Origin of the sequence: Streptomyces sp. PT12 (genome assembly GCF_003311645.1) — a bacterium.
Taxonomy (GTDB): Bacteria; Actinomycetota; Actinomycetes; order Streptomycetales; family Streptomycetaceae; genus Streptomyces.
In genome coordinates, this window is record NZ_QEST01000014.1 from 1 (window position 1) to 57,671 (window position 57,671).

Sequence of the window (57,671 nt, forward strand, 5' to 3'; positions counted from 1 at the left end):
GGGTGGGCGTCCCGTGGAGCTGCCGACCTACCCGTTCCAACGCGACCGCTACTGGGTGCGGCGCGGCTCCGCCGGTGCCGGTGCCGTGGGCGAGGTCGGGCTGCGGCCCGCCGGGCATGAACTCCTGGGCGCCGCCGTCACCATGGCGGACGGCCGGGGCGTGTTGCTCACCGGCCGGCTGTCCCGGGCCGTTCAGCCCTGGCTCGCCGAACACCAGGTGGGCGGCGCGGTGTTGCTGCCCGGCACGGCGTTTGTCGATATGGCGATCCGCGCCGGGGACGAGGTGGGCTGCGGCCGCCTTGAGGAGCTGACGCTCCAGACGCCGCTGATCATCCCCGAGCGCGGCGGCGCCCGGCTCCAGGTCGTCGTCGGCGAGCCGGACGAGCAGGGCTTCCGCACCTTCTCCGTCTACAGCCGGGAGGACGACGCCGCCGACTTCGGCGAGGACGAGATCTGGACCTGCCACGCCACCGGCAGCCTCGTCGCCTCCGGTCGGCCGGATGTCGAGGAGCTGACGGTCTGGCCGCCGGCCAGCGCCGAGGAGATCGAACTCGTCGACTTCTACCCGAGGTTGGCCGAGTTCGGCACGGTCTACGGCCCGCTCTTCCAGGGGCTGCGGTCCGCCTGGCGGCGCGGCGATGAGATCTTCGCCGAGGTCGCCCTGCCCGACGGCACCGCGACCGGCGGCTTCGGCCTGCACCCGGCGCTGCTGGACGCGGCGATCCACCCGGTGGCGCTGCGGGTCGCCGACCCGACGCAGGCCGACGACCGGGCCTGGCTGCCGTTCGCCTTCAACGGCGTCGAACTGCATGCCTCCGGCGCCGCCATGCTGCGGGTCCGGATGACGCCCAAGGGCGGCGGCGTCGACACCATGGCGCTGACCGTCGCCGACGGTTCGGGCCAACTCGTCGCCACCGTCGACTCGTTGGTGCTGCGCCCCATGTCCAAGGACATCCCGAGGGAGGCGGTCGGCGGTTCCTACGCCCTGTTCCGTGTCGACTGGGTGCCGGCCGGCGAGCCGGCGGGCCAGGCCGCCGCCCGGGTCGCGACCGTGCGGGACGCGGCCGAGCTCGCGGCGCTCGCCGACGGGACGACACCCGAGCTGGTGATCTGCCCGGTGCCGGCCGATGTCGATGTGCGGGGCGCCATCGACCACACGCTGCCCCTGGTCAGGTCCTGGCTGGCCGAAACCCACTGGGGCGACGCCCAGATGGCGTTTGTCACCCGGCACGATGTGTCGGCGCACGCCTCGGTGTGGGGGCTGATCCGCTCCGCGCAGAGCGAGAACCCGGGCCGGTTCCTGCTGGTGGACTCCGACGCGGAGGCGCCCGCCGAGCGACGGATCGCCGAGGCCCTGGCCACCGGCGAGACCCAGCTGCGGCTGCGCGGCGACGGCACCCTGGTGCCCCGGCTGGCCCGGGTCGCCACCGCCGACACACTGGAGCCGCCGACCGAACGGGCCTGGGGCCTGTCGGTGCGCGGTGGCTCCGGCTCGCTGGAGGACCTGGAGCTGGCGCCGCTGCCCGCGCCGCGTCCGCTCGGCGCGGGCGAGGTCAGGGTCGCGGTGCGGGCCGCCGGGCTCAACTTCCGTGATGTGCTGACCGCGTTGGGCATGGTCCCGGCGCACGATGTCACCGCGCTGGGCGGCGAGGGCGCCGGCGTCGTGCTCGACGTCGGCCCCAAGGTCACCGGGCTGGCCCCGGGCGACCGGGTCTTCGGTATCATGCCGCAGGCCAACGCCACGGTCGCCACCACCGACTACCGGGTGCTGGTGCCGGTGCCCAAGGACTGGTCCTTCGAGGAGGCCGCCTCCGTGCCGGTGGTGTTCCTCACCGCCTGGATGGGTCTGGTCGAACTCGCCGACGTTCGCCCCGGCGAGCGGGTGCTGGTGCACGCCGGGGCCGGCGGCGTCGGCATGGCCGCGATCCAGCTGGCCCGCCATCTGGGCGCCGAGGTGTTCGCCACGGCTAGCCCGGGGAAGTGGGACGTGCTGCGCGGGCTCGGCCTGGACGACGCCCATATCGCCTCCTCCCGTTCCCTCGACTTCAGGGACGCCTTCCTCGCGGCCACCGACGGGCATGGAGTCGATGTCGTACTCAACTCCCTGGCCAGGGAGTTCGTGGACGCCTCGCTTGAGCTGATGCCGCGCGGCGGGCGCTTCCTGGAGATGGGCAAGACCGATATCCGCTCCGCCGACACCGTCACAGCGGGCCATCCCGGCGTCGACTACCGGGCGTTCGACCTGATGGAGTCGCCGGTCGACGCCATGGGCGGCTGGCTGCGGAAGGTGCTGGAACTCCTGGAGAGCGGCGCGCTGGAACGGCTGCCCGTCCGCTCCTGGGATGTGCGGCACGCGCCCGAGGCGTTCCGCTTCGTCAGCCAGGCCAAGCACATCGGCAAGGTGGTGCTGCGGGTGCCGCGCGGCTGGGAGCCCGAGGGCACCGTGCTGATCACCGGTGGCACCGGCACCCTCGGCCGCCTGGTGGCCCGCCATCTGGTGGTCCGGCACGGGGTGCGTCATCCGCTGATCGTCAGCCGCCGGGGCCCCGCCGCCGAGGGCGCGGCCGAACTCGTCGCGGAGCTGACCGAGTTGGGCGCCAAGCCGCGCATCGTGGCCTGCGATGTCTCCGACCGGGACGAGCTGGCGACCCTGCTGGCCTCGGTGCCGTCCGAGCATCCGCTGAACGGAGTGGTGCACACCGCCGGAGTGGTGGACGACGGCGTTGTCGGCTCGCTCACCACCGAACAGGTCGAGCGGGTCATCCGCGCCAAGGTCGATTCGGCCACCCATCTCGACGAGCTGACATCGGGCATGGACCTGTCGCAGTTCGTGCTCTACTCCTCCGTCTCCGGCCTGCTCGGCGGCGCCGGCCAGGCCAACTACGCGGCGGCCAACACCACACTGGACTCCATCGCGGTGCGCCGCCGCGAGCGGGGCCTGCCCGCCGTGTCGATGGCCTGGGGCCTGTGGGAGGCCGCCAGCGGGATGACGGCCGATCTGGGCGAGAGCGACCGGGCCAGGGTGGCCCGCGCCGGGCTGCGGCCGATGGCCTCCCAGGAGGCGCTGGCGCTCTTCGACGCGGCGATCACCAGCGACGAGCCGGTGGTGGCGCCCGTCCAACTGGACCTCGGCGCCGTCACATCGCTGGCCGCCGCCGGCGGGGTGCCGCATATGCTGCGCAACCTGGTGCGGGCCCCCGCCCGCCGGGCCGCCGGCAAGGCCACCACGGCCGCCGACGCGGAGAAGCTGCGTAGCCGGCTGGCCGGCGCCTCGGGCCCCGAGCGGCGCACCATCCTCACCAAGCTGGTGCGGGAGCAGGCCGCACTGGTGCTTGGCCACACCGATCTGGCGGGGATCGGCGCCGACCAGCCGTTCCGCGACGCCGGCTTCGACTCGCTGACGGCCGTGGAGCTCCGCAACCGGCTGACCACCGCCACCGGGGTACGGCTCGCCGCCACCACCGTCTTCGACTACCCGAAGCCGGTGGAGCTGGCGGAGTACCTGCTCACCGAGATGGCGCCCGAGGACGCCGCCGAACAGCGGGACGAGACTGACCTGTTCGAGGAGCGCTTCCGCGCCGCCCTGGCCGCCACCCCGGTGACCGCGTTCCGCGAGGCCGGCGTGCTGGGCATCGTCAGCCGCCTCGTCGGCCTGGAGGAAGCGGCGGGGGAGAAGCCGGCGGAGGAGAAGCGGGACGCGGCCGCCTCGCTGGCCACCATGGACGTGGCCGACCTCGTCAGCCGCGCCCTCAACAAGGGCTGACCGCACGGTGGTTCGGGTCGCCCGCGTCGGCCAACGCGCGGGCGACCCCGGGGTCCGAAGGTCTGGGGCCCGGCTGGGGAGGACCCCGGGCCGCCGCGCCCTCGCCGGCACCCAGAATCGCTGCTGTGGCCACCCAGGATCGCCCAGGGGTCCGGTGGCCGCGCGGGCCGTGCCCGCACGGACATCCGAAACCCACCAGGAAGACCAGGAGAAGACATGCCCGATGACGCCCAGCGCAAGGCAGTGGTGCTCGACTACTTCGAGCGGGTCAACGCAGGCGACGTTGACCAGGTGGTCAAGATGTTCTCCCCGTCCGCCAAGGTCGCCGACCCGGTGGGCTCGCCCACCGTCACCGGCACCGAGGAGCTGCGCGCCTACTTCCGGCGCGTCATCAACGAGTTCGGTACCAAGGACGTGCCGGGCGAGCCGATCGGCGCGCAGGACGGCGCCAGCGTCGCGATCCCGCTGAAGGCCACCATCAACAACCCGCTGGACCCCAAGGGTGGCCGGCTCGACGTCAATGTCATCTGTACGTTCCGGATCGGCGACGACGGCCTGATCGAGGAGATGAACGCCTACTGGGGCATGACGGACATCACGCCCCTGAGCTGACCTGAGCTGACCTGAGCTGAGCCCATTTCACGGGGCCGCCCCCGTCGCTCCCGCGCTCCCCACCGCTCGTTCCGTGCCGCTCACGCACCCCACGGAGTAGCTGCCATGTCTGCCCCGCGTGCCTCGTCCGCCCACGAGCCCACGGCTCGCCACGGCCGTGACCCCGGCCCGGCTGGCCCGCGTTCCGACGACGGCCGGGCCCCGCCCGGGGCGCGCCGACCCGCCGAAGCCCGCGCAGGGGAGCGCGGGCTCGCTCGGCACGCCGTACCCACGGCGCTCCACCAGCACGAGTCCCCGAAGCGGTTCCGAGAGCGGAGACAGCAATGACCACATCGCCCGAGCAACTCGTCGAGGCCCTCCGGGCGTCGCTGATGGAAGTGGAGAACCTGCGGCAGCAGAACGACGAACTGACCGCCGCCCTCAGCGAACCCGTCGCCATCGTCGGCATGGCCTGCCGCTACCCCGGCGGCGTGCGTTCCCCCGAGGACCTGTGGCGACTGGTGGTGGACGAGGTCGACGCCATCTCCGCGTTCCCCGGCGACCGGGGCTGGGACCTCGACGGGCTCTTCGACCCCGATCCGGAGAACGTCGGCACCAGCTACACCCAGGAGGGCGGCTTCGTCCAGGGCGCCGTCAACTTCGACGCCGAGTTCTTCCGGATCTCGCCCCGCGAGGCCCTGGCGATGGAACCGCAGCAGCGGGTGCTGCTCGAAGCCGCCTGGGAGGCCATCGAACGCGCCGGGATCGACGCCGCCACCCTCAAGGGCTCCAGGACCGGCGTCTTCATCGGCGCTGGCGCCCCCGGCTACGGCACTGACCTCGCCGAGATCCCCGAGGAGGCGCAGGGCTACACCCTCACCGGCATTGCGTCCAGCGTCATCTCGGGCCGCGTCTCCTACAGCCTCGGCCTGGAAGGCCCGGCCGTCACCGTCGACACCGCCTGCTCCTCGTCGCTGGTCGCGCTCCACCAGGCGGTGCAGGCGCTGCGGCAGGGCGAGTGCTCGCTGGCCCTGGCCGGCGGCGTCACCATCATGTCCAGCCCCGGCGTCTTCCAGGAGTTCAGCCGGCAGCGCGGACTCTCGCCCGACGGCCGCTGCAAGGCGTTCGCCTCGGCCGCCGACGGCACCGGCTGGTCCGAGGGCGTCGGCGTGCTGCTCGTCGAACGCCTCTCCGACGCGCGGCGCAACGGGCACCGGGTGCTGGCCGTGGTACGCGGCTCCGCCGTCAACCAGGACGGCGCGTCCAATGGTCTCACCGCGCCCAACGGACCGTCCCAACAGCGCGTGATCCGACAGGCGTTGGCCAACGCGCGGCTGACCGTCGACCAGGTCGACGCCGTCGAGGCCCATGGCACCGGCACCCGCCTGGGCGACCCCATCGAGGCCCAGGCACTGCTCGCCACCTACGGCCGACGTACCGCCACCGACCGGCCGCTGCGGCTCGGCTCCATCAAGTCCAACCTGGGCCACGCCCAGGCCGCGTCCGGAGTCGTCGGCGTCATCAAGATGGTGATGGCGCTTCACCACGGGCTGCTGCCCAAGACCCTCCATGTGGACGAGCCGACGCCGCATGTCGACTGGGAGTCAGGCGCGGTGCGGCTGCTCACCGAGGCCGAGCCCTGGCCGGAGACCGGCGAGGCCAGGCGCGCCGCCGTGTCGTCCTTCGGCGTCAGCGGCACCAACGCACACATCATCCTGGAACAGGGCGAGGCGCACGAGACCGCCGAACCGCCCCCGGTGCCGCCGACCGCCACCACCGACGTGGTGCCGTGGATCGTCTCCGGACGCGGCCCCGGTGGCCTCGCCCGGGTCGCCGAACAGCTCGCCGCCTTTGTCGACCGCGCCGACTCCACCGGGCCCCGCGAGATCGCCGCCGCACTCGACCGCCACCGCGCCGTGCTCGACCAGCGGGCCGTGGTCGTCGGCGCCTCCCGCACCGAACTCCTCGCCGGGCTGCGCGCGTTGGCCGCCGAGGAGCCGGCGCCGCAGCTGGTCGTCGGCGAGGGCTCGGCCGCCGCCCAACCGGTGTTCGTCTTCCCAGGGCAGGGCGCCCAGTGGTCCGGCATGGCCCTCGAACTGGCCGACGCCTTCCCGACGTTCGACGCCGCGCTCACCGAGTGCGGCACCGCGCTCGCCCCGTTCGTCGACTGGGACCTGCGGCAGGAACTCGCCGGCGACCTCGCCCGGGTCGATGTCGTCCAGCCCGCCTCCTGGGCCGTGATGGTGTCCCTGGCCCGGCTCTGGGAGTCGTTCGGCGTCACCCCGGCCGCCGTCGTCGGCCACTCCCAGGGCGAGATCGCCGCCGCCGTGGTCGCCGACGCGCTCAGCATCGAGGACGGCGCCCGCGTCGTCGCGCTGCGCAGCAAGGTCATCGCCGAAGGGCTCGCCGGGCGCGGCGGCATGGCGTCCGTCGCGCTGCCGGCCGCCACCGTCCAACAGCGCCTGGACGCCGACGGGCATGCCGAACTCCTCGCCGTCGCCGCCGTCAACGGCCCGTCCGCCACCGTGGTCTCCGGCGAACCCGCCGCCCTGGACGCCCTGATCGCCGCCTATGAGGCCGAGGAGGTGCGGGTCCGCCGGATCGCCGTCGACTACGCCTCGCACTCCCCGCATGTGGAGTCCATCCGCGACGAACTGCTCCGCGTCCTGGCCCCCGTCGCCCCCCGCTCCGCCCGCGTCCCGTTCTACTCCACCGTCGACGGCGGACTGATCGACGCCGCCGCGCTGGACGCCGACTACTGGGTGCGCAACCTTCGCGAGACCGTCGAATTCGCGCCCGTCGTCAGCGAGTTGATCGGCGAGGGCTTCAACTCCTTTGTCGAGTGCAGCGCCCACCCCGTGCTCGCCGTCGGCGTCGCGGACGCCGGCGCCGAGGCCGTCGTCGGCTCGCTGCGCCGGGGCGAGGGCGGTGCCGCGCGCTTTGTCACCTCGCTCGCCGAGGCGTTCGTCGGCGGCGTCCGCATCGACTGGACCCCGCTGCTCGGCACCCCGGCCACCGGCGATCTGCGCGGCCAACTGCCCACCTACCCATTCCAGGCTACCCGCTACTGGCTGGAGTCCGCCGCCCCCAAGGACACGGGCGGCGAGACCGACGAGACCAAGGCCCGGTTCTGGGCCGCCGTCGAGAACGAGGATCTGCCGGCGCTCGCCGACACCCTGGACCTGGAGCCCGACCAACTCCGCGAGGTGCTGCCCGCGTTGGCCGCCTGGCGGCGCCGCGCCGACGAGGACTTCGTCATCGACTCCTGGCGCTACCAGACCGCCTGGCGGCCCGTCACCGAACCCGCCAGGACCACCCTGGCCGGCACCTGGCTGCTGGCCGTCTCCGCCACCGGCGGCGAACAGCCCTGGCTGGCCGAGGCCGAGACCGCGCTGATCGAACACGGCGCCCGGGTCGCCCGCCTCAGCATCGACCCCACGGCCGACCGTGTCAGCCTCGCCACCACCCTGGCCGCCGAGTCGGCCGCCGTCCCCGATCTGACCGGCGTGCTGTCGCTGCTGCCGCTGGACGAGACCCCGCACCCCGAGTACCCGTCCACCGCACGCGGGTTCGCCGCCACCCTCACCCTGCTGCAGGCGCTCGCCGACACCGGCGTCGAAGCACCCCTGTGGTGCGCCACCAGCGGCGCCGTCTCCACCGGCGTTTCCGACCCGCTGACCAGCCCGACCCAGGCACAGACCTGGGGACTTGGCAGGGTCGCCGCCGAGGAGAGCCAGGACCGCTGGGGCGGCCTCGTCGATCTGCCAGCCACCCCCGAACCCCGCTCCCGCGCCCGGCTGGCCGCCGTCCTCGCCGGCCTCGACCACGAGGACCAGCTGGCCGTCCGCCGCTCCGGCGTCTATGCCCACCGCTTGGTGCGCGGCGCCTGGGGCGAGGGACGCGCGCCCCGTCCCTGGCGGCCCGAGGGCACCGCGCTGGTCACCGGCGGCACCGGCGCCCTCGGCGGCCATGTCGCCCGCTGGCTCGCCCGCGAGGGCGCCCCCCATCTGCTGCTGCTCAGCAGCCGAGGCCCCGACGCGCCCGGCGCCGCCCAGCTGGCCGCCGAACTCACCGCGTCGGGCTCCCGCGTCACCGTGGTGGCCTGCGATATCGCCGACCGCGACGCGCTGGCCGCCGTCATCGCCGACATCCCGGCCGAGCTGCCGCTGCGCACCGTGGTGCACACCGCCGCAGTGCTGGACGACGGCGTCATCGACTCCCTGACCCCCGCCCAACTGGAGCGGGTGGAACGGGTCAAGGTCCGCGGCGCCGCCCATCTGGACGAGCTGACGGCCGAACTCGACGTCTCCACCTTTGTGTTGTTCTCCTCGTTCGCCGGCCTCTTCGGCGTCGCCGGGCAGGGCAACTACGCCCCCGGCAACGCCTACCTCGACGCGCTGGCCCGCGCCCGCCGCGCCCGTGGCCTGCCCGCCACCTCCGTGGCCTGGGGCCACTGGGCCGGCGGCGGCATCGCCTCGGGCGACGCCGAGGAGCATCTGCGCCGCCGAGGCGGCGCCGAGATGGACCCGGAGACCGCGCTGCGCGCCTTCCGCAAGGTGCTCGACCACGACGAGACCGCCGTCGCCCTCGCCCATATCGAATGGGGCGGCCAGGCCGCCGGCGCGCCCACCGTCGACAGCCGCCCGCGCCCCTATCTGGGGGAGCTGGCCGAGGTCCGCCAGCTGCTGGCCGCCGCCGAACAGCGGCCCGCCACCGCCCCCGGCGCACCCGGCGAGAGCGGCGCGCTGCCCGACCGGCTGGCCCAACTCCCCAGGGGCGAACGGGAACGCGCCGTGCTCGACTTGGTCACCGGGCAGATCGCGGCCGTCCTCGGCCATGGCTCCCCGGAGGCGGTCGACGCTGGCCGCCCGTTCCGCGAGCTGGGCTTCGACTCCCTGACCTCCGTCGAGCTCCGCAACCGCCTCGGCGTGGACACCGGGCTCAAGCTGCCGGCCACCCTGGTCTTCGACCACCCCACGCCGCAGGCCCTCGCCGCCCATCTGCGCGGCCTCGTCCTCGAAGGTATCGAAGGACTCGACGACGGCGACGATCAGCCCGCTCTCGCCACCGCCCCCGCCCAAGCCGCCGCCACCGACGACGACCCCGTCGTCATCGTCGGCATGGCCTGTCGGCTGCCCGGCGGCGTCGACGACCCGGACGCGCTGTGGCAGCTGATCGTCGACGAACGCGACGCCGTCGGCGGGCTGCCCACCGACCGGGGCTGGAACGTTGACGGGCTGATCGAAGCCGGAGTCGACGTGCCCGGCATGCGCTATGTGCGGCAGGGCGGATTCCTGCGCGACGCCGCCTCGTTCGACGCCTCGTTCTTCGGTATCCCCGACCACGAGGCGCTGGCCATGGACCCGCAACACCGGCTGCTCCTCGAAATGTCCTGGGAGGCCGTCGAACGCGCCGGCGTCGCCCCCGGATCGCTGCGCGGCGAGCCCGTGGGCGTCTTTGTCGGCTCCTTCTCGCAGGGCTACTGGACGGGCCTCCAGGAGGTGCCGGACGAGAGCCGTCCGCACCTCAACGGCGGCGTCTCCCCGGCGCTGGCCGCCGGCCGCATCGCCTACACTCTCGGCCTCGAAGGCCCCGTGCTGACCCTGGACACCGGCTGCTCCTCGTCCTCCGTCGCACTGCATCTCGCCTGCCAGGCGGTACGGCAGGGCGACTGCGGGATGGCGCTGGTCGGCGGCGCGTCCGTGCTGGCCAACCCGGCGGTCTCCCCGGGCATGGGCGTCGGTGCCGCCGAGGACGGCCGCTGCAAGTCCTATGCGGAGGACGCCGACGGCACCGGCTGGGGCGAGGGCGCCGGCGTGCTGGTGGTGGAACGCCTCTCCACCGCGCGGGAGCGAGGCCACCGGGTGCTCGCCGTGATCCGGGGCACCGCCATCAACCACAACGGCGCGAGCAACGGCCTCGGCGCCCCCAACGGCCCTTCCCAGCAACGGATGTTGCGCCAGGCGCTGGCCAACGCCGGGCTGGGGCCCCACGAGATCGACGTCGTCGAGGGCCATGGCACCGGCACCGAACTGGGTGACGCCATCGAGGCGCAGGCCCTGATGTCGGTCTATGGCGCGGGTCGGGACGCCGACCGGCCGCTGTGGCTGGGCACCGTGAAGTCCAATATCGCGCATCCGCAGGCCGCCTCGGGCGTCATCGGCGTCATCAAGACGGTGCTCTGCATGCACCACGGGGTGCTGCCGCGACTGCTCCACTCCGACGAGCCGTCCAGCCGCGTCGAATGGTCCGAGGGCGGCGTGCGGCTGCTCACCAAGACCATCCCCTGGCCGGCGACCGGCCGACCCCGCCGCGCCGGCGTCTCCTCGTTCGGCGCCAGCGGCACCAAGGTCCATGTCATCCTCGAACAACCCGAAGAGACCGAGGAGTTGACGGCCTCTCATGCCGATGGTCGGCTGCTGCCGCTGCCGCTGACGGCCAGGGACGAGACGGCGCTGCGGCAGCAGGCCGCCCGGCTGCGGGCCAGGCTGCTGGCCGCGCCGGACACGGCGCTGGCCGACACCGCCTGGACCCAGGCGGTGGGCCGCACCCCGTTCGCCCACCGGGCGGTGCTGCTCACCGACGACCGGGCGGAACTGCTCGACGGTCTCGCCGCCATCGCCGACGGCGGCGACCATCCGGCCGTGCTGACCGGCGTCGCCCCCCGAGGGGAACGGGCCGCGGCCGTGCTCTGCGTCGGGGCCGGCGCCGTCCCCGTGGACATCGCCGCCCTCTACGCCCAACACCGGCCGTTCGCCGACGCGTTGGACGCGATCTGCGCCCAACTCGACCCGAAGCTGCCGACATCGGTGCTCGACACGCTGCTCAGCCCCGGCACCCCCGACGCCGGCGCGCCCGACAGCGGCTCCCCGCCCGGCCTTGCCGCCTCGTTCGCCGTCGAGTACGCCCTCTTCCGGCTGCTGCGGGAGTGGGAGGTGCCGGTGGCCTCCGTCGGCGGCCGTGGCCCGGGCGCCGTCGTCGCCGCGCTGGCCGCCGAGGCGCTCGATCCGGCCGACGGGGTCACGCTGCTGCTGACCCTGGCCGACGGGCGGGGCGTCACCGCGTCGACGCTGGCCGGCCTGGACTGGCGGGCGCCGCTGGCCCCCGTCACCCACCCGGTCACCGGCGATCCGGTCGACCCGGCCGAACTGCGGTCCGCCGCTTACTGGGACGCGGCCTGGTCGGCGCCCGAGCCAATCGCCCCGCCGACCACGGCGCACGCCGGTGTCCCCCTGCTGCTGGGCGGCACCGCCTCGGCGGACGAGCGGGCCCACGCGGCCCCCGTCGCGGGCCCGCACCCCGACCGAGCGCTGCTGACCGCGCTGGCCCGGCTGCACACCGCCGGCGTTCCGCTGGACTGGCGCCGGGTATTCGCCGACGTGCCAGCGGGCGCCGTCGACCTGCCGACCTACCCCTTCCAGCGGGAGCGCTACTGGCTCCACACCTCGCTGGCCGGGCTCCCCGACACCGTCGTCGCGGCGGGCTGACCCCATCCCCACCGGCCCCGGGCGCACGGCGCCAACAGGCGCCCGGGGCCGACCCAAGGAGTGAGGAAGAACCCCATGGCACTCGCCCACGACTCAGGTGACCTGTGGATACGCGGCTTCGGAGCGGAGTACTCCAGCGGTCGGCTGCGGCTGCTCTGCTTCCCGCACGCTGGCGGCGCGGCCTGGTTCTACTATCCGCTGGCCGCCCGCCTCGGCGGCGTCGACGGCGTCGCCGACGTGCGGGCGGTGCAGTACCCGGGCCGTCAGGACCGGCTCAACGAGACGCCGCTGACCAGCATCGAGGCGCTGGCCGACCGGATCTTCGAGGAGCTGCGACAGGGCGGCGGCGAGCAGCCGCTGGTGCTCTTCGGGCACAGCATGGGAGCCGTCATCGCCTACGAGGTGGCGCGCCGCCTGGAGGCCGAGACCGATATCCCGCTCCTCGGGCTGATCGCCTCCGGCCGCCGCGCGCCCTCCGTACACGTTCCCGACACGGTGCACCAGCGTGGCGACGCCGAACTGATCGACGCGCTACGGGAACTCAGCGGCACCGCCTCCAGCCTGCTGGAGGACCAGGAGGTGCTGGAGATGATCCTGCCGGCACTGCGGGCCGACTACCGCGCCGTGGAGAGCTACCGCCACCGCGCAGGGCGTGAACTCGACTGCCCCGTCACGGCGTTGGTCGGCGTCGACGACGCAAGGGCGCCCGTCGAACAGATGGCGCCCTGGGGCCGCCACACCACCGCCGCCTTCGATCTGCGGGTCTTCCCCGGCGGCCACTTCTACCTCAGCGAGCAGTGGTCCCAGGTCGCCGACGCCGTCGCCGCCAGCATCGCCGCGTTCGAACACCGGGCCGGCGCCGCCACCCGCTGACGGGGCGGATGGGGAAAGGGGCGGATCCCTGGCCGTGGGCGCCCACGGCCAGGGATCCGGTCTGTGCGGGCCCGTTAGGCGGGCCCGAGCTGGGAGGCGAGATCGGTCTCCAGAACGTCGATCGCCCGGTCGATGATCAGCCGCAGATCCTCGGGACGCTCCTGGGAGGCCCAGTACATCAACGTCTCCCTGAACCCGCCGATCACGGCGCCGACAAAGACCCGCAGCTCCAGGCTGTCGATGGGATAGCCGGTGCGCTCCGATAGGGCCCTGGTCAGATACTCCGTTGTCGTCGCCAGGTTCTCCTGCATCCGGGACCTGAGCGCCGGCACCGTCGCGATCAGCCGCATCCGCTGCTCCACCTTGGCGAACGCCTCCGGCTGCTCCGAAAGCCGCGCCAACGTCTCGTGGATCGCCGCCCGCAGCGCCGTCAACGGCGCCTCCTCCGCTGGCCGGGCCAGCATCGCGGCCTCCATCACGGGCTCCACCCGCCCCGAACCCTCGGAGAGCACGATGTCCTCCTTGGTCGGGAAGTAGCGGAACACGGTGCTGACGGAGACCTCGGCTGCCTCGGCGATCTGATCCACCCGGGTCGCGTCATAGCCGCGCTCGGCGAAGAGCCGGTAGGCGGCGTCCCAGATCGCCTGGCGGGTACGGAGCTTCTTCCGCTCCCGCAGATCCGTTCTGGGACCGGAAACGGCGGGGGTGTGCGGTACGGACGTGGCACTCATGCGGCTTATTCTTCGCGCTCGGAGTCGCCGCTGGCCAGGCCGGCACCGCCGACGGACTTGGCCGCGCCCGGCTCGCCGTCCCGAGGGGCGCTCACCGTCGCACCGTCCGAGCCCCCGCCGTCGCTCTCCGATGACGGCTCCTTCGACGGCTCATCGGCCCGCTCCGGCGGGCGGGACGGCAGCAGCAGCCCGGCGAGCAGCGCCGTCACCAGCGCGGCACCCGCGCTCACCAACAGGCTCAGGCTCATTCCGTCCATAAAGGCCGAGTTGGCCGAATCAACCAGGCCAGCCCCGGCCGTGCCGCCGATCTCGTCGGCGACCAGATGCGCCGCCACCACCGAGTGGCCGACCACATCCGCCGCGGCCTCCGGAAGACCGTCGACCGACAGCCGGTTCTGGTACGTCTGCGTCAACAGGCTGCCCAGCAGCGCCACTCCGATCGCGCTGCCCAGCTGCCGGGTGGTCATCAACATGCCCGAGCCGACGCCAGCCCGGTCCGACGGCAGATGTTCAAGCGCCGTGTCCATCGCGGGCACCAGCGCTAGGCCCGCGCCCACGCCGGTGATGGTCAGCCAGGTCGCCGTCAGGCCATAGCCCGAACCCGCCTCCGTGGTGCTGCCGACGATGCCGGCCGCCGCCAGCACCACCAGACCGGCCACGATCACCGCCCGCGCGCCCAGCGCCCGCTGCAACGGCACCACGATCCGCGTGCCGACCAGCAACCCGCCCATCATCGGCATCAGTTGCACGCCCGTCGTCATCGCGTCCGCGCCTCGCACGGCCTGCAGATACTGCGGGACGACAAAGAGCAGACCCGTCATGATCATGGTGACCAGGGCGACCGTGACGGTGTTCCACGCGAAGCCCCGGTTCCGCAGCAGGCCCACGTCGAGCATCGGATGGTCCCGCTTGCGCTCCCGCAGCACCAGGCCCGCCAGGATCGGCACCGAGCCGATCAGCGTCCCGATGACCAGCGGATCGTCCCAGCCCCGGCTCGGACCCTCGATGACGCCGAAGACCAGCGTGGCCAGGCCGGCCACCGCCAGCACCGAACTGATCGCGTCCACCCTGGGCGCCGCCGGGTCCTTGGACTCCGGCAGCAGCAGCACACAGGCGAGCACGCCCGCCGCCGCCATCGGCACATTGACCAGGAAGATCGAGCCCCACCAGTAGTGGTCGAGCAACCAGCCACCCACCAGCGGGCCCAGCGGCATGCCCGCCGCCAGCGCCGCGCCGAGCGCCGCGACCGCCTTGGCCCGCTCACCCGGGCCGAAGAGGGTGGGCACCACGGACAGGGCCAGCGGAGCGACCAGCGCCGCACCGAGCCCCATCACCGCGCGCGCCGCGATCAGCGGCTCCGCGCTGTCCACCAGCGCGCCGACGGCCGAGCCGGCCAGCAGCGCGGTGAGGCCGACGATCAGCATCCTGCGGCGCCCGAACCGGTCACCCAACAGGCCCGCCGGCAACATCGCGGCGGCGAAGACGACCAGGAACGCGTCGACGATCCACTGCTGCTGGGTGGTGCTCGCCTCAAGATCGGCCGCCAGCGTGGGGAGGGCGACGTTCAGGATCGTGATGTCGAAGCTCAGCACCAGGGCGGACGCGACCAGCGCGCCAAGCGCCCACCAGCGGCGCGGGTTGTCGTACCGCTCCTCGGAGGGCGGGTCGTGTTCGGCACTCATGACACACCTCATTCGGAAGTCACTCTTATTAGAGAGTAACTGTCAAAAATGAGTCGCTGTCAAGTCCTGCGGTCCGCTTCAACGTTGCCCCGCGGCTCCCACTGCTACGACCACGCCGGCTGACCGCGGCCCTCCCGCCCCGCACGGCCCCGGCCCTCCTTGGCCCGGCGTGCCCCTCGGCCCGGCCCCCCGGGGGGACGGGGCCGCGCCGCCGGACCCCGAGTGCCTGCTGCGCGCCTGCCTGGACACCGGCGCGGTCACCGGACTCACCGGACTCACCGGAGCCTTCGCCGCGTTGCCGTTCTCCTCCCGCGTGCTGTGGGGGAAGCCAGCCTCCGCCCTGCACAGCGCCGCCGAGGCGACCGCCGCCGCACGCCCGGACCTCGCGGAGGCCGCGTGGCGGGTGACCGCGGCGCTGCTGGAGTCCCCTCCCCTGCGCGCGGTCTCCGGGCGCACCGCCGAGGGCCGTTTCCGCCGCCGCAGTTGCTGCCTCTACTACCGCGCGGCGCCGGGGAAGGCCGGGCCGGTGTGCGGCGACTGCGTCCTGACCCCGGTGCGAAGGCCACGGGAGTCCGCATGAGCGAACGCCCGGAGCCGGTCCGCGTCGGCCTGGACGGCAGGACCGTGGTGGTGCTGTCCGAGGAGGAGGACGCGAGCCTGGCGCAGACGCGTCGGCAGGTGGGCAGTCAGAACGCCCGGATGCACGTGCTCCGGGGCGAGTTGCGGGCCGCCCGGGAGTTACTCGCCGCCGCCGAGGCGGCGCTGCGCGCGAGGGGCGAGGGAGGGGAGTGCGCGGGCGCCTGCCCGCCGGAGGGCGCGGCGGCGGGCCTCGCCTGCCTTCCGTGCCGCATCCGGGCCGCGCTTCCGTCGGCGGGCAGGGCTACGGGTGGTCAACCCGCGGCCCGGCTGGGGCTCACCAGATCTCGGTCCAGGTGAAGGCGACCTCGTCGCCCTCCTCCAGCAGGAACTGGCAGCCGCCGACCGGGGTCGGGGTGCCGTTCACGCTGATCTCGTAGAAGTGGTCGGCGTCCTGGCTGTAGCCGTCGATGGTGGTGACGAGGTAGTCGTCGAAGGAGCTGTACCAGACGCCGGCCCAGTCGAAGTTGTTGTCGTCCGCTGCGTCGTCCAGGGCGGCCGTGGGGGTGGCCCCGGCCGTGGGGTTGGCGCCGTTGTTGGTGCCGTCGCACGGGTGGTTGCCGCCGGTGACCGGGGTGACGGTGTGGCCGGTGGTGGTGACCTCGTCGTCGAAGATGACGCCCGAGGGGCCGGTGAGCGTGAGGGTGACGGTCACCGGGTCGGCCGCGGCGGCGGGGGTGACCGCGAAGGCGGTGAACGCCAGTCCGGCCGTCGCGGCGGCGGCGAGGGCGGTGGCGGCGCGGCGGGTCCTGGTTGCGGGCATGGCTGATCTCCTCGTTGACGAAGATGACGAAGGGTGAGGGGGGTGATGCGGGGAGGTGCCGGGGTAGTGCGGGTGGCGGCGGCCGGGGACCGGCCGCCGCCGGTCAGCGCGCGGCCCGGCGGCGGCGCGCGACGAGATGGACGGCCGTGCCGCAGGCCAGCAGGGCCGCGGCTCCGCCGACGAGGGGCAGCGCCGCGGCGCCGGTGGCGGCCAGACCGCCGCCCGAACCGCCCTGCGGGGCGGGGTCGTTGCCGCCAGCCGGGCTGGCCGCGTCCGTGCCGTCGGCCGAGGCGCCCTGCGCGGAGCCGCCGCCGGAGGCGCCGGGCGGGCCGGAGGTGCCCGGCGCGACGTCCCCGCCGTCCGCGCCCTCGGCCGCGCCCTCGGCCGCGCCCTGGGCGGCGCCGCCCGAGGATCCCTCGGACGCCCCGTCCGTGGTCCCGTCGGCCGTTCCCTCGCTGCCGCCCTCGCTCGCGCCCTGCGGGTCGCCCGGGGTCCCGGGGCCGCCGCCGCCCGGGGAGCAGTCGATGGGGGCGGCGCCGGGCGCGGGGTCCGCGGCGTCGATGTCGCCCAGGGGAACTCCCGCCAGGGCGGGGATCACCTGCGCGGTGGCGCGCAGCGCCATGCCGTCCGCGACCGGCTCCATGTAGCCGACCGCGCCCCGGTCGGCGGCCGGCCCGGCGCAGCCGACCTGCATCGAGCGCAGCCAGGCGATGCCCTCTCCGGCGGCCTCCTCGCGATCCCCGGCGACGAGGGCCTGAACGGCGAGCGCGGTGGAGTTGGAGTTGGGGTCGCTGGTGGCGTCGTAGCCGAAGCCGCCGTTCTCGCGTTGGCCGGCCTCCAGCCAGTCCAGGGCGGGCTCGGCGTCGGCGGTGCGGCCCACGGCCAGCAGCGCCTGGACGGCGAGGCCGGTGGAGTCGGTGTCGGAGGTGCACCGGCTGGGATTGCGGCGCAGCGAGAGCGGGTAGCCGCCGTCCGCGCAGCGGGTGGAGGCCAGGAAGTCCACGGCCGCCCCGGGCACGTCCCCGGTCCGGTCGAGGGCCAGGACGGCGAGGGACTGGGTGAACTGGTTGGACATGTCCCCGGTGGGCCCGGCGTCGGTGAAACGTCCGGTGTCCTGGAGGCGGCCCAACAGCAGGCCGGTGAGGTCGTGCCCGCCGAAGTCGGACGGGTCCCGGTGCTCGGCGGCGGCGACCAGTGCGAGCTTGGCGGTCCCGCCGGCGAAGACCGTGCCGCTGTCGGGGGCGCCGCGGGTGATGTAGTCGCCGGCGTTCGCGGCCAGCCAGTCGGTCGCGGCCCGCTGGGCGTCGCCCGCGGTGCCGGTGGCGGCCAGGCCCAGGACGATGTCGGCGGTCAGGCCGTGGTCGCCCGAGGCGTGGGTGCCCTCGGTGAGGCGGGAGACGGACCAGGCGGCAGCGGCGGCGGCCGGGTTCTCGATTCCGTCCGGGGCCTGGGTCCCGGACGCGGCGTCGGCGCCCGCGGCGGTGCCCGTCAGGGCCAGGGCCGCCGAGGCGAGGAGGGTGGCGGGTAGCAGGGCCGCCGCGGCGCGCCGCAGGGGTCTGTCCATCGGGTGAGTGCTCTTTCGTCGCTTGGTGCGGGTGATCCGGCGCCGGTCACGGCCGCGGCGGCCCGCGGGGGGCGGGAGCCGAAGCGGACCGGGGTGGTGAAGGCGGCGCGCCGGGCGGCGCGGCGCAGGGTGGTCAGCACGGCGGGACCCAGGGCGCAGACGGTCAGGACGTTGGTCAGCGCCCGGCCGGTGTCCCAGCCGAAGGTCGAGGTCGCCAGGGTGTAGAGGAGGAAGATGTGCAGGTTCTCGGTCCAGCTGGCCTCCGGGTCGATGGACAGCTCGGTGCCGGGACCGGTGGCGTAGGGCCAGAACCAGAGGTTCATCACCAGGCCGAAGGCGTACGCCGCCAGGGCTCCGTAACAGGCCAGCAGGGCGATCTCGGCCCGGCCCGAGGGGCGGCGGGGAAGCAGCCCGGCGCCCAGGCCCACCCAGCCGGCGGCCATCATCTGGAACGGCAGCCACGGCCCCACGCCGGCCGTCAGCAGCGCGGAGGCGAACAGCGAGACGGCGCCCAGGGCGAAGCCGAAGCCGGGGCCGAAGACGCGCCCGGCGAGGATAAGCAGGAAGAACACCGTCTCGATCCCGGCGGTTCCGGCGCCCAGGGGCCGCAGCGCGGCGTTGACGGCGGCCAGGACGCCCAGGAGCGCCAGGGTCCTGGGGTCGATGCCGCCCTCGGACATCTCGGCCAGGACGAGGCCGAGCACGACCGGCAGCAGCAGCACGAACAGCATCGGGGCGTGCCCGGCGTGCGCCATGGCCTGCGGCTCGGGGGGATTGAGCAGCGGCCAGCAGAACATGGCCAGCCCGATGAGGCTCGCGAGGGCGAGGACGGCGGCTGCGCGGGGGCCCACCCGCAGGGCGGTCGTTCTCGGCGGCAGCGCGAGCGGGGGCCCGGGCGTGAGCCGGGAGGGCGGCGGGGTCATCGGACGGCCTCCGGTGCGGGGGGCGCGGTCCGGGCGCGGGCGACCTGGTCGGGGGTCAGCCAGGGCAGCGGGCGCAGGACCTTGGCGACCTGGGGGGCGAAGGCAGGCGAGGAGCACAGGACGCGGTCGGTGGGGCCGTCGGCGACGATCTCGCCCTCGGCCAGCACGGTGACCCGGTCGGCGGTGGCGGCGGCGAACTCCACGTCGTGCGTGGCGATCAGGACCGAGCCGCCCTCGGCCGCGAGGCCGCGCACGATCCGGCCGAAGGCGCGCTTGGCGTGGTAGTCCAGGCCGCGGGTCGGCTCGTCCAGCAGCATCACCCGGGGCGCCGCCGTCAGTTGCACGGCGAGCACCAGGGCCAGGCGCTGGCCCTCGGACAGGTCCCTGGGGTGGTGTCCGCCGGGAACGCCGGGGGCGAGGCGGTCGAGCAGGGCGCGGCAGGTGCCGGGCGCGGCCTGGGATTCGGCGTCGGCCTGGGCGCACTCCTCGTCCACGGTGTGCAGGTAGAGGAGGTCGGCCGCGGACTGCGGCACGAGGCCGACGAGGGCACGCGCCCGGTGGGCGGGCAGCGCGCCGGGGTCGGCGCCGGCCACCGCCACGGCGCCGGAGCGGCGCGGCCCCGAGCCCTGGAGCGCCCACAGCAGCGAGGACTTGCCGGAGCCGTTGCGTCCCATCAGCGCCGTGACCTCGCCGACCCACAGGGTCAGGTCGAGCGCGCGCACGGCCACGGCCGTTCCGTAGGCGACGGTGACCTTGCGCGCGGACAGGGCGGGCTCGCCGGTGCCGTGGGCGGCGACGGCCGGGGGCGGGGGGACGCTCTCCAGGCGCCGCCGCAGCTCGGGGGCGTGGCGGCGGGCGTCGCGCACGGACAGCGGCAGGGGCCGCCAGCCGGCCAGGCGCCCGAGGTGAACGACCGGCGGCGCCACCTCGGAGTCCGTCATCAGGTCCGCGGGGGTGCCGTCGCGGACGGTGCCGTCGCCGGGGAGGTACAGCAGGCGGTCGGCGTACTGGAGAACGCGCTCCATCCGGTGTTCGGCGATGAGCACGGTGGTGCCCAGGTCGTGCACCAGGCGCAGCACGGCCGCCAGGACCTCCTCGGCCGCGGTGGGGTCGAGGGCGGAAGTGGGCTCGTCGAGGACGAGGACGGAGGGGTGCGCGGCGAGCACGGACCCGATGGCCACCCGCTGCTGCTGTCCGCCCGAGAGGGCGCGCAGCGGGCGGTGGCGCAGGTCCGCGATGCCCAGCAGGTCGAGGGTCTCCTCCACCCGCTTGCGCATCGCGTCCGGGTCGATGGCCAACTGCTCCATGCCGTAAGCGAGTTCTTCCTCGACGGTGTCGGTGACGAAGCCGGCCAGGGGGTCCTGGCCGACCATGCCGACCAGCCGGGCGAACTCCTGCGGCGGGTGGCTCTCGGTGCCCTGGCCGGCGACGGTGACCCGCCCGGTGAGGGTGCCGCCCGTGAACCGGGGCACCAGGCCGTTGACGGTGCCCAGCAGGGTGGACTTGCCCGAGCCGGTGCGGCCGGCGATCAGGCACAGCTCGCCCTCGCCGATCCGCATGTCCACGCCGGCCAGGGCAGGGCGTTCGCTGCCGTGGTAGGCGAAGCCGACCTCCTCGAACGCGATCACGCGGCGGCCTCCTTCGGACTCGGTGTGGGCGCGGGCCTCGCCCGCCGGGGCGGCGTCTCCGGCGTCTCCCGATGTCCGGGCGGCCCCGGCGGCGCCGCCGGGGCCGGGCTGAGGAGAGCCGGGAGCAGGCCGGTGAGGACGGCGAGCAGCGGAAGGGGCGAGACCTCCGGCCAGGACAGGGGGGTCAGGGACGGGTAGAGGCCAGCCGGGTTGGTGCGCGTGGACAGGGACATCAGCGCGGCGGCGGCCAGCCCGGAGGCGGCGGTGAGGAGTTCACCGGCACGCCAGCGGTCGGGACGGTAGGAGCTGCGCCGTACCCGCCGCCCGCCCAGGGCGAAGCCGGCCACGCCGATGGCGACGCCGGCCAGCAGCAGCGGCAGGCCCAGGTAGCGGGGGGCGGAGGAGTCCAGCAGCCCGTACAGGCCGGCCGCGATGCCCAGCAGCCCGCCGATGACCAGCGCCCCGACCGCCAGGCGCGCCCGCGCCGGGACGCCGCCGGTGCGGCCGTAGCCCCGGGAGGCCATGGCGGCGGCCAGGGCCAGGGAGCGGTTGAGCGCGTCCTCCAGCACCGGCACGGCGATGCCGCGCAGCGCCCGCCGCCCCTTCTCCGCGCCGCCGCGCAGGCGCCGCGCGCGGCGCACCCGCTGGACGCTCTCCACGAGTTGGGGGGCGACGGTCAGGGCGACCACCACGGAGGTGCCGACCTCGTACAGGGCGCCCGGCATGGCCTTGAGCATCCGCTTGGGGTTGGCCAGGGCGTTGGCCGCGCCGACGCACACCACCATGGCGGCGAGCTGGAGGCCGTCGTAGAACCCGCCCAGCACCTCCTCCGCCGCGACGGGGCCCAGCAGCCGGATGCCGGCCGCCGCCTCGGGGAGGGGGATCTCGGGCAGGGTGACCAGGATGGTCTCGCCCCGCCCGCCGCCGAAGACCACGCGGAAGGCGATCCGCGTGATCACGATGACCGCGCCGAAGAGCAGGTACATCCGGAACGACAGCGCCCAGGGCGCGTCGGTGCGGCGCAGCACCACGACGCAGCCGGCGACGGCGACGAGGAGGGCCAGGAGGACGGGGTTGGTCGTCCGGCTCGCGGCCACGGCCAGGCCCAGCGCCCACAGCCACCAGGCGCCGGGATGCAGGGCGCGGGGAAGCGGCCGGGCCCAGGCGCGGGGACGCCGGCCGGGCGGGCCGGAGCGTGCTTCCGCGGCAGGGGCGCCCGTCACGGCGCCTCCCCGCCGCCCGCCGCCCGGCGGCGGCGCCACGCGGCCAGGCCACCGCCGGCCGCCAACGCGAGGACGAGGCCGAGCGCGGCCAGCGTGAACAGCGGCGGGCCGCCGCCGTCCTCCCGGGCGGCGCGCTCCCGCTCGAACCGCTCGTCCTCCCCGGACCATTCGGCGGCCTCGGTCGGCGCGGGGCCGGGCTCCCCGGCGGCGCCTTCCGCCGCCCCGGCCTCCTCGTCCGCGCCGGACGCGCTGTCCTCGGCGTTCTCCTCGTCCGGCTCCCGCGACGCGTCGTCCGGACCGTCCTCCTCCTCTGGCTCGCCCTCCTCCGGCTCGCCCTCATCCGGGCTCGCCCCGCCTGGCTGCCCGCCCTGGCCACCGGCCGCGCCCGTGGCACTGCCGCCGCCCGGACCGGACGCGCCGGAGCCGCCGTTGTCGCCGCCGGAGTCGCCTCCGCCCGAGCCGCCGGAGCCGCCTCCGGGCGCGCTCCCGCCGCCGCCGTCGTCACCTCCGCCGCCTCCGCCGCCTCCGCCGCCTCCGCCGCCTCCGCCGCCTCCGCCGGACCCGTCGCCGGGCGCGGGGCGGACGGGGGCCACCCCAGGCGGGGGCGACTCGCCCTGCTCCTGGTCCAGCGAGAAGGACCAGCCCTCGAACGTCCCCGGCACGGGCGTGCGGTAGGTGGCGCCGCGCTGGCTGTACGCCCAGGAACCGCCGTTCTCCGCGTGCCAATAGGACCAGTAGGCGGAGGCCGGCGGGGTGTCCACGCACGGCTCGCGGTCCGGCCCGGGGCGGCCGTTGATCCGGCAGACGAAGGAGTCGCCCCAGCGGTTGGTGCCCGCCGTCTCGAAGCCGGCGCCGCGCAGGGCCGCCAGGCCGTCCGTCGGCGCGCCCGGCGCGCAGCGAACCACCCGGCCGCCGCCCAGCGCGCCGAAGTCCACCACGACGGTGACGCCGGAGGTCCCTGGGCAGAAGCCGGGCGTCCCGGCCGCCGGCCGCGCGAGCGCCTGAGCGCTGGCGGGCGGCAGCAGCGCGTGGAGGAGAAGCAGAAGCGCGGCGAGGGCGCCGGCGCGGAGCGTGGCGGGGACACCTTCGGCGCGGGGCATCGCGGGCCTTTCCGTGGGGCAGCACGAACCCCGCGGAACGCCCCTGGGCATCGGAAAACCCCTGGCGCGCGTTCGGTGACGAAAGCGTGCGGCAGGGGCCGACGGGCCGGAGGGCCGAGGGCTCCACGCTGCAGACCGTGACAGTGAGAAGCAGTACACGCGTCACGCCGAGCATTCCGACTCGTGACCACCCGGGGGCCATCACTCACGGTTGCAGGTCAGCGCCGGATTCGCACCGGCTTCCCTCGCACGCACGCGCATTCAGTTGTCCTTCGCGGCCCGGACGGCGCGAGGCCACCCGTTCCAGCGCCCAACTCTACGCGGGAGCAACACACATGACCAGGCCATGTGAAGAGCATTCGCGACCTGATGGTCCCGGCGGGCGGCCCGCGCCTTGCGGGCCGGCACGTCCGCGATGCCCTCCCGCAGCGACGCCGCACCGTCGGCCAGCGGGATCCCCTCACCGCGGGCGCGGTGCTGCCCGGCCCACCGCGCGGCGGCGGTCTTGAGCCCGGAGAAGGAGAAGGCGCCGGGGGCGTTGCGCGGCCCGGTCAGCGGGCGGGGAAACGCCACCGCGCACCGGTCCCCGCCGTGGGCGGCGCGGCCGATGGCCCGGCCCGCCCGGATACGGCGGCCCGAAGAGGCGCGCCGCCTTGTCGAAGCACTCGCCCGCTGCGTCGTCCACGGTGTCCCCGGCCGGGCTCCTCACCTGCCATGGAGGACCACCGTCCGGGGCGCGGCGAGACGCCAAGGGGCCGGGAAACCCCGCGGTTCCCCGGCCCCTGGCCTACGGTGCCGCGCGTCAGGCGCCGGCTGCTCCGCCCGCGGTGGTGGCGGCGCTGAAGCGGCGGGTGATGTCCTCCCAGTTGACCAGGTCCCACAGCTTAGTGACGTAGTCGGGGCGGACGTTCTTGTACTGCAGGTAGTAGGCGTGCTCCCAGGCGTCGAAAACCAGCAGCGGGGTCGAGCCCTGGCCGACGTTGCCGTGGTGGTCATAGACCTGCTCCACGATCAGGCGCTTGCCGAGCGGCTCCCATGCGAGCACACCCCAGCCCGAGCCCTGCACGGAGGCGGTGGCGACGGTCAGCTGCTTCTTGAACGCCTCGAAGCCGCCCAGGTGCTCATCGATCGCATCGGCCAGCGCCCCGTCGGGGCGGTCGCCGCCGTCCGGGGAGAGGTTCTCCCAGAAGATCGTGTGCAGGACGTGACCGGAAAGATTGAACGCGAACGTCTTCTCCAGCCCGACCAGCGCGGTCGGGGGGATCTGCTCCCTCTCACGGACCTCGGCGATCTGCTCCAGGGAGTCGTTGGCGCCCTTGACGTAGGCGGCGTGGTGCTTGGCGTGGTGCAGCTCCAGGATCTGCCCCGTGATGGCCGGCTCCAGCGCCGCGTAGTCGTAGGGAAGGTCAGGGAGTGAGTAAGTGCCCATCAGGCGCAGCCCCTTCTGGCAGCGGGTGATCGTCTCGGGAGCAAGCCTAGACCGTTGTTGCGAGTAACTTGCAATAGCCTCACTTGTGTATCAGCATGATTGTGGCGGGGTCGGCCCGTCAGCTTTCGGCGACGCCCCGCCCACCGGGCAGGGCGCCAGCGGAGAGGTGATCGTCTTCTCATCCGGCACCCGCCGGCCCCGGCCGACCTCGTTCTCTGCCATCGCCCCGGCGATCCCCCGGTGCACGTCAGGCGGCCCGAGAAGGCACAACAGGCTGGGCGGATCCCCGGGCGGGAACATCCCCGCCCGTGGTGCCGTCGGGGCGGGCTGTTCGACGACTCCCTCCGTTACTCACCATCTCGAAGCGCGGGGGACGGCCGCGTCACGTGCGCCCGGAAACGGAAGATCTCAGCGAGTCGGGTGACGTGCGATATCGAAAACCAAGCTCAGAGCCGTTGTCCTATCGATCACGAGGACGGTTTCTGATCGAACGGGACCCCTGGCCGGCCGGGTGGGCGAAAGCAGGCCCTCCGGTGCAGCACGAGGGTTGCGAAGCCAACTGTGCCGAAAGGCCCTGTTGTCCCAGTCTCAGTTGTCGGGGAGCGGGCGCAGCAGCGGTCGGCAGTACCGCCGGAGCATCGCCGCGTACGCGGTGCCGAAGGCGAGCCAGGCCAGGTACAGACCTGGCAGGCCGAGGCTGAGGTGCACGCCCAGCAGCCAGCCCAGTGGGATGAGCAGCGCGTAGTCCGCGGTCACCGAGGTGGTCATGGTGGCCCGGGTCCGTCCTGCGGCCCGCAGCAGCGCGCTCCAGGACATCGACAGGGCGACCGGTGCCATGCTCAGCAGGGCCCACGGGGGGCGGCCCAGGCCGACGCCGTGACCCCGTCGTCCGCCGAGGCCAGACCGTAGGCGGGGTGTGCCAGGGCCAGGGCGAGCGCCCCGCACACGGCGAGCAGGAGCAGCAGGTGCTGCCGGCTGGCCCGGTGCCAGGCGATGGCGCGGTCCTGCCGACCAGCACCGAGTTCCTGTCCCGCCAGCACGGTGAGGGCGGTGGAGACGGAACTGAGCACGATGAACAGCACGAGGGTGAGTGTGTCCACCAGGCGGTAGGCGGCCAGGTCGGCGGTGCCGATGCGGGCGGCGAAGCCCGCGAGCAGTACCTCGTTGATGTAGCCGACGCCGAGGGTCGTCATCTCCGGCCACCCCAGGCGCCACAAGTCGCAGGAGATCTCCCGGGTGCCGGGGGCTTCCCCGTCGTCGCGGGGGAGCCGTCTGTGGCCGTAGGCGCCCATCAGGACGGCGCCGGTCACGGCGGCGGTCGTCGCCACCGCCGCGCCCTCGATCCCCCAGCCGGCACCGAAGATCAGTGCCGCGCCGAGCGGCAGGTTCACCGCGTTGACGGTCAGCGCGGTGTAAAGCGTGATCCGGGTCGCGCCCACACCCGCGCAGGCCGCCTGGAGGGTCACGGTGATCGCCGCCGCGGGCACCGACCAGGCCACGATGCGCAGGTAGGAGGTGCCGGGGCCGAGGACGGCGTCCGAGGCGCCGAGGGCGGTGAACGCGGTCGGCGCCGCCGTGTACAGGAGTGCCGCCAGGGCCAGCCCGGTGACCAGCGAGCCGGCCAGCCCGGCCCCCACGACCCGGGCCACCTCGGCCGGTCGGCCGGCGCCGTGCGCGCGGGCGACCCGGACTTGACGGCCCCGGCCCACCCGCGCACCACGATCAGCGTCACCAGGTGCACCGGCGCGGCCAGGGCGAAGGCACCCAGGGCTCGCGTGGACAGCCGCGCGAGCAGCACCGTGTCCACGACCCCGATGGCGACCTGGGTCAGCCCGGCGATCGCGAGCGGCAGCGCCAGGGGCGCGACGCGGCGTGCTGGGGCCGCGGTGTCCGGTGCGGTCACAGCTCCGCCCGCGCCGCTTCCAGCGGCTCCGGGTCGCGGTCGAGCAGGACCAGGGTGTCGACCCGGGAGTCCGTCCAGGCCAGGATGCGGTCGATGATCGCGGGCCGCGCGGCGACGATCGCCCGCCCGGCCTCCGCCAGAGCGGAGCCGGCGTTGCCGTCCAGCAGCCGGCCAGCCACCTTCACCCGCAGCCCGGCCGCCAGCGCGGCCAGGTGGTCCTCCATGACCAGCCGGTGCAGCAGCTCCGCCGCCTCCGGGCGGGCTCCCGGCCCTTCGGCCGGTGGCCCGGGGGAGACGCAGCGCCGGGCCCGTGTCGGCGCGTTGCAGGTCGCGCAGGTCGGGGACCACGCCATGCACGACCGCGCAGGCCAGCAGCGGTGACCAGAGGCGGGCGGCATGCCCGAGCTGGACCAGGGAGGCGGCGATGCGCGGCTGGGTGATGCCGTACCGGGCGGTGGTCGCGGCGACCAGGTCGCCGCTGCCCGACGCGTAGCTTTCGGCGACCGGGTGCCAGCCGTCGTCCAGGCCGCCCACTGTCACGGTGAAGAAGCTGTGGTGTCCGAGGGGGGACTTGAACCCCCACGCCCTTAATCGGGCACTAGCACCTCAAGCTAGCGCGTCTGCCATTCCGCCACCCGGACGGGGTGTGTGTTCACCGGGTCGCTCGTGCGCGGTGACGTGGAAACCATAGCAAAGTCCGGGGCGTGACGACGGCCTCGGGTGGCCTGGGCAGGTGGGCCTTGGGGTGGGCGGGCGGGACGGGGGAGGATGGGGCGGACAACTCGTAGGAGGAGGCAGCGTGAGCCAGTCGAGCGCGACAACGGACCGTACTGGAGGCAGCCCGAGGGCTGAGGACGAGGTCGTCGGGCTCTGCCGCGATCTCATCCGGATCGACACCAGCAACTACGGCGACGGCTCGGGGCCCGGCGAGCGCGCCGCCGCGGAGTATGTCGCCGAGCAGCTCGCCGAGGTCGGGCTCGAGCCGAAGATCTTCGAGTCCGGCCCCGGCCGCGCCTCCACCGTCGCCCGGATCGAGGGCACCGACCCCTCGCGCCCGGCGCTGCTGATCCACGGGCACACCGACGTCGTGCCCGCCAACGCCGCGGACTGGACGCACGACCCGTTCTCGGGGGAGATCGCCGACGGCTGCGTGTGGGGCCGGGGCGCGGTCGACATGAAGGACATGGACGCCATGACCCTGGCCGTCGTCAGGGACCGGCTGCGCAGCGGGCGCAAGCCGCCGCGGGACATCGTGCTGGCGTTCCTCGCCGACGAGGAGGCGGGCGGCCTGCACGGGGCGCGTTTCCTCGTCGATCACCACCCCGAGCTGTTCGAGGGCGTGACCGAGGCCATCAGCGAGGTCGGCGGCTTCTCGTTCACGGTCAACGAGAACCTTCGCCTCTATCTGATCGAGACGGCCCAGAAGGGCATGCACTGGATGCGGCTGACCGTCGAGGGCACCGCGGGCCATGGGTCGATGACCAACCGGGACAACGCCATCACCGAGCTGTGCGAGGCCGTGGCCCGCCTCGGGCGGCACGCCTTCCCCGTGCGCGTCACCAAGACCGTGCGCGCCTTCCTCGACGAGCTATCCGACGCGCTCGGCACCGAGCTCGACCCGGAGAACATGGAGGAGACCCTCGCCAAGCTCGGCGGCATCGCCAAGATCATCGGCGCGACCCTCCAGAACACCGCGGCCCCCACCCAGCTCGGCGCCGGGTACAAGGTCAACGTGATCCCGGGCCAGGCCACCGCGCACGTGGACGGCCGCTTCCTGCCCGGGTTCGAGGAGGAGTTCCTGGCCGACCTCGACCGCATCCTCGGGCCCCGGGTGAAGCGGGAGGACGTGCACAGCGACAAGGCCCTCGAGACGACGTTCGACGGCGCGCTCGTGGACGCCATGCAGTCCGCGCTCCAGGCCGAGGACCCGGTGGCCAGGGCCGTTCCGTACATGCTCTCCGGCGGAACGGACGCCAAGTCGTTCGACGACCTGGGCATCCGCGGCTTCGGGTTCGCCCCGCTGAAGCTGCCCCCCGAGCTGGACTTCGCGGGCATGTTCCACGGCGTGGACGAGCGGGTCCCGGTTGACGGCCTCACCTTTGGCGTCCGGGTCCTGGACCGCTTCCTCGACCAGTGTTAGGAGCGGATCACCCGAAAATCGGGCTGATGTGCGGCGTTCCTCAAGGTGAGTGAAAGAACACGACTTCTGGTGTCCTCGTTTCTTCCTCGTCGTTGCAGCAAGTGCAGTCCCCGGCAGGGACCGCATTGTCAACAAGGAGGAAGAATGATCAAGAAGGTCGTCGCCGTTGCGGCTGCCACCAGCGGGCTGGTGCTGGCTGGTTCGGGGCTGGCTCTTGCGGACTCCAACGCGGGTGGGGCCGCGATCGGTTCGCCCGGTGTCCTTTCCGGGAACGCCGTGCAGATTCCGGTGAGCATCCCTGTCAACCTCTGCGGGAACACCGTCGACATTATCGGTCTGCTGAACCCCGCCTTCGGTAACGTCTGCGTCAACAAGTGATGCCCTGCCCCACACGATGAGGGCTTAGCCGCGGTCCCGGAGCGCGCGTCGCTCCGGGGCCGTTCCGGCTGCATGGAGGGTGCGGGTGCCCTCAGCCCCCACCCCGCACCCATGAGACAACGAGGCAGGGAAAACACCATGCGACAGGTCACGAGCAAGGGCCTGATCACCGTGGCCGCCGCCGGCGGCCTGCTGACCGCCCTCTCCGGCGGCAGCGCGTACGCCGACTCGGACGCGGCGGGCGCGGCCGCGTTCTCCCCCGGAGTGGCGTCGGGGAACTCCGTGCAGGTGCCGGTCCATGTGCCGGTCAACGCCTGCGGGAACACCGTCGATGTCGTCGGCGCGCTGAACCCCACGTTCGGCAACAACTGCGTCAACGCCAGCGGAGGGCACGGGACTGGGGGCGGCGGAGCCCAGGCCGGCGGGGGCGCCATCGGCTCCCCCGGCGTGGCGTCGGGGAACTCCGTGCAGGTGCCGGTCGACGTGCCGGTCAACGCGTGCGGGAACACCATCGACGTCATCGGCCTCGGCAACGGCACCACGGGCAACGCGTGCGGCAACGGCGGCCAGGCCGAGCGCCCGGAGCGTCCCGAGGAGCCCGGGGCCCCCGAGCCGGAGGAGCCCGAAGGCCCCGAGGAGCCGGACGACGAGGAGCCCCGCACCCCGCCGGTCTCGGACGACGACCCGACGCCGCCGCGCGGCCGCGGCGGTGACCCGGTGGAAAGCGGCGACCCCGTCGACACCCGGCCGCAGCTGGCGTCCACGGGCAGTGGCCTGCCGATGACCGGCGCGCTGCCGCTGGGCGCGGGCCTGCTGGTCGGCGGCTACGTGCTCTACCGGCGCGGTCGCCTGGCCGCCCGCGGCTGAGCAGCACCGGTCAACGCCCGGGACCCGCGCACGCGGCTCCCGGGCGTCACCATGTGGCGCGTAGCTGTCGGATGATCTTCCGCCGGAGCCGCACCCGGCGGCTGCCGTCCGGATAGAGGCGCAGCCGTGCCAGCTCCCAGTGCCCGTACTCGGCGTGGTCGGTCAGCAGGCGGGTTGCGGCGGCACGGGAGACCCCTCGTGGCACATACACATCGCGAAACTCATATTCCGGCATCGTATCTATTGTGCGGGCAAGCCCCCGATGCCGATACCGTCTGCACCATGTCTGATGCCGTGCAGCCCACCGCTGCCCAAGTCCGCGCCGCCGCCGACGCGCTCAAAGAGGCGATCGACCGGCACCTCGCCGTCATCGAACGGCGCAGCTCGGCGTCCGGAGGGGACGACGAGGACGATGACGCGGTGTTCGCCGCGTTCAACGAGATGGCAGCCGCGGGTGAGGCGTACGACGAGCTGCTGTACGACGTCTACGACGAGGTCACACCGTTCGAGGTGCCCGAGACGGACGGCGTGACCCCGTACTCGGGGCCTGACGAGCCCGTCGCGCTGAGTCTGTTCATCCGCAGGGATTACTCGGTGGTCGAGCCGAGGCGGCTGGTGGCCCAGGCGCAGCGGGTCGCCGAGCTGGATCCCGAGGCCGCGGACGGCGAGGAGCCGGAGGACGACGACGCCGCGGGGCGGGGGACGCAGACCGCGCTCGGTGTGCTGTTCGGGGAGTTCGATCCGGACGAGATCGCCAGCAGACACAAGGAGTTCGGCCTGGAGGAGGGCGACGCGACGCTCTGGGTCGTGGCCGCCGAGCCCGCCGAGCCGGGGGAGTGGCTGGCCGCCCCCTTCGACGCCGTCGACCCCGAGCGGGTGCTGTGCCGCTTCGACATCAGCGAGGCATTCGAGGAGGACGACCTCGACACCGTGGACTGACCCCGGTCGACCGACCCCGGGCCCTAGCCAGTCGCACCGGCCACCGCCTGCTCGCGCAGGAGCGCGCGCAGGCGGGTGGTCCGCTCGGTGGCCGGGGGTTCGGCGACCGCCCTGGCCAGCGCGGGGCCCACGCCCTGCACCACCGAAAGGTGCCGCTCGGCCCTGCCGAACGCCGTGTACACCCACGACCGGTCGATGGCCGCCGCCGCGTCGCCGGGCAGCACCACCACGGCGGCGGGCCAACGTCCGCCCGCCGCCTGGTGGGCGGTGACGGCCCAGCCGTGCCGCACGGTCTCCCCGACCAGCTCCCTCGCCACCCGGAACTTCCCCTCGAGCCCCTCGAGCCACAGCCCTTCGCCGTCCGCGTCGGCCACCGTCGCGAGGCGCGTGTGCCCGGGAGCGGGGGAGTGGGCCACCAGGTCGCCGGGGTCGAAGCCGCCGAACCTGCCGGGGCCCGGGTTGATCCGCTCCTTCAGCGCGGCGTTCAACGCCCGGGTGCCCGCCGCGCCGCCGTGCCCCGGCGTGATCACCCGCACGTCCCTCGGCGCCTGGCCGAACGCCCGCGGCACCGACTCGGTGACCAGCTGCACCGTGCGGTGCACGGCCTCGCCCGCGTCGCGCACCGGGACGATCACCACCTCGTGGCCGGGCGCGGCCACCTGGAGCAGCTCCCCGACGCCCACGCCCGAGACCAGCTCCCCGATCGGGCCTGGGTCGGGCGTGCGGGACGTGACCCGTGGGCAGGTCCCCGAGGCCAGCACGTCGGCGAGCACCTGGCCGGGACCCGCGGCTCCCAGCAGGGCGGGATCGCCGCTGAGCACCAGGCGCGCCCCGTCGGGCAGCGCATCGACGAGCGCCGCCGCGTCCTCCGCGCCCAGCCGCGCGGCGTCGAGCACGGCCACCAGGTCGAGCGCAAGCAGCCCCTCCTCGTCGCGGCCCGGGCCCTCGGCTTCGCTCAGCAGCCCGGTCAGCGTGACGGCGGCCTCCGCGTCGGCGGGCGGCAGCAGGGCCGCCAGCCGCGCGCGCCCGTCGGGCCCTTGCGCCGCCGCGTACGCCCGAAGCCCCAGCGCGCGCGCCGCCGCGACCAGCGCCAACGGCTCGGCGCGCGCCGCTTCGCCGCCCGTGTGCGCGACCACGGCGCCGCCCGCCGCGGCCCGGAACAGCTCGGCCGCCGATGGCGTCGCCCTCGCGGCCGCGGCCTCCCAGCCCTCCGCGGGGAAGCCCGCCTCGGGGAGCGCGCCGAACGTGCCGCGCAGCCGCGCCAGTCCGTCGGCCAGGTCCTCCTCGGCCATGGCGTGGCGCTCCAGGCCGAGCAGCACCCGCGCCCTCGGCTCCTCGTCCTGCTCGCCGCCCGCCGCCTGCTCGTCCAGCGGCTCTCGGAAGACCAGGGCGGCGCCCGCCTCGATCGCGTCGCGCACCGCCGCCTCAGGGTCGGGAACGGCGTGGCCCGCCAGTCCCTCGGCGACCGAGGGCAGCTCGACGGCGGTGTGCCCGGCGCGGGCGGCGCGCTCAAGCAGCCAGCCCACTAGGGCGCGCGCCCTGCGCTCGTCACCGGGGGCGCACTCCTCGCCGAGCAGCGCCCGCGCGAAGCCGTCCGCCTGCTCGGGGAGGACCCCCGCGACCGCGAGCAGCCGCCACGGGTCGGCAAGCAGCTCGTCGGCCGCGCCCTCGCCGAGCGCCGCCGCCACCCGCGGCGCAAGCGCCTCGGGCGCCCCGCCCCGCGCGAGCAGCCCCGGCAGCTCGGTGGGCACCGCGACAGGCTCCCGCGCCGCCGGGGCCGCGCGGTCGGGCGCCGGGCCCGCCGCCCGTGGCGGCCGGGCGGGGGCGCGCGGGGGCGTGGGCCTGGTGAAGAACGAGTCGGCGGAGCGCTCCCCGCTCTCCACCGCGCGCACGGCGGCCCGCAGCTCGTCGGCCCGGGAGCCAGGGCCCTGCGATGGGGTGGCGTTCTCCGCGGTCACAGCGCACTCCAGTCGTGGTCGGGGTAACGGTGCACCGGGGCCGACACGTCGTCCAGCGCCCGGCAGATCTCTTCAGGAAGGCTAAGGTCCTCCACTGACAACGCGTGCCCGAGCTGACGCGCCGTGCGCGCGCCCACGATCGGCGCGGCCACCCCCGGCCTGTCCCGCACCCACGCGAGCGCCACCTGCAAGGGCGTCACCGCGAGCCCGTCCGCCGCTATCGTCACCGCGTCCACGATCCGGCTCGCCGTCTCGTCGAGATAGGGCGCGACAAAGGCCGCGAGCCCCTCCGAGGCGCCGCGCGACTCGGGAGGCGCCGTGCCCTGCCGGTACTTGCCCGTCAGCACCCCGCGGCCCAGCGGGGAGGACGGCAGCAGCCCGATGCCCAGGTCCAACGCGGCGGGCAGCACCTCGCGTTCGACCCCGCGCTGGAGCAGTGAGTACTCCATCTGCGTGCTCGCGAGCCGGGTGCGCGCCCCCGGCGACGCCAGCTGCCAGGTGGCGGCCTTGGCGAGCTGCCAGCCGCAGAAGTTGGAGACCCCGGCGTAGCGGGCGCGGCCGCTGGCCACCGCGATGTCGAGGGCCTGGAGCGTCTCGTCGAGCGGGGTTGCCGGGTCGAAGGCGTGCACCTGCCACAGGTCCACATGGTCGGTGTTCAGCCGCGTGAGCGAGGCGTCGAGGGCCGCGAGAAGGTGCCCGCGCGAGCCGTCGAAGCGGCGGTCGGGGTCGGGAACGCTGCCCGCCTTGGTCGCGATCACCACCTCGTCGCGCGGCACGAGGTCGCCCACGAGACGGCCCAGCAGATACTCGGCCCCGCCGTCCCCGTAGACGTCCGCGGTGTCCACCAGGGTGCCGCCCGCCGCCCAGAACACCTTCAGCAGCTCCGCCGCTTCCTGCTCCCCGGTGTCGCGTCCCCAGGTGAGGGTGCCGAGTCCGAGCCGGGAAACGCGCAGGCCGGTCCGGCCCAGGTGCCTGAGATCCATGGGCGTTGAGCGTACTTGCGGCCAGGCGGTACAGTCCGGGGGACCGGCGGGTTACCGGCCGGTAAGGGCGGCCTTGAGGAGCGGACATGCGACTGGGGATCAACCTCGGCTACTGGGGAGCCGGGATGGACGCGGACAATCTCGCCGTCGCCCAGGAGGCGGACCGGCTCGGATACGCGGTGTGCTGGGCCGCCGAGGCGTACGGCTCCGACGTGCCATCGGTGCTCGCCTGGGTCGCGGCGCGCACCGAGCGGATCGACGTCGGCTCGGCCATCCTCCAGATCCCGGCCCGCGCCCCGGCCATGACGGCGATGACGGCGGCGACGCTTGACCTGCTCTCGGGCGGGCGCTTCAGGCTCGGCCTCGGCGTCTCGGGCCCCCAGGTGTCCGAGGGCTGGTACGGCGTCGCGTTCGACCGGCCGCTGGCCCGCACGCGCGAGTACGTCGAGATCGTCCGCAAGGCGCTCTCGCGCGAGCGGCTGACCCACGAGGGCGAGCACTGGACGCTGCCCCTGCCGGGGGGCCCTGGCAAGCCGATCAAGCTCACCGTGCACCCCGTGCGCCCGCATATCCCGCTGTACATCGCGGCCATCGGCCCCAAGAACCTCACCCAGACCGGCGAGATCGCCGACGGCGCGCTCCTGCCCTTCTGTTCCCCCGCGCACGCCGAGGAGACGGCGCTCGCGCCCCTGCGCGCCGGGCGCGCGAAGGTGGGCAAGGGGCTCGAAGGCTTCGACGTGGTACCCACGGTTCCGCTGGCGCTCGGCGACGACATCCCCGCGCTCGCCGACCACTTCAGGCCGTACACGGCGCTGTACGTCGGCGGCATGGGCTCGCGCGAGCAGAACTTCTACAACCGCCTCGCGCAGCGCATGGGTTACGCCAAGGAGGCCGCGGAGATCCAGGAGCGCTACCTGGCGCGCGACCGGGACGGGGCCGCCGCCGCGGTCCCGCACCAGCTCATTGACGACACCACGCTGATCGGTCCCGTCGCGCGGATCGCCGACCGGATGCGGGCGTTCGCCGACGCCGGGGTCACCACGCTCTCGCTCATGCCCGCGGGCTTCACGCTGGAGGAGCGCGTCGCTGGCCTGCGCGCCGGAGCGGAGGCGTTGGAACGCGCCGGGCTCGCCTGAGAACGCTACCGCCGAAGGGCCTACGCTGGCGGCATGCCCACCCTGCTGCTCCTCCGGCACGGCCGGACCACCGCCAACTCCGCTGGCCTGCTGGCCGGTCGCGCCCCCGGCGTCCGGCTCGACGACCACGGCCAGGCCCAGGCCGCCGCCCTGCCCGAGCGGCTGGCCGGTGTTCCCCTGGCGCTCGCCGTGCACAGCCCGTTGGAGCGCTGCGCGCAGACCCTGGCGCCCCTGCGCGCGGCCCGCCCCGAGCTGCCCGTGCGCGCGGACGACCGGGTCACCGAGTGCGACTACGGCCAGTGGACCAACCGCGCGCTCAAGGAGCTGGCCGACGAGCCGCTGATGGCCACCGTCAGGAGCCAGCCGTCCGCCGTGGTCTTCCCCGGCGGCGAGGCGCTGCGCGACGTGCACGCCCGCGTGGTCGCCGCCGCGCGCGGCTGGGACGCCGCGGTCGCCGCCGAGCACGGCCCCGACGCGGTCTGGCTGATGTGCACCCACGGTGACAACATCAAGGCGATCGTGGCCGACGCCCTCGGCCTCCACCTCGACCTGTTCCAGCGCATCGCGCCGCACCCCGCGTCGCTCACCGCGATCCGCTACGGCAGCCCGCCGTTGCTGCTGCGCTTCGGGGACACCGGCGACCTGGCCGAGTTCGTCCCGCACACCGAGGAGTCGGCGCGGGACGCGGCCGAGGCCACCGAGGCGCCGGTGGGCGGTGGTGCCTAGGCACGGTGATCGCGAAGCGCAGTAGGGTGCCAGTGTCCCAAGCAGTCGACCCCACGGAGCAGTACGTGTCCCGTCAGGTGTTCCTCTACGACCCTCCCGAACGCTTTGTCGCCGGGACCGTCGGGCTGCCTGGCCGCCGTACCTTCTTTCTTCAGGCCACGGCGGCAGGGCGTACGACCAGCGTCGCTCTGGAGAAGGCCCAGGTGGAGGCGCTGGCCGAGCGCATCGACGAGCTGCTTGACGAGGTGGTGCGCCGCTCGGGCGGCAACACCACCGTGCCCGCCGTCGCGCCCGCCGAGCTGAGCGACACCGGACCGCTCGAGACCCCCGTCGAGGAGGAGTTCCGCGTCGGCACCATGGCCCTGGCGTGGGACAGCGACAGCGAGCGGATGATCGTCGAGGCGCAGGCGCTCGTCGAGCTGGACGCCGAGTCGGAGGAGGCGTTCGCCGAGGCCGAGGAGCGCCTGCTGCGCGACGACGAGAACGGCCCCCCGATGCTGCGGGTCCGGCTCAGCGGCACCATGGCGAGGGCGTTCGCCAAGCGCGCCCTCGAAGTCGTCAACGCCGGGCGCCCGCCCTGCCCCCTGTGCAGTCTCCCGCTCGACCCGGAGGGACACGTATGTCCGCGCCAGAACGGATACCGGCGCAGCCGGATGTGACGGCGGGCGAGGTGCTGGCCCGTGGTGAGCTGACGGTGGTCGGGCGCATCACGGACGCCTCCAACGCGGTGCTCTACGCCACCGCCGAGCTGGACGGGCACAGCGTGCCATGCGTGTACAAGCCGGTCGCGGGGGAGCGCCCGCTGTGGGACTTCCCCGACGGGACCCTGGCCCAGCGCGAGGTGGCGGCCTACGAGGTCTCCCGCGCGCTCGGCTGGGACATCGTGCCGCTCACGGTCCTGCGCGACGGCCCGCTCGGCACCGGCATGTGCCAGCTGTGGGTCGGGCCGACGCCCGAGGACGAGGACGTCCCCCAGGGGCCCGGCGACCTGCTCGCCCTCGTCGACGCGGACGAGCCGGGGCCCGGCTGGAAGGCCGTCGGGTTCGCCGAGGTCGGCCCCGGCCGCTCCGCCCTGCTGGTGCACGCCGACGACGAGCGGCTGCGGCGCGTGGCCACCCTCGACGCGGTGATCAACAACGCCGACCGCAAGGGCGGGCACCTGCTGCCCCTGGCCGACGGGCGGCTGCACGGGATCGACCACGGCGTGACGTTCCACACGGAGAACAAGCTGCGCACCCTCCTGTGGGGCTGGGCGGGCGAGCCGCTGCCCGGGCCCGAGCGGGAGGCGTTGCGCTCCCTTGACGCCCAACTCGCCGACGGCGCCCCGCTGTCCACCAGGCTCGCGGAGCTGATCACGCCCGCGGAGTGCGACGCGCTGCGCGCCAGGACGGCCGCCCTGCTGCGGACCGGGCGCCTGCCGGGCCCGAGCGGCGAGTGGCCCGCGATCCCCTGGCCGCTGGTGTGAGAGGCGCCTCCGCCCTGTCGTAGTGGCGGCCTCGGCCGGTTAGGCTCGGGGCATGTATGCCTGGCCAGCCTCCAAAGTTCCCGTTCTGCCCGGTCAAGGCCGTGATCTCTCGATTCACGACACCGCGAAGGACCGCCGCGTCACCCTCACGCCCGGTCCTGTCGCCCGGCTCTACGTCTGCGGCATCACCCCTTACGACGCCACCCATCTCGGACACGCGGCCACCTACATCGCGTTCGATCTCGTCCAGCGGGTCTGGCTCGATACCCAGCGCCAGGTCCACTATGTGCAGAACGTCACCGACATCGACGATCCGCTGCTCGAGCGGGCCGCCGCCACGGGGGAGGACTGGACGGCGCTCGCGGAGCGCGAGATCGCGCTCTTCCGCGAGGACATGACCGCGCTGCGGATCCTGCCGCCGCGGGACTACGTCGGCGCCGTCGAGGCCATAGCCGACATCGTTCCCCTCGTCGAACGGCTGCGGGACAGCGGCGCGGCCTACGAGCTCGACGGAGACGTGTACTTCTCCGTCGAGTCCGACCGGCACTTCGGCTCCGTCGCGTGCCTGGGCACCGACACCATGCTGGCCCTGGCCGCCGAGCGCGGCGGCGACCCCGGCAGGGACGGCAAGAAGAACCCCCTGGACCCGCTGCTATGGCAGGCGGCCCGCCCCGGCGAGCCCTCCTGGGACGGCGCGTCGCTCGGCCCTGGGCGCCCCGGCTGGCACATCGAGTGCGTCGCCATCGCGCTCGACCACCTCGGCATGGGCTTCGACATCCAGGGCGGCGGGTCCGATCTCGCCTTCCCGCACCACGAGATGGGCGCCTCGCACGCCCATGTCCTCACCGGCGCCCACCCGTTCGCCCGCTCCTATGTGCACAGCGGGATGGTCGGGTACGAGGGCGAGAAGATGTCCAAGTCCCGCGGGAACCTCGTCCTGGTCTCCCAGCTGCGCCGCGCCGGGGTCGACCCCGCGGCGATCCGGCTCGCGGTGCTCGCACACCACTACCGCGCCGACTGGGAGTGGACCGACGCGGAGCTCACGTCGGCCCAGGCGCGGCTCGCCGCGTGGCGGGCCGCCGTCTCGCGCCCCGACGGGCCACCGGCCGACGCCGCGGTGGAGGAGATCCGCGCGGCGCTCGCCGACGACCTGAACGCGCCGGCGGCGCTTGCCGCCGTGGACCGCTGGGCGGCCGACCAGGCCGCGGGCGGCGGCGGGGACACCGGAGCCACCGGCGTCGTCTCCCGCGCCGTGGACGCGCTCCTCGGCGTCGCCCTGTAGAACGCTCCTCACGTCCCGGGCCCGTGGGCGCCGACGGCTCGTCAGTCGTCGGGGTCCCCGGGCCCCTGATCCTGCGGGCCCTGGCCCTGGTCGCCTTCGGAAGGCCGCTTGCGTGGCCTGGTCCTTCCGCTGCCGGGATCGCGCAGATACGAGCCGCTGGCGTCCCCCGCCGACGGCTGCCCGTCCCTGCGGCGCAGATACCGTTCGAACTCCTTGGCGATCGCCTCGCCCGTGGCCTCCGGCAGGTCGGCGGTGTCCCTGGCCTCCTCGAGCGACTTGACGTAGTCCGCCACCTCGCTGTCCTCCGCGGCCAGTTGGTCCACGCCGATCTGCCACGCGCGGGCGTCGTCCGGCAGGTCGCCCATGGGGATGCCGAGGCCGAGCAGGTCCTCAAGCGAGTGCAGCAGCGCGAGCGACGCCTTGGGGTTGGGCGGCTGCGCGACATAGTGCGGAACGGCCGCCCACAGCGTCACCGCGGGCACCCCCGCGTGCGTGCACGCCTCCTGGAGGATCCCGACGATGCCGGTGGGCCCCTCGTACCGCGACTCCTCCAGGTCGAGGGTGCGCGCCAGGTCCTCGTCCGACGTCACGCTGGTGACGGGGACGGGACGGGTGTGCGGGGTGTCGCCGAGCAGCGCGCCGAGGACGACCACCATCTCCACGCCCAGCTCGTGGGCGAAGCCGAGGATTTCGTTGCAGAACGAGCGCCAGCGCATGCTCGGCTCGATGCCGCGGACCAGCACCAGGTCACGGCGCTTCACCGGGCCGTGCTCCGAGCCGATCCTGACCACGGACAGGCGGGTCGTGGGCCAGGTGACGCGGCGCACTCCGCCGTCGAGCCAGATGTGCGGGCGGTTGACCTGGAAGTCGTAGTAGTCCTCGGCGTCGAGCGCCGCGAACACCTCGCCCTTCCACTCCCGCTCCAGGTGCGCCACCGCGGCCGAGGCTGCGTCACCCGCGTCGTTCCAGCCCTCGAACGCGGCCACCATGACCGGGTCGACCAGCTCGGGAACCCCGTCGAGCTCGATCACCCAGCGCCTCCTCCCGGCCGGGTCGGGTGGGATGCCACGGCCCGGCTGCCGTAACTGTTCCGTGCGGGCCCCAGCCTACGGCGTGACCGTGCCCAACCAGCAGCCTTGCTACGCATGCGCACCGTCATCGCCCGTGACGGAGAGCGAGGGCGGGGGCGAGGAGGGGCCCAGCGCGCGGGCGGGCACCGGCCGGGAGGTGACCGGTGCCCGCTGCCTGGGAGGGCCTGGGAGGTGCGGCGTCAGTCGCCGTCCTCGAGCCAGCCCATCGTGCGGTCCACGGCCTTGCGCCAGTACGCGTACTCCTTGTCGCGCTCGGCCGGGTCCATGCCGGGGGTCCACTCGGCATCCTTGCGCCAGTTGGCCCGCAGGTCCTCGACGCTGGACCAGAACCCGACCGCGAGACCTGCGGCGTAGGCGGCGCCCAGGCTCGTCGTCTCGGCCACCTCGGGGCGCACCACGGGGACGTCGAGGAAGTCCGAAATGGTCTGCATCAGCAGGTCGTTGGCGACCATGCCGCCGTCCACCTTGAGCGACGTCAGCTTGGTGCCCGAGTCCTTCCGCATGGCGTCCACGATCTCCCTGGACTGCCACGCCGTGGCCTCGAGCACGGCCCTTGCGATGTGCGCCTTGGTGACGTAACGCGTCAGGCCCGCGATCACGCCCCTGGCGTCGGCGCGCCAGTGCGGCGCGAACAGGCCGGAGAACGCGGGGACGAAGTAGGCGCCGCCGTTGTCGTCGACCGTCCTGGCCAGGTCCTCGATCTCGGGCGCCGTCTTGATCAGGCCCAGCTGGTCGCGCATCCACTGCACGAGCGCGCCCGTGACGGCGATGGAGCCCTCCAGGGCGTACACCGGCGCCTGGTCGCCGATGCGGTAGCCCATGGTGGTGATGAGCCCGGCGTAGGAGTTGATGGCCTCGGTGCCGGTGTTCATCAGCAGGAACGTTCCTGTGCCATAGGTGGACTTGCCCTCGCCGACCGAGAAGCACGTCTGGCCGAACAGCGCCGCCTGCTGGTCGCCGAGCGCCGACGCGACCGGGACGCCGTCGAGCGCGCCGCCCTTGGCGTTGCCGTAGATCTCCGACGACGACCTGATCTCCGGCAGCACCGACGGCGGGACGCCAATGGCCTCGCACAGGCGCTCGTCCCAGCGCTGGGTGCGCAGGTCCATCAGCATCGTGCGGGAGGCGTTGGTGACATCCGTGACATGGACCCCGCCGTCGGCGCCGCCGGTCAGATTCCAGATGACCCAGGAGTCCATGGTCCCGAAGAGCAGCTCGCCCCGCTCGGCGCGCTGCCTGAGGCCCTCGACGTTGTCGAGGAGCCAGCGGACCTTGGGGCCAGCGAAGTACGCGGACAGCGGCAGCCCTGTCTGGCGGCGGAAGCGGTCCATGCCCTCGTCGCGGCCGAGCTCGCGGGTCAGCGCGTCGGTGCGGGTGTCCTGCCAGACGATCGCGTGGTGCACCGGGTCGCCGGTCGCCCTGTCCCACAGCATCGTGGTCTCGCGCTGGTTGGTGATGCCGATCGCCTTGACCTGCTCCTTGCCGATGCGAGCGCTCGCGAGGGCGCCCGCCATGACCTCCTGGACGTTGGTCCAGATCTCGGCGGCGTCGTGTTCGACCCAGCCGGGCCTGGGCAGGTACTGCTCGTGCTCCTTCTGGGCGACGGAGATGACGTGTCCGTCGCGGTCGAAGATCAGGCAGCGGCTCGAGGTGGTGCCCTGGTCGATGGCGGCGATGTACTCGTTGGTGGCGATGGCGTCGGTCATACAGCGGCTCCTGATCGGGTCCGGGCGGCTTCAGGGGGCAGAACGGCGTGGTACGCGTGCCGGTCGCGACGGTGCCGGTCCCCGGCCGACAGTCGGCCGACGTTCGACAATGCCGACCATGGCACGGCAGTTTTCTCCTCGGTGACGACCGCCGTCAAGGGTCGTGCGACAGATAACGCTCGGGTGTGCCTGGATTGTCCTAGAAGCGCCCGGCTCCCAGCTCGCGCGACACGGAACGCGCACAGTCCCTGACGGCCGCGACCAGCCAGGGCCGCGGCTCCCCGTCCGCGAGCACCCGCTCGACCGCCCCGGTGATGCCCACCGCGCCCACGGCCGCCCTCCCGCGGTCGACGACGGGCGCCGCGATCGACGCCACGCCGTCCCATGTCTCGCCCACGTCACTCGCCCAGCCCCTGGCGCGCACCCGATCGAGATCGGCGCCGAACCGCGCCGGATCCACCACCGTCAGCTCGGTGAACGCCTCAAGCGCCCCCCTCGACGCCTCGGCCCGCACGGCCGGGTCCCACGCCGCGAGCGCCTTGCCGAGCGCGGTGCTGTGCAACGGGTGCAACGCGCCCACCTCGGGCACCTGGCGGCTGTCGTCGGGCCTGAAGACGTGGTGCAGCAGCAGCACCCCGCGCCCGTGCGGCACCCCGAGGTAGGCGCTCTCCCGCGTGGCGCGCGCCAGGTCGTCGGTCCACACCAGCGCCCGAGCGCGCAGCTCGTGGGTGTCCAGGTAGCCGCTGCCGAGGCGCAGCAGCTCGGCGCCGAGCTGGTACCTGCCGCTCGCCGGGTCCTGCTCGACCAGGCCCTCCTTGGCCAGGGTCCGCAGCAGCCCGTGCGTGGTGCCCTTGGCGAGCCCGATGGCCGAGGCGATGTCGGTGAGCCCGAGCCGCCGCTCGCCGCCGGCGAGCAGCCGCAGCACCGCGGCGGCGCGCTCGAGCGACTGGATGCTCCGCGCCATGTCCTGCCTCCTGTCCGCCCTCGATGACCGAGAGAGTTCGGCAATGCCGAACGATAGCGGACGATGCCGATTGATGGCGGGTAACGGGCGCATCGGGAGCGCGCACGCCGCCGTGATGTCTCCCCCCGCGGGCGCCAAGGCCGTTAGGCTGATTCGGTGCGCTTCGTCACGACGCGCATAGCCGACAGCCGTCGCACCCCAGGGAGCATGCCCATGGCCTCGTCCAGCCCGCCCTTCGCGCCCCCCGCCGAGCGAGCCGCCGCGCTCAGGGAGGCCCTCGCCTCCCGCGTCGTCGTCGCCGACGGCGGCATGGGCACGATGCTCCAGGCGCAGGAGCCGACGCTCGATGACTTCCAGCAGCTTGAAGGGTGCAACGAGGTCCTCAACGTCACCCGCCCCGACATCGTCGCCTCCGTCCACCGCGCCTACTTCGAGGCGGGTGTCGACTGCGTCGAGACCAACACCTTCGGCGCCAACCTCTCCGCCCTCGGCGAGTACGAGATCCCCGAGCGCATCGCCGAGCTCTCGGCCGCCGGCGCGCGCGTCGCCCGCGAGACCGCCGACGCGTTCGCCGCCGACGACGGCCGCCCCCGCTGGGTGCTCGGCTCGATCGGCCCCGGCACCAAGCTGCCCAGCCTCGGCCACATCGCCTACCCGGCCCTGCGCGACGCCTACCAGCGCAACGCCGAGGGCCTGATCGAGGGCGGCGCCGACGCGCTGCTCGTGGAGACCAGCCAGGACCTGCTCCAGACCAAGGCCGCCGTCCTCGGCGCTAGGCGCGCCCTGAGCGCGGCGGGCGCCGACCTACCGTTGATCGTCCAGGTCACGGTCGAGACGACCGGCACGATGCTGCTCGGCTCCGAGATCGGCGCCGCGCTCACCTCGCTTGAGCCGCTCGGCATCGACATGGTCGGCCTCAACTGCGCGACCGGCCCCGCCGAGATGAGCGAGCACCTGCGCTATCTCGCCCGGCACGCCCGCGTCCCGCTGTCCTGCATGCCCAACGCCGGGCTGCCCGTCCTCGGCAAGGACGGCGCGCACTACCCCCTGGGCCCCGCGGAGCTTGCGGACGCGCACGAGGCGTTCATCGGCGAGTTCGGCCTCTCGCTCGTCGGCGGCTGCTGCGGCACCACGCCCGAGCACCTGCGCCAGGTGGTGGAGCGGGTCACCGACCTGCGCCCCGCGCCCCGCGACCCCAGCCCCGAGCCGGGGGCCTCGTCGCTCTACCAGACGGTGCCGTTTCGCCAGGACACCTCCTATCTGGCCATCGGCGAGCGGACGAACGCCAACGGCTCGAAGAAGTTCCGCGAGGCGATGCTCGCGGGGCGCTGGGACGAGTGCGTGGAGATGGCGCGCGGTCAGATCCGCGAGGGCGCCCACATGCTCGACCTGTGCGTGGACTACGTCGGCAGGGACGGCGTCGCCGACATGGCCGAGCTGGCGGGCCGCTTCGCCACCGCGTCGACGCTGCCGATCGTGCTGGACTCCACCGAGCCCGCCGTCCTCGAGGCGGGCCTGGAGAAGCTGGGCGGCCGGGCCGTGATCAACTCCGTGAACTACGAGGACGGCGACGGCCCCGACTCCCGTTTCGCCAGGGTCACCCGCCTTGCCACCGAGCACGGCGCCGCGCTCATGGCCCTGACGATCGACGAGGAGGGCCAGGCCAGGACGCCCGAGCACAAGGTCGCCATTGCCGAACGCCTGATCGCCGACCTCACCGCGAACTGGGGCGTGGCGAAGCCCGACATCATCATCGACTGCCTCACCTTCACCATCTGTACCGGCCAGGAGGAGTCCCGCAGGGACGGCCTCCACACGATCGAGGCCATCCGCGAGCTCAAGCGCCGCCACCCCGAGGTGCAGACCACCCTGGGCCTGTCCAACATCTCCTTCGGCCTCAACCCCGCCGCCAGGCTCGTGCTCAACTCCGTCTTCCTCGACGAGTGCGTCAAGGCCGGGCTCGACTCCGCCATCGTGCACGCTGCCAAGATCCTGCCGATCGCCAGGATCGACGCCGAGCAGGTCGAGGCCGCCCTCGACCTCATCTACGACCGGCGCACCCCCGACCACGACCCGCTCCAGCGCTTCCTTCAGCTGTTCGAGGGCGTGGACGCCAGGTCGATGCGCGCGGGCAAGACCGAAGAGCTGCTCGCGCTGCCCCTCGACGAGCGCCTTCAGCGCCGGATCATCGACGGCGAGCGCAAGGGCCTCGAGGCCGACCTCGACGAGGCGCTGACCGAACGCCCCGCGCTCGACATCGTCAACGACACGCTGCTGTCCGGCATGAAGGTCGTGGGCGAGCTGTTCGGCTCGGGGCAGATGCAGCTGCCGTTCGTCCTCCAGTCCGCAGAGGTGATGAAGGCGGCCGTGGCCCACCTCGAGCCGCACATGGAGAAGTCGGGCGACGACGGCAAGGGCACCATCGTGCTGGCCACCGTCCGCGGCGACGTCCACGACATCGGCAAGAACCTGGTGGACATCATCCTGACCAACAACGGCTACAACGTGGTCAACCTCGGCATCAAACAGCCGGTCTCCGCCATCCTCGACGCCGCGAAGGAGCACCGGGCCGACGTCATCGGCATGTCGGGCCTGCTGGTGAAGTCCACGGTGATCATGAAGGAGAACCTGGAGGAGCTCAACCGCCGCGGCATGGCGGCCGACTACCCCGTCATCCTGGGCGGCGCCGCCCTCACCCGCGCCTATGTCGAGCAGGACCTGCACGAGATCTACCGCGGCGAGGTCCGCTACGCCCGCGACGCGTTCGAGGGGCTGCGGCTGATGGACGCCCTGGTCGCCGTCAAGCGAGGCGTCCCAGGGGCGACGCTCCCCGAGCTCAAGCCGCGCCGCGTCGCCCGCCGTCCGGCCCCGCTGCCCGAGGCCGACGGCGGCGACGGCGCACCGGTCCGCTCCGAGACCGCCACCGATGTCCCCATCCCCACCCCGCCGTTCCTGGGCACGCGCGTCGTCAAGGGCATCCCGCTCAAGGACTACGCGGAGTGGCTGGACGAGGACGCGCTGTTCAAGGGGCAGTGGGGCCTGAAGGCCGCCAGGACCGGCGAGGGGCCCGACTACGCCGAGCTGGTCGAGACCGAGGGCAGGCCAAGACTGCGCGGCTGGCTCGACCGGCTGCACACCGACAACCTCCTGGAGGCGGCCGTCGTCCACGGCTACTTCCCGTGCCACGCCGAGGGCGACGACCTGGTGATCCTGGACGAGGAGGGCAAGGAGCGCACCCGCTTCACCTTCCCGCGCCAGCGCCGCGGCCGCCGGCTGTGCCTGGCCGACTTCTTCCGCCCCGCCGAGTCGGGCGAGACGGATGTCGTCGCCCTCCAGACCGTGACCATCGGCCCCCGGGTGAGCGAGGCGACCGCCGAGCTGTTCGCGGCCGACTCCTACCGCGACTACCTGGAGCTGCACGGCCTGTCCGTCCAGCTCGCCGAGGCGCTGGCCGAGTACTGGCACGCCAGGGTCCGCGCGGACCTGGGCATCGGGGGCAACGACCCCGCGGGCCTGGACGGGATGTTCCGCACCGAGTACCAGGGCTGCCGCTACTCCCTCGGCTACCCCGCCTGCCCCGACCTGGAGGACCGCGCCAAGATCGCCGAGCTGCTCGGCTCCGAGCGCATCGGCGTCACGCTCTCCGAGGAGTTCCAGCTGCACCCCGAGCAGTCCACGGACGCCATCGTCCTTCACCATCCGGAAGCCAACTATTTCAACGCTCGTTGATCTGTCCGGGTGATATGGCCCGGGCGGCTTCCCGAGCGCCGACGTAGACTGATCGGTCCGGTACAGGCCGGTCGCCCCCACAGGGGTGACCGGCCTGCGCGTCCCTTGTGGACTTGTGGAGGTGTGCGGATGACGAGTTCCCTGCCCGCCATGGACGTCAGGGCGCCGTACGAGGGCGGCCCGCAGGCCGTGCTGCTCGACATGGACGGCACGCTGGTGGACACCGAGGGCTTCTGGTGGGACGCCGAGGTCGAGGTCTTCGGCGCCCTGGGACACGAGCTGGCCGACGAGCACCGCGAGGTGGTGGTCGGCGGCCCCATGACCCGCAGCGCCGGGTACCTCATCGAGGTCACCGGTGCCGACATCACCCTGGACGAGCTGAGCGTGCTGCTCAACGCCGGCTTTCTGCGCCGCCTCGAGCGCGGCGTTCCGCTGATGCCGGGGGCTCGGCGGCTGCTGACCGAGCTGGCCGCCCACCGGGTGCCCACCGCCCTGGTCTCCGCGTCCCACCGGACCGTCATCGAGCGCATGCTGGTCTCTCTCGGCCCCGAGCACTTCGCGCTCACCGTCGCGGGCGACGAGGTGCCGCGCACCAAGCCGCACCCCGACCCGTACCTCGCCGCGGCCGCGGGCCTTGGCGCCGACCCCGCGCGCTGCGTCGCCATCGAGGACACCGCCACCGGCGTGGCATCCGCCGAGGCGGCCGGCTGCCGCGTCATTGCCGTTCCCTCGGTGGCCCCCGTCCCCGCCGCCTCGGGGCGCACGGTCGTGGACTCGCTCGAGCGGGTCGACCTCCCCCTGCTGCGCTCCCTCGTGGCCCGTGATGTTTCTCACCTGAGGAATGGGGTTTCGGCGGACTAGGGTCATGGCGGCCGGTCCCGCAGCGAGGATAAGAGGAAGACGCGTGAGGCGACGAGGTGCGTTGGCGCCACTCCCGACGGCTCTCGGGCTTGTCACGGCCCTGCTGCTCGGCGGCTGCGGCCTCACCGGCGACGACGGCCCGGGCGACGACGAGAGAGTGGTCGTCGGGATGACCGACGAGGTGCTGGCCACCGATCCGGCCTCGGGCTACGACCCCGGCTCGTGGCTGGTGTTCAACAACGTCTTCCAGTCGCTGCTCAGCTTCCCGCCCGGCGGGACCGAGCCGCAGCCCGAGGCCGCCAGGTCCTGCGGCTTCACCGACCGGGTCAGCCAGCGCTTCACGTGCACCCTGCGCGAGGACCTGACCTTCAGCAACGGGCACGAGCTGACCTCGCGCGACGTCAAGTTCTCCTTCGACCGCACCCTGGGCATCAACGACCCCGACGGGCCCGCCGTGATGCTCTCCACGATCGACCGAATAGAGACGCCGGACGACCGCACCGTCACGTTCCACCTCAACCAGCCCGACGCCACCTTCCCCCAGAAGATCGCCTCGGGCGCAGGGTCCATCGTGGACCACCGCTCCTACCCCGCGGACGAGCTGCGCACCGACGGCGAGGCCGTCGGCTCCGGCGTCTACACCCTGGAGAGCTACGGCGACGGCGAGGCCGTCTTCGCCGCCAACGACGACTACCAGGGCCCGGCCGAGCCGAAGAACGCCGAGGTCACCCTGCGCCTCTTCCACGGCGACCAGCAGGCCCTCAAGACGGCTGTGGAGAACGGCGAGGTCGATGTCGCCTACCGCGGCCTGGCCGCGAGCGACATCGCGGAGCTGGAGAGCTCGACCATCGCGGGCGGCAGCCGCGTCAAGGTCGTGGACGGCACGAGCGCCGAGGTCCAGCATCTGGTGTTCAACATGGACGACCCCGTGACGGGCGACATCGGCGTCCGCCGCGCCATCGCCCACCTCATCGACCGCGGCACCCTCACCCGCGACGTCTACCGGCGCACCGCCGAGCCGCTGTACTCCGTCGTCCCGGTCGGCATCACCGGCCACAACACCGCGTTCTTCGACACCTACGGCGACCTCCCGCGCCCCGACCTCGCCGAGGAGGCCCTGCGCGACGCGGGCCACACCGACCCCGTGGAGCTGACCCTGTGGGTCACCCCCGCGCGGTTCGGCCCCGACACCGAGGCGGCGTTCGAGTACATCGCCGACCAGCTCAACGCCAGCGGCCTGTTCGACGCGTCGGTGCGCAGCGTTCCGGCCGACGAGTTCGCCGAGGGCGTCAGCAACGGCGACTACGGCGCCTATGTCCGCGGCTGGGTGCCCGACTACCCCGACCCCGACAACTTCACGGCCCCCTTCTTCGGCGAGGGCAACGTCCTGGAGAACAACTACGAGTCCCCCCGCATCACCGACGAGCTGATCCCGCGCACCGAGCAGGAGAGCGACCGCGGCCAGACCGTCGAGGACTTCGCCACGCTCCAGGACATCGTCGCCGACGAGCTGCCGCTGATCCCGCTCTGGCAGGGCAAGCAGTACGCCGTCGCCGCGGACGACATCGACGGCCTCCAGTGGACCCTGGACGCCTCCACCGTCTTCCGCTTCTGGGAGATCGGCAAGTCCGAGTCCTGAGGGCGCCCTTGAGCGCACCGGGCCCGGCCCGGGCACCCGCTCAACTGCCCGGGCGCACCAGGCCGCTCTCGTAGGCGAACACCGCGGCTTGCACCCGGTCGCGCAGCCCCAACTTGGTGAGCACATGGCCCACATGGGTCTTCACCGTCGTCTCGCTGACGAAGAGGTCGGCGGCGATCTCGGCGTTCGACAGGCCGCGCGCCACGAGCTTCAGCACCTCGACCTCGCGCTCCGTCAGCGTGCTCAGCGCGTCGGGCACGGACTCCTCGCCCGATGGCAGCTTCCCCGCGTACATGTCGAGCAGCCGCCGCGTCACGCTCGGCGCCAGCATCGCCTCGCCCGCCGCCACCACCCGGATCGCCTGCACCAGCTCACCTGCGGGCGCGTCCTTGAGCAGAAAGCCGCTGGCCCCCGCCCGCAGCGCCTCCACGACGTACTCGTCCAGGTCGAACGTGGTCAGCACGAGCACCTTCGCCGGGCCGTCCTTCTCCGGCCCCGTGATGCGCCGCGTCGCCTCCACCCCGTCCATCCGCGGCATCCGGATGTCCATCAGCACCACGTCGGGCTGCAACGCCCGCACCTGGTCGAGCGCCTGCACCCCGTCCCCTGCCTCCCCGACGACGGCCAGGTCGTGCTCCGCCTCCAGGATCATCCGGAATCCGGTGCGCAGCAGCGGCTGGTCGTCGACCAGCAGAACGCGGATCGGCAGCACGGGGTCGCCCTTCGCTCGGGGGTACGGCGCGGGTCACTCGGGACCGCGCACCATTCTCGCTCACCCCCCTCCCTCCGCCGTCCCCGCCTCCGCCGCCCCCGCCCGGGCGCGGTCGTCCAGCGGCAGCCTTGGCTGGATCATCAGCGGATAGGGCGGGGGAGTGCCGCCGAACTCGGGGCAAAGGGCCCGGTGGTCGCACCAGTCGCACAGCCGCCCGCGCCTCGGCCGCCAGTCGCCCGTCTCGGTCGCGTGGCGGATGGCGTCCCACAGCGCGAGCAGCTTCCGCTCCACGCTCCGCAGGTCCGCCTCCTGCGGGTCGTACGTCAGCACGTCCCCGCTGCCGAGATACACCAGCTGGAGCCGCCGCGGCACGGCGCCCCGCAGCCGCCACAGCACCAGCGCGTAGAACTTCATCTGGAACAGCGCCTCGCCCGCGAACTCCGAGCGCGGCGCCTTCCCCGTCTTGTAGTCCACGACGCGGACCTCGCCCGTCGGCGCGATGTCCACCCGGTCGATGACGCCCCGCAGCCGCAGCCCCGACTCCAGGCGCGTCTCCACGAACAACTCGCGCTCCGCGGGCTCGAGACGCGTCGGGTCCTCCAGCGAGAACCACCGCTCGACCAGCTCCTCGGCCCCCGTCAGCCACTCGGCGAGCCGCGCCCCGTCGATCCCCCCCTCCTCCCCCCCCTCCTCCCCGCCGTCCTCACCCGAACCGGTGAACAGGCGGGCCAGCTCGGGACGCTTGGCCAGCAGCCGCTCCCACTCGCCCACCACGAGCGAACGCGCCCGCCGCACGCTGCGCCGCGCCGCCGGAACGTCGAAGACCCGCTCGAGCACGGCGTGCACGACCGTCCCCCTGGTAGCCGCGGCGTTCGGCTCCTCCGGCAGTTTGTCGATCACCCGGAAGCGGTACAGCAGGGGACACCGCATGAAATCGGCGGCCCTCGACGGCGAAAGCGAGTCAGGAGGCGTGGCGGCGGACCCAGTCATGGAGCGAACCCTACGGCGCGTCACTGACACTCAGCGGCATACCATCGACTCCGGGCCCGCACGCACGATGAGGGTTCGGGCGCGAGGCAACGAGGGGAACTGGTGGGAGAATCCGACGACGACCGGACGCCGCCCTCCGAAGGGCGGCAGGGCCAGGAGGGCACACCGCGGCGCCCCCAGGAGCCGGCCGAGCCGGTCGACCCGGCCCAGCCCACGCCGGGCAAGGAGCCGGTGCCGCCGAAGGAGAAGGAGGCGGGCGGCGGCATCCTCATGGGCCGCGTCTTCGGCGTCCCGGTCTATGTCGCCCCCAGCTGGTTCCTGGTCGCCGCGCTGATCACCTGGTTCTTCGGGAACCAGCTCGACCGCGTGCTGCCCGAGCTCGGCATCGGCCGCTACCTGGTCTCCCTCTTCTTCGCCGTCGCCTTCTACGCCTCCGTGCTGGTCCACGAGCTGGCCCACACGTTCGCCGCCATCCGCTTCGACCTGCCGGTGCGCCGCATCCAGCTCCAGTTCTTCGGCGGCGTCTCCGAGATCGAGAAGGAGTCCCAGACCCCGGGCCGCGAGTTCGTCCTCGCCGGGGTCGGGCCGCTGCTCTCCCTGGTCCTCGCCGGCGCCTTCTGGCTCGGCATGCTCACCGTCGAGTCCGGCACCGTCCCAGGCGTCCTGCTCGCGGGCCTGATGATCTCCAACCTCATCGTCGCCGCGTTCAACCTCCTGCCGGGGCTCCCCCTCGACGGCGGCCGCATGCTGCGTGCCGTCGTGTGGAAGGTCTCGGGCAGCCCCATGACCGGCACGGTCGCCGCCGCGTGGTCGGGCCGCGTCCTGGCCGTCGCCGTCCTCGTCGGCTTCCCCCTCGCCACCCACATGGGCAACGTCACCGACCGCGGCTCGTTCACCGGCCTCGAGTCGCTGACGGACGCGCTGCTCGCCGCCATCCTCGCCGCCATCATCTGGACCGGCGCCGGGAACAGCCTGCGCATGGCCAGGCTGCGCGAGCGCCTGCCCGCGCTCAACGCCCGCGCCCTCACCCGCAGGGCCGTCCCCGTCACCGGCGAGACCCCGCTGTCCGAGGCGCTGCGCCGGGCCAACGACTCGGGCGCCCGCGCCCTCGTGGTCGTGGACCCCGACGGCAGCCCGGTGGCGGTCGTGCGGGAGGCGGGCATCGCGGGCGTCCCCCAGCACCGCCGCCCCTGGGTCCAGGTCGGCACCCTCGCCCAGGACCTGGCCGACGGCATGCGGCTGTCGGCCGACCTGTCGGGCGAGAGCCTGCTGGACCACCTCAGGGCCACCCCGGCCACCGAGTACCTGGTGGTCGAGGACACCGGAGAGATCTACGGCGTGCTGTCCACGAGCGACGTGGAACGCGCGTTCATCGACGCCATGGCCCGTCCATCGCCGTCCCCGAGGCCGCGCTCGTCGCCCTGACCACCTCCTCGGATTCGGCCGTCAACTCCGCCTGGACTAGGCTGTCCGCATGTCCGAACCGACCGGTGCAGCCCGCCGTCGCGGGCCCTTCAAGGTCGGGGACCAGGTCCAGCTCACCGACCCCAAGGGCCGCCACTACACGTTCACGCTCGAAGCCGGGAAGAGCTTCCACACCCACAAGGGCGCCTTCCCCCACGACGAGCTGATCGGCGCCCCCGAGGGGACCGTCGTCCGCACCACCGGAAACGTCGCCTACCTCGCGCTGCGCCCCCTGCTCCCCGACTATGTCCTGTCCATGCCGCGCGGCGCCGCCGTCGTCTACCCCAAGGACGCCGGGCAGATCCTCGCCATGGCCGACATCTTCCCCGGCGCGCGCGTCGTCGAGGCGGGCGTCGGCTCGGGGTCGCTCAGCACGTTCCTGCTGCGCGCCATCGGCGACCAGGGCATGCTGCACTCCTACGAGCGCAGGGCGGACTTCGCCGAGATCGCCCAGGAGAACGTCGCCCGGTACTTCGGAGGCCCGCACCCCGCCTGGCAGTTGACCGTGGGCGACCTCCAGGACCACCTCTCCGACACCGACGTGGACCGCGTCATCCTGGACATGCTCGCGCCCTGGGAGTGCCTTGACGCCGTCTCCAAGGCCCTCGTGCCAGGCGGCATCGTGTGCGCCTACGTCGCGACCACGACGCAGCTGGCCAGGACGGTGGAGACGATCCGCGAGCACGGCACGTTCAACGAGCCGCGCGCGTGGGAGACCATGGTCCGCACATGGCACGTCGAGGGCCTGGCCGTCCGCCCCGACCACCGCATGATCGGGCACACCGGCTTCCTGCTGACCGCCCGCCGCCTCGCCGACGGCGTTACCCCGCCGCTGCGCCGCCGCCGCCCCGCGCCCGGGGCGTACGGCGCGGACTACACGGGGCCCGGCTCCGGCAGCGGCGAGCGGGCAGAGACGGATTGATCGACCCCCCGCCGGACGGCCGCGGTGTGACGTGTGGCACGATTCCGTGCGCGTTCCCTTGCCCACCCCGCGCTCCTGAGGGAGTCACCGCGTGCAGCTTCCGGCAGGCCAGGACCTTCCCCACACCCGCGCCCGCGCCGTTCACTGGCTGACCACCGCCGCCGTTCTCGCGGCCGCGACGGTCGTGGCGGCGATGATCGAGCCCTCGGGCGCCACGGCCACCGCCACCGCGAGCGGCGAACGGGGCCCCGAGCGGGGAGCCGCCGCCCCCACCCCCGGCCCCGACGCCGAGGCGGCCGAGTACCCCCTGGACTGCGGCCCGCTCGGCGTCGTGGTGAGCGACCAGGCGTCCGTCGACCTCGACGGCGACGGAACGGGCGAGACGGTGGCCGTCGTCCACTGCGACGCCGGCTCCGGAACGCCCCCGCACGGCGTGTACCTGCTCGGCCACGGGGAGGGCGAGGGCGCGGCGCCGCGCGTCACCGAGACGCTCGTGGACCCGGCAGAGCGGATGAACGTCGACAGGTTCGAGGCGGACGACGACGCCGTCGCGCTGCGCCTGTACGGCTACTCCTCGCCCGATGTGCCCAGTTGCTGCCCCGACATGCAGCGCGACGTCAGCTGGTCGTGGCGGGACGGTGCACTGACCCTGGACGTCGCACCGCCGCCCAACAGCGTGTGAGCGCCGGGCCGCTGGGCGCGGTCAGGCCGCCTCGGGGCCGTACACCTCGGTGCCGTCGGCGACCCGGCGCACATGGATGCACTGCCCGGGACAGTCCTTCACCGAGTCGGTCACGTCCCGCAGCAGCGGCAGCGGAATGGGCGCGGTGGCCCCCGGCTCGGTGAGCAGGTCGGCCTCCTCGCCCGGCGCCACGGGCGGCTTCACATAGGCGAGTCCGTCGATGTCGAGCTCGAACACGTCCGGCGCGTACTGTGCGCAGATCCCGTCCCCGGTGCACAGGTCCTGATCGATCCAGACCTCGAGCTCGTCAGTGGCTTCGTTCGGCACGGTCATGCGTCTACCGTTCCTCGTCGGGGGAAACGTCGGGGGGAAACGTCGGGGGGAAACGTCAGGGGGAACATCGGGCGCGAAACAAAGAGAGCCATCCACGCCGGGTGTTGACCGCTTACGACCATACAGCGGGCCGCTTTCCCACCGTGCGGGGTGGGTATTTCCCTGGCGTGAGGGAGTGCGCAAGGGTGAAGATCGGACACGCCCCGACCGTCTTTGTGATCTAGGGGTTTCGAACTGCACCGGTCCAGGTAGGGTCTGGAAGCGTCCAGCTCCCCTTGGAGGAGGTGAGGACCCGTGGTATCCCAGAACGACGACAGCAACCGCGGCATCCGGCCTGGTCGAGGTTCAGACGACCCGACCCGGCAGGTTGCCGACCTTGAGCAGGAGATCACCGTCCTGCGCCGCAAGCTGGCCGACTCTCCGCGGCACACTCGGATTCTCGAGGAGCGGATTGTCGAGCTCCAGACCAATCTGGCCGGTGTCTCCGCGCAGAACGAGCGCCTGGCGAGCACGCTGCGCGAGGCGCGGGACCAGATCGTCGCCCTCAAGGAGGAAGTCGACCGGCTCGCCCAGCCGCCCTCCGGGTTCGGTGTGTTCCTGGCCGCGAACGACGACGGCACGGCCGACATCTTCACGGGCGGCCGCAAGCTGCGGGTCAACGTCAGCCCGAGCATCGACCTCGACGAGTTGAGGCGCGGCCAGGAGGTCATGCTCAACGAGGCGATGAACGTGGTCGCGGCCATGGAGTTCGAGAGCGCCGGGGACATCGTCACCCTCAAGGAGGTCCTGGAGGACGGCGAACGCGCCCTGGTCGTCGGGCACACCGACGAGGAGCGGGTGGTCAAGCTCGCGCAGCCGCTGATGGACGCGACCCTGCGCGCGGGCGACGCCCTCCTCCTCGAGCCCCGCTCCGGCTACGTCTACGAGGTCGTGCCCAAGAGCGAGGTCGAGGAGCTGGTCCTCGAAGAGGTGCCGGACATCGACTACACGCAGATCGGCGGCCTCGGCGGCCAGATCGAGCTGATCCGCGACGCGGTCGAGCTGCCCTATCTGCACCCCGACCTCTTCCGCGAGCACGAGCTGCGCCCGCCCAAGGGCGTCCTGCTCTACGGCCCGCCCGGCTGCGGCAAGACGCTCATCGCCAAGGCCGTCGCCAACTCACTGGCCAAGAAGGTCGCCGAGGTTACGGGACGGCCCGCGGGGAAGAGCTTCTTCCTCAACATCAAGGGCCCCGAGCTGCTCAACAAGTACGTCGGCGAGACCGAGCGGCACATCCGCCTGGTCTTCCAGCGGGCCCGCGAGAAGGCGAGCGAGGGCGTGCCCGTCATCGTCTTCTTCGACGAGATGGACTCCCTCTTCCGCACCCGGGGCTCGGGCGTCAGCTCGGACGTGGAGAACACCATCGTTCCGCAGCTGCTCTCCGAGATCGACGGGGTGGAGGGCCTGGAGAACGTCATCGTGATCGGCGCCTCCAACCGCGAGGACATGATCGACCCGGCGATCCTGCGCCCGGGCCGCCTCGATGTGAAGATCAAGATCGAGCGCCCTGACGCCGAGGCCGCCCGTGACATCTTCTCCAAGTACCTCACCTCGAGGCTGCCGTTGCACTCCGACGACCTGTCGGAGCACAACGACAGCCGTGAGGTCACCGTCCAGAGCATGATCCAGACGGTCGTGGAGCAGATGTACGCCGAGTCCGAGGAGAACCGCTTCCTCGAGGTCACCTACGCCAACGGTGACAAGGAGGTCCTGTACTTCAAGGACTTCAACTCCGGCGCCATGATCCAGAACATCGTGGACCGGGCGAAGAAGATGGCGATCAAGGACTTCCTCGACCACCGCCAGAAGGGCCTGCGCGTCTCCCACCTGCTCTCCGCCTGCGTGGACGAGTTCAAGGAGAACGAGGACCTGCCCAACACCACCAACCCCGACGACTGGGCCCGCATCTCCGGCAAGAAGGGCGAGCGCATCGTGTTCATCCGCACGCTCGTCACCGGGAAGCAGGGCGGGGACACCGGTCGCTCGATCGACACGGTGGCGAACACCGGTCAATACCTGTAGTGCATGACACATCGGCTGCGGGGCACGCGAAGGCGGGCTCCGCAGCCGTTCGTTTCCGAAACAGTCCTGAAGGAAACCCGCAGTGACCTCCTCACCGCAGCCCGTGTCGCCTAGGCTCGTAGCCAGCGACGGGACGGTGGAGAGCCGCCGCCGGGCAAGGAGGGCCGCATGACTGTACGGCGAGTGATGGGCATCGAGACGGAGTACGGCGTTTCCGTTCCCGGACACCCGAACGCCAACGCCATGCTCACCTCCTCCCAGGTCGTGAACGCCTACGCCGCGGCCATGCACCGCGCCAGGCGGGCGCGCTGGGACTTCGAGGAGGAGAACCCCCTGCGGGACGCCCGCGGCTTCGACCTCGCGCGGGACAACGCCGACGCCAGCCAGCTGACCGACGAGGACATCGGCCTGGCCAACGTCATCCTGACCAACGGCGCCCGCCTCTACGTCGACCACGCCCACCCCGAGTACAGCGCCCCCGAGACGACCAACCCCATGGACGCGCTCCTGTGGGACAAGGCGGGGGAGCGGATCATGGCCGAGGCCGCCCGCCGGGCCGCCGAGGTGCCGGGTGCCCAGCCGATCCACCTGTACAAGAACAACACGGACAACAAGGGCGCCTCGTACGGCACCCACGAGAACTACCTGATGAAGCGGGAGACCCCGTTCTCCGACATCGTGCGGCACCTCACGCCGTTCTTCGTCTCCCGCCAGGTGGTGTGCGGCGCGGGCCGGGTGGGGGTCGGGCAGGACGGCGGCGAGCACGGCTTCCAGCTCAGCCAGCGCGCCGACTACTTCGAGGTCGAGGTGGGCCTCGAGACGACGCTCAAGCGGCCCATCATCAACACCAGGGACGAGCCGCACGCGGACGCCGAGCGGTACCGCCGCCTCCATGTGATCATCGGCGACGCCAACCTCGCCGAGCTGTCCACCTATCTCAAGCTGGGCACCACGGCGCTGGTGCTCTCGATGATCGAGGACGGCTTCATCGCCGTGGACCTCGCGGTCGACCAGCCGGTGCGTACCCTGCACCGGGTCAGCCACGACCCCTCTCTCAGGGAGCTTGTCACCCTCCGCAGCGGCCGCACGCTGACCGCGGTCCAGCTTCAGATGGAGTACTACGAGCTGGCCAGCAAGTATGTCGAGGAGCGCTGGGGCTCGGACGCCGACGAGCAGACGATCGACGTGCTGACCCGCTGGGAGGAGGTCCTCGGCGCCCTGGAGCGCGACCCGATGAGCCTGGCGGGCCAGCTCGACTGGGTGGCCAAGCGCGAGCTGATGGAGGGCTACCGGCGCCGTGACGGCGTCGGCTGGGACGCCGCGCGCCTGCACCTGGTGGACCTCCAGTACGCCGACGTGCGCCCCGACAAGGGCCTGTACAACCGCCTGGTGGCGCGCGGCCGGATGAGCACGCTGCTGTCCGAGGAAGACGTGACGGCGGCCCGCGTCGACCCGCCCCAGGACACCAGGGCATACTTCAGGGGCCGCTGCCTCGACCAGTACGCGGACGACGTCGCGGCGGCGTCCTGGGACTCGGTGATCTTCGACCTGCCCGGCCGTGACTCGCTCCAGCGGGTGCCGACGATGGACCCGCTGCGCGGCACCCGGGAGCATGTCAAGGACCTGCTCGACCGCTGTGAGACGGCCGAGGATCTTGTTCGCGCCCTCTCGGGCGGCTGATTCGGCCCGGATCCGGGAATCATGGAGGTGGTTCCCGGACGTTGTAGCAAAGAAGGGCCGATGTCAGCCCCGGCTAGTAGGGTCTGATCTTGATACGTCGAGCTGAAGCATGGGGTGAGGGAGATGGCGACCAAGGACACCGGCGGCGGCCAGCAGAGGGCGTCGCGCACCAGCGAAGAGACCGAGGAGCAGACTCAGGACGCGGAGGTCTCGGAGGACCTCAAGGAGCGCCAGGAGGCTCTGACGGAGGACGTGGACTCCGTCCTGGACGAGATCGACGAGGTCCTGGAGTCCAACGCCGAGGATTTCGTGCGGAGTTTCGTGCAGAAGGGCGGCCAGTAGCCCGCCCGCCGGGAAGCGACGCGACCCGGGTGGATCTTCAGCGCATGACGGGTAGGGTCCGTGGCATACGCTGCCTCCAGCCCCGGCCGCACAGCCGGACCGGGGCGGCGGACCGTTTCTCCTGACTGGAAGGAAACCTGTGGCGGCCAACTCCCACGACCAGGGGCGACTCCCGGCAGCCTTCCTGCGGCCGGGGTCCTCCTCTTTTCTGGACTTCCTCTCCGACTACGCCCCCGAGCGGCTCCCGGGAAGCCAGGCGCTGCCCCCCGTCGAGGGCGCGGTCGAGGCCGTCCACGGCACCACGATCGTCGCCGCCACCTTCGCC

The 57,671-nt window shown here is 73.3% G+C and carries 45 protein-coding genes, 1 tRNA gene, 2 pseudogenes and 1 riboswitch (1 of these 49 running past the window's edge); of the genes and pseudogenes, 25 read left to right on the forward strand and 23 right to left on the reverse strand.

Going from position 1 to position 57,671, the window contains the following annotated elements; translation table 11 throughout:
- Positions 1-13: 13 nt before the first annotated feature.
- From DEH69_RS00770 to DEH69_RS00785, 4 genes are all read left to right on the forward strand, one after another.
- Positions 14-3,763 carry an SDR family NAD(P)-dependent oxidoreductase gene (locus DEH69_RS00770; protein ID WP_113684896.1) on the forward strand — a complete coding sequence of 1,250 codons (3,750 nt, stop codon included), beginning with the start codon at positions 14-16 and terminating at the stop codon, positions 3,761-3,763.
- 216 nt (positions 3,764-3,979) lie between these two features.
- Entirely contained in the window at positions 3,980-4,375 is a 396-nt protein-coding gene (locus DEH69_RS00775) for a nuclear transport factor 2 family protein (RefSeq protein ID WP_062218062.1), read from the forward strand.
- Between the two features lie 323 nt (positions 4,376-4,698).
- Positions 4,699-11,841: a type I polyketide synthase gene (locus tag DEH69_RS00780; protein ID WP_113684897.1), complete on the forward strand. Its 7,143-nt coding sequence runs from the start codon at positions 4,699-4,701 to the stop codon at positions 11,839-11,841.
- A gap of 75 nt (positions 11,842-11,916) precedes the next feature.
- Entirely contained in the window at positions 11,917-12,714 is a 798-nt protein-coding gene (locus tag DEH69_RS00785) for a thioesterase II family protein (RefSeq protein WP_113684898.1), read from the forward strand.
- A 74-nt stretch (positions 12,715-12,788) separates the two neighbouring features.
- Here the strand turns inward: DEH69_RS00785 and DEH69_RS00790 are convergent, their stop codons facing one another.
- Positions 12,789-13,445, reverse strand: coding sequence for a TetR/AcrR family transcriptional regulator (locus DEH69_RS00790; protein WP_113684899.1), 657 nt, complete (start codon positions 13,443-13,445; stop codon positions 12,789-12,791).
- A 5-nt stretch (positions 13,446-13,450) separates the two neighbouring features.
- Positions 13,451-15,142 (reverse strand): annotated as a pseudogene (locus DEH69_RS00795) (MFS transporter); the annotation flags it as partial.
- A gap of 154 nt (positions 15,143-15,296) precedes the next feature.
- Here DEH69_RS00795 and DEH69_RS00800 point away from each other — a divergent pair.
- Both DEH69_RS00800 and DEH69_RS00805 read left to right on the forward strand, forming a co-directional pair.
- A complete protein-coding gene (locus DEH69_RS00800; protein ID WP_113684901.1) occupies positions 15,297-15,707 on the forward strand; it encodes a (2Fe-2S)-binding protein in 411 nt (136 codons plus the stop codon).
- Complete coding sequence (locus DEH69_RS00805) at positions 15,704-16,063, forward strand: hypothetical protein (RefSeq protein ID WP_113684902.1); 360 nt, start codon at positions 15,704-15,706, stop codon at positions 16,061-16,063. Before DEH69_RS00800 ends, DEH69_RS00805 begins: the two co-directional genes overlap by 4 nt.
- On the opposite strand, the gene DEH69_RS00810 is transcribed toward DEH69_RS00805, so the two are convergent.
- The 12 genes and pseudogenes from DEH69_RS00810 to DEH69_RS00865 all read right to left on the reverse strand — a co-directional run bounded on the left by DEH69_RS00810 (position 16,041) and on the right by DEH69_RS00865 (position 26,937).
- Positions 16,041-16,526: a DUF4430 domain-containing protein gene (locus DEH69_RS00810; RefSeq protein WP_113684903.1), complete on the reverse strand. Its 486-nt coding sequence runs from the start codon at positions 16,524-16,526 to the stop codon at positions 16,041-16,043. The two genes, DEH69_RS00805 and DEH69_RS00810, sit on opposite strands and share 23 nt — an antisense overlap.
- A 103-nt stretch (positions 16,527-16,629) precedes the next feature.
- Positions 16,630-18,090 carry a prenyltransferase/squalene oxidase repeat-containing protein gene (locus DEH69_RS00815; protein ID WP_113684904.1) on the reverse strand — a complete coding sequence of 487 codons (1,461 nt, stop codon included), beginning with the start codon at positions 18,088-18,090 and terminating at the stop codon, positions 16,630-16,632.
- Complete coding sequence (locus tag DEH69_RS00820; RefSeq protein WP_113684905.1) at positions 18,015-19,013, reverse strand: ECF transporter S component; 999 nt, start codon at positions 19,011-19,013, stop codon at positions 18,015-18,017. The genes DEH69_RS00815 and DEH69_RS00820 overlap by 76 nt, the downstream gene beginning before the upstream one ends.
- Positions 19,010-20,641 carry an ABC transporter ATP-binding protein gene (locus tag DEH69_RS00825; RefSeq protein WP_220131156.1) on the reverse strand — a complete coding sequence of 544 codons (1,632 nt, stop codon included), beginning with the start codon at positions 20,639-20,641 and terminating at the stop codon, positions 19,010-19,012. Before DEH69_RS00825 ends, DEH69_RS00820 begins: the two co-directional genes overlap by 4 nt.
- Complete coding sequence (locus DEH69_RS33315; RefSeq protein ID WP_113685112.1) at positions 20,638-21,864, reverse strand: CbiQ family ECF transporter T component; 1,227 nt, start codon at positions 21,862-21,864, stop codon at positions 20,638-20,640. The genes DEH69_RS00825 and DEH69_RS33315 overlap by 4 nt, the downstream gene beginning before the upstream one ends.
- Positions 21,861-22,964 (reverse strand): hypothetical protein, encoded by a 1,104-nt coding sequence (locus DEH69_RS32260; RefSeq protein WP_113684906.1) that lies wholly within the window; start codon positions 22,962-22,964, stop codon positions 21,861-21,863. Before DEH69_RS32260 ends, DEH69_RS33315 begins: the two co-directional genes overlap by 4 nt.
- 171 nt (positions 22,965-23,135) lie before the next feature.
- A riboswitch (cobalamin riboswitch) is annotated at positions 23,136-23,208 on the reverse strand.
- Between the two features lie 119 nt (positions 23,209-23,327).
- Positions 23,328-23,658, reverse strand: a pseudogene (locus DEH69_RS00840) (tRNA (adenosine(37)-N6)-threonylcarbamoyltransferase complex transferase subunit TsaD); the annotation flags it as partial.
- Between the two features lie 108 nt (positions 23,659-23,766).
- Positions 23,767-24,393, reverse strand: coding sequence for a superoxide dismutase (locus DEH69_RS00845; RefSeq protein WP_113684907.1), 627 nt, complete (start codon positions 24,391-24,393; stop codon positions 23,767-23,769).
- Positions 24,394-24,981: 588 nt separating this feature from the next.
- The gene (locus tag DEH69_RS00850) at positions 24,982-25,230 is read right to left on the reverse strand and encodes a hypothetical protein (RefSeq protein ID WP_113684908.1); all 249 of its coding nucleotides are present in this window, start codon (positions 25,228-25,230) and stop codon (positions 24,982-24,984) included.
- A 2-nt stretch (positions 25,231-25,232) separates the two neighbouring features.
- On the reverse strand, positions 25,233-26,102 hold the full coding sequence (locus DEH69_RS00855; RefSeq protein ID WP_113684909.1) for an MATE family efflux transporter: 870 nt from the start codon (positions 26,100-26,102) through the stop codon (positions 25,233-25,235).
- 190 nt (positions 26,103-26,292) lie between these two features.
- The gene (locus tag DEH69_RS30890; RefSeq protein ID WP_147255332.1) at positions 26,293-26,649 is read right to left on the reverse strand and encodes a hypothetical protein; all 357 of its coding nucleotides are present in this window, start codon (positions 26,647-26,649) and stop codon (positions 26,293-26,295) included.
- A 200-nt stretch (positions 26,650-26,849) separates the two neighbouring features.
- Positions 26,850-26,937: transfer RNA gene (locus tag DEH69_RS00865), tRNA-Leu, on the reverse strand.
- Between the two features lie 158 nt (positions 26,938-27,095).
- Between DEH69_RS00865 and DEH69_RS00870 the strand changes: the two genes are divergently transcribed.
- The 3 genes from DEH69_RS00870 to DEH69_RS33320 all read left to right on the forward strand — a co-directional run bounded on the left by DEH69_RS00870 (position 27,096) and on the right by DEH69_RS33320 (position 29,681).
- Complete coding sequence (locus tag DEH69_RS00870; protein WP_113684911.1) at positions 27,096-28,436, forward strand: M20/M25/M40 family metallo-hydrolase; 1,341 nt, start codon at positions 27,096-27,098, stop codon at positions 28,434-28,436.
- 144 nt (positions 28,437-28,580) lie between these two features.
- Complete coding sequence (locus tag DEH69_RS00875; protein ID WP_113684912.1) at positions 28,581-28,814, forward strand: chaplin; 234 nt, start codon at positions 28,581-28,583, stop codon at positions 28,812-28,814.
- Positions 28,815-28,952: 138 nt separating this feature from the next.
- Entirely contained in the window at positions 28,953-29,681 is a 729-nt protein-coding gene (locus DEH69_RS33320; RefSeq protein ID WP_113684913.1) for a chaplin, read from the forward strand.
- A 46-nt stretch (positions 29,682-29,727) separates the two neighbouring features.
- Here DEH69_RS33320 and DEH69_RS00885 read toward each other — a convergent pair whose 3' ends face one another.
- Complete coding sequence (locus DEH69_RS00885; RefSeq protein WP_113684914.1) at positions 29,728-29,916, reverse strand: DUF5703 family protein; 189 nt, start codon at positions 29,914-29,916, stop codon at positions 29,728-29,730.
- Positions 29,917-29,963: 47 nt separating this feature from the next.
- On the opposite strand from DEH69_RS00885, the gene DEH69_RS00890 reads away from it, so the two are divergent.
- A complete protein-coding gene (locus tag DEH69_RS00890; RefSeq protein ID WP_113684915.1) occupies positions 29,964-30,620 on the forward strand; it encodes a hypothetical protein in 657 nt (218 codons plus the stop codon).
- Between the two features lie 23 nt (positions 30,621-30,643).
- On the opposite strand, the gene DEH69_RS00895 is transcribed toward DEH69_RS00890, so the two are convergent.
- Both DEH69_RS00895 and DEH69_RS00900 read right to left on the reverse strand, forming a co-directional pair.
- The gene (locus tag DEH69_RS00895) at positions 30,644-32,578 is read right to left on the reverse strand and encodes a helix-hairpin-helix domain-containing protein (RefSeq protein ID WP_258534353.1); all 1,935 of its coding nucleotides are present in this window, start codon (positions 32,576-32,578) and stop codon (positions 30,644-30,646) included.
- The gene (locus tag DEH69_RS00900) at positions 32,575-33,561 is read right to left on the reverse strand and encodes an aldo/keto reductase (protein ID WP_113684917.1); all 987 of its coding nucleotides are present in this window, start codon (positions 33,559-33,561) and stop codon (positions 32,575-32,577) included. Before DEH69_RS00900 ends, DEH69_RS00895 begins: the two co-directional genes overlap by 4 nt.
- A gap of 86 nt (positions 33,562-33,647) precedes the next feature.
- Between DEH69_RS00900 and DEH69_RS00905 the strand changes: the two genes are divergently transcribed.
- The 5 genes from DEH69_RS00905 to mshC all read left to right on the forward strand — a co-directional run bounded on the left by DEH69_RS00905 (position 33,648) and on the right by mshC (position 38,170).
- A complete protein-coding gene (locus DEH69_RS00905) occupies positions 33,648-34,697 on the forward strand; it encodes an LLM class F420-dependent oxidoreductase (protein ID WP_113684918.1) in 1,050 nt (349 codons plus the stop codon).
- Positions 34,698-34,730: 33 nt separating this feature from the next.
- Entirely contained in the window at positions 34,731-35,423 is a 693-nt protein-coding gene (locus DEH69_RS00910; protein WP_113684919.1) for an MSMEG_4193 family putative phosphomutase, read from the forward strand.
- A 65-nt stretch (positions 35,424-35,488) separates the two neighbouring features.
- Positions 35,489-36,082, forward strand: coding sequence for a DUF3090 domain-containing protein (locus DEH69_RS00915; RefSeq protein WP_113684920.1), 594 nt, complete (start codon positions 35,489-35,491; stop codon positions 36,080-36,082).
- Positions 36,043-36,888: an SCO1664 family protein gene (locus DEH69_RS00920; RefSeq protein ID WP_113684921.1), complete on the forward strand. Its 846-nt coding sequence runs from the start codon at positions 36,043-36,045 to the stop codon at positions 36,886-36,888. Before DEH69_RS00915 ends, DEH69_RS00920 begins: the two co-directional genes overlap by 40 nt.
- A 52-nt stretch (positions 36,889-36,940) precedes the next feature.
- Positions 36,941-38,170: a cysteine--1-D-myo-inosityl 2-amino-2-deoxy-alpha-D-glucopyranoside ligase gene (gene mshC, locus DEH69_RS00925; protein WP_113684922.1), complete on the forward strand. Its 1,230-nt coding sequence runs from the start codon at positions 36,941-36,943 to the stop codon at positions 38,168-38,170.
- A gap of 41 nt (positions 38,171-38,211) precedes the next feature.
- Here mshC and DEH69_RS00930 read toward each other — a convergent pair whose 3' ends face one another.
- From DEH69_RS00930 to DEH69_RS00940, 3 genes are all read right to left on the reverse strand, one after another.
- Positions 38,212-39,201 (reverse strand): PAC2 family protein, encoded by a 990-nt coding sequence (locus tag DEH69_RS00930; RefSeq protein ID WP_113684923.1) that lies wholly within the window; start codon positions 39,199-39,201, stop codon positions 38,212-38,214.
- A gap of 239 nt (positions 39,202-39,440) precedes the next feature.
- Entirely contained in the window at positions 39,441-40,967 is a 1,527-nt protein-coding gene (glpK, locus tag DEH69_RS00935; RefSeq protein ID WP_113684924.1) for a glycerol kinase GlpK, read from the reverse strand.
- Positions 40,968-41,166: 199 nt separating this feature from the next.
- Positions 41,167-41,931, reverse strand: coding sequence for an IclR family transcriptional regulator (locus DEH69_RS00940; RefSeq protein WP_113684925.1), 765 nt, complete (start codon positions 41,929-41,931; stop codon positions 41,167-41,169).
- A gap of 213 nt (positions 41,932-42,144) precedes the next feature.
- Here DEH69_RS00940 and metH point away from each other — a divergent pair, with 213 nt between their 5' ends.
- The 3 genes from metH (at position 42,145) to DEH69_RS00955 (ending at position 48,160) form a co-directional block, all read left to right on the forward strand.
- On the forward strand, positions 42,145-45,660 hold the full coding sequence (metH, locus tag DEH69_RS00945) for a methionine synthase (RefSeq protein WP_113684926.1): 3,516 nt from the start codon (positions 42,145-42,147) through the stop codon (positions 45,658-45,660).
- Positions 45,661-45,789: 129 nt separating this feature from the next.
- Positions 45,790-46,521 carry an HAD family phosphatase gene (locus DEH69_RS00950; RefSeq protein WP_113684927.1) on the forward strand — a complete coding sequence of 244 codons (732 nt, stop codon included), beginning with the start codon at positions 45,790-45,792 and terminating at the stop codon, positions 46,519-46,521.
- Positions 46,522-46,621: 100 nt separating this feature from the next.
- A complete protein-coding gene (locus DEH69_RS00955; protein ID WP_258534372.1) occupies positions 46,622-48,160 on the forward strand; it encodes an ABC transporter substrate-binding protein in 1,539 nt (512 codons plus the stop codon).
- A 40-nt stretch (positions 48,161-48,200) separates the two neighbouring features.
- Here the strand turns inward: DEH69_RS00955 and DEH69_RS00960 are convergent, their stop codons facing one another.
- Positions 48,201-48,869 (reverse strand): response regulator transcription factor, encoded by a 669-nt coding sequence (locus DEH69_RS00960; RefSeq protein ID WP_113685113.1) that lies wholly within the window; start codon positions 48,867-48,869, stop codon positions 48,201-48,203.
- Positions 48,870-48,932: 63 nt separating this feature from the next.
- Positions 48,933-49,862: a PD-(D/E)XK nuclease family protein gene (locus DEH69_RS00965; RefSeq protein ID WP_113684929.1), complete on the reverse strand. Its 930-nt coding sequence runs from the start codon at positions 49,860-49,862 to the stop codon at positions 48,933-48,935.
- Between the two features lie 102 nt (positions 49,863-49,964).
- Here DEH69_RS00965 and DEH69_RS00970 point away from each other — a divergent pair, with 102 nt between their 5' ends.
- The 3 genes from DEH69_RS00970 to DEH69_RS00980 all read left to right on the forward strand — a co-directional run bounded on the left by DEH69_RS00970 (position 49,965) and on the right by DEH69_RS00980 (position 52,930).
- Complete coding sequence (locus tag DEH69_RS00970; RefSeq protein ID WP_258534354.1) at positions 49,965-51,287, forward strand: site-2 protease family protein; 1,323 nt, start codon at positions 49,965-49,967, stop codon at positions 51,285-51,287.
- A gap of 49 nt (positions 51,288-51,336) precedes the next feature.
- Positions 51,337-52,248, forward strand: a complete 912-nt coding sequence (locus DEH69_RS00975; RefSeq protein ID WP_113684930.1) for a tRNA (adenine-N1)-methyltransferase — start codon at positions 51,337-51,339, stop codon at positions 52,246-52,248.
- Between the two features lie 91 nt (positions 52,249-52,339).
- Entirely contained in the window at positions 52,340-52,930 is a 591-nt protein-coding gene (locus DEH69_RS00980) for a hypothetical protein (RefSeq protein ID WP_113684931.1), read from the forward strand.
- A gap of 21 nt (positions 52,931-52,951) precedes the next feature.
- On the opposite strand, the gene DEH69_RS00985 is transcribed toward DEH69_RS00980, so the two are convergent.
- Complete coding sequence (locus tag DEH69_RS00985; RefSeq protein WP_113684932.1) at positions 52,952-53,263, reverse strand: ferredoxin; 312 nt, start codon at positions 53,261-53,263, stop codon at positions 52,952-52,954.
- Positions 53,264-53,557: 294 nt separating this feature from the next.
- Between DEH69_RS00985 and arc the strand changes: the two genes are divergently transcribed.
- The 4 genes from arc to prcB all read left to right on the forward strand — a co-directional run.
- Positions 53,558-55,324 (forward strand): proteasome ATPase, encoded by a 1,767-nt coding sequence (gene arc, locus DEH69_RS00995; protein ID WP_113684933.1) that lies wholly within the window; start codon positions 53,558-53,560, stop codon positions 55,322-55,324.
- A 168-nt stretch (positions 55,325-55,492) separates the two neighbouring features.
- Positions 55,493-57,004 carry a depupylase/deamidase Dop gene (gene dop / locus DEH69_RS01000; RefSeq protein WP_113684934.1) on the forward strand — a complete coding sequence of 504 codons (1,512 nt, stop codon included), beginning with the start codon at positions 55,493-55,495 and terminating at the stop codon, positions 57,002-57,004.
- Positions 57,005-57,127: 123 nt separating this feature from the next.
- The gene (locus tag DEH69_RS01005) at positions 57,128-57,346 is read left to right on the forward strand and encodes a ubiquitin-like protein Pup (RefSeq protein WP_113685115.1); all 219 of its coding nucleotides are present in this window, start codon (positions 57,128-57,130) and stop codon (positions 57,344-57,346) included.
- 139 nt (positions 57,347-57,485) lie between these two features.
- Positions 57,486-57,671, forward strand: partial view of a proteasome subunit beta gene (gene prcB, locus DEH69_RS01010; protein ID WP_113684935.1) — the 5' portion only. Its footprint extends 660 nt past the window's final position; 186 of the gene's 846 nt are visible here — the first part of the coding sequence; it begins with the start codon at positions 57,486-57,488; its stop codon lies beyond the right edge, outside the window.

Bases quoted from the DNA above. Each gene is read 5' to 3' on its own strand.
- DEH69_RS00780 (WP_113684897.1), top strand. From the start codon at position 4,699: ATGACCACATCGCCCGAGCAACTCGTCGAGGCCCTCCGGGCGTCGCTG.
- DEH69_RS00985 (WP_113684932.1), bottom strand. From the start codon at position 53,263: ATGACCGTGCCGAACGAAGCCACTGACGAGCTCGAGGTCTGGATCGAT.
- DEH69_RS00940 (WP_113684925.1), bottom strand. From the start codon at position 41,931: ATGGCGCGGAGCATCCAGTCGCTCGAGCGCGCCGCCGCGGTGCTGCGG.
- DEH69_RS30890 (WP_147255332.1), bottom strand. From the start codon at position 26,649: ATGGCGTGGTCCCCGACCTGCGCGACCTGCAACGCGCCGACACGGGCC.
- DEH69_RS00785 (WP_113684898.1), top strand. From the start codon at position 11,917: ATGGCACTCGCCCACGACTCAGGTGACCTGTGGATACGCGGCTTCGGA.
- DEH69_RS00805 (WP_113684902.1), top strand. From the start codon at position 15,704: ATGAGCGAACGCCCGGAGCCGGTCCGCGTCGGCCTGGACGGCAGGACC.
- DEH69_RS00790 (WP_113684899.1), bottom strand. From the start codon at position 13,445: ATGAGTGCCACGTCCGTACCGCACACCCCCGCCGTTTCCGGTCCCAGA.
- DEH69_RS00810 (WP_113684903.1), bottom strand. From the start codon at position 16,526: ATGCCCGCAACCAGGACCCGCCGCGCCGCCACCGCCCTCGCCGCCGCC.
- DEH69_RS00900 (WP_113684917.1), bottom strand. From the start codon at position 33,561: ATGGATCTCAGGCACCTGGGCCGGACCGGCCTGCGCGTTTCCCGGCTC.
- DEH69_RS00910 (WP_113684919.1), top strand. From the start codon at position 34,731: ATGCCCACCCTGCTGCTCCTCCGGCACGGCCGGACCACCGCCAACTCC.
- DEH69_RS00890 (WP_113684915.1), top strand. From the start codon at position 29,964: ATGTCTGATGCCGTGCAGCCCACCGCTGCCCAAGTCCGCGCCGCCGCC.
- DEH69_RS33320 (WP_113684913.1), top strand. From the start codon at position 28,953: ATGCGACAGGTCACGAGCAAGGGCCTGATCACCGTGGCCGCCGCCGGC.
- glpK (WP_113684924.1), bottom strand. From the start codon at position 40,967: ATGACCGACGCCATCGCCACCAACGAGTACATCGCCGCCATCGACCAG.
- metH (WP_113684926.1), top strand. From the start codon at position 42,145: ATGGCCTCGTCCAGCCCGCCCTTCGCGCCCCCCGCCGAGCGAGCCGCC.
- DEH69_RS00905 (WP_113684918.1), top strand. From the start codon at position 33,648: ATGCGACTGGGGATCAACCTCGGCTACTGGGGAGCCGGGATGGACGCG.
- DEH69_RS01005 (WP_113685115.1), top strand. From the start codon at position 57,128: ATGGCGACCAAGGACACCGGCGGCGGCCAGCAGAGGGCGTCGCGCACC.
- DEH69_RS00965 (WP_113684929.1), bottom strand. From the start codon at position 49,862: ATGACTGGGTCCGCCGCCACGCCTCCTGACTCGCTTTCGCCGTCGAGG.
- DEH69_RS00820 (WP_113684905.1), bottom strand. From the start codon at position 19,013: ATGACCCCGCCGCCCTCCCGGCTCACGCCCGGGCCCCCGCTCGCGCTG.
- DEH69_RS00950 (WP_113684927.1), top strand. From the start codon at position 45,790: ATGACGAGTTCCCTGCCCGCCATGGACGTCAGGGCGCCGTACGAGGGC.
- DEH69_RS00815 (WP_113684904.1), bottom strand. From the start codon at position 18,090: ATGGACAGACCCCTGCGGCGCGCCGCGGCGGCCCTGCTACCCGCCACC.
- DEH69_RS00975 (WP_113684930.1), top strand. From the start codon at position 51,337: ATGTCCGAACCGACCGGTGCAGCCCGCCGTCGCGGGCCCTTCAAGGTC.
- DEH69_RS00850 (WP_113684908.1), bottom strand. From the start codon at position 25,230: ATGGCACCGGTCGCCCTGTCGATGTCCTGGAGCGCGCTGCTGCGGGCC.
- DEH69_RS00775 (WP_062218062.1), top strand. From the start codon at position 3,980: ATGCCCGATGACGCCCAGCGCAAGGCAGTGGTGCTCGACTACTTCGAG.
- DEH69_RS00845 (WP_113684907.1), bottom strand. From the start codon at position 24,393: ATGGGCACTTACTCACTCCCTGACCTTCCCTACGACTACGCGGCGCTG.
- mshC (WP_113684922.1), top strand. From the start codon at position 36,941: ATGTATGCCTGGCCAGCCTCCAAAGTTCCCGTTCTGCCCGGTCAAGGC.
- DEH69_RS00920 (WP_113684921.1), top strand. From the start codon at position 36,043: ATGTCCGCGCCAGAACGGATACCGGCGCAGCCGGATGTGACGGCGGGC.
- DEH69_RS00885 (WP_113684914.1), bottom strand. From the start codon at position 29,916: ATGCCGGAATATGAGTTTCGCGATGTGTATGTGCCACGAGGGGTCTCC.
- DEH69_RS32260 (WP_113684906.1), bottom strand. From the start codon at position 22,964: ATGCCCCGCGCCGAAGGTGTCCCCGCCACGCTCCGCGCCGGCGCCCTC.
- DEH69_RS00875 (WP_113684912.1), top strand. From the start codon at position 28,581: ATGATCAAGAAGGTCGTCGCCGTTGCGGCTGCCACCAGCGGGCTGGTG.
- dop (WP_113684934.1), top strand. From the start codon at position 55,493: ATGACTGTACGGCGAGTGATGGGCATCGAGACGGAGTACGGCGTTTCC.